The sequence below is a fragment of the Pseudomonas sp. TWP3-1 genome, from assembly GCF_049896625.1.
GTDB lineage: Bacteria > Pseudomonadota > Gammaproteobacteria > Pseudomonadales > Pseudomonadaceae > Aquipseudomonas.
In genome coordinates, this window is the sequence record NZ_JAFCUQ010000024.1 from 1 (window position 1) to 55,380 (window position 55,380).

Annotated in this window: 56 protein-coding genes and 1 pseudogene (1 of these 57 only partly in view); 31 read left to right on the plus strand and 26 right to left on the minus strand. The window is 60.1% G+C overall.

Features of this window, described 5'->3' with window-relative positions; all coding sequences use genetic code 11:
* Window positions 1–200 precede the first annotated feature (200 nt).
* A complete protein-coding gene (locus tag ACP7BN_RS24780) occupies window positions 201–1,874 on the minus strand; it encodes a putative bifunctional diguanylate cyclase/phosphodiesterase (RefSeq protein ID WP_426206479.1) in 1,674 nt (557 codons plus the stop codon).
* Between the two features lie 265 nt (window positions 1,875–2,139).
* Between ACP7BN_RS24780 and rep the strand changes: the two genes are divergently transcribed.
* Together rep and ACP7BN_RS24790 are read left to right on the plus strand one after the other, a co-directional pair.
* Window positions 2,140–4,149: a DNA helicase Rep gene (gene rep, locus ACP7BN_RS24785; RefSeq protein ID WP_420649229.1), complete on the plus strand. Its 2,010-nt coding sequence runs from the start codon at window positions 2,140–2,142 to the stop codon at window positions 4,147–4,149.
* A gap of 53 nt (window positions 4,150–4,202) precedes the next feature.
* The gene (locus ACP7BN_RS24790) at window positions 4,203–4,775 is read left to right on the plus strand and encodes a xanthine phosphoribosyltransferase (RefSeq protein ID WP_016772573.1); all 573 of its coding nucleotides are present in this window, start codon (window positions 4,203–4,205) and stop codon (window positions 4,773–4,775) included.
* A 128-nt stretch (window positions 4,776–4,903) separates the two neighbouring features.
* On the opposite strand, the gene ACP7BN_RS24795 is transcribed toward ACP7BN_RS24790, so the two are convergent.
* The 6 genes from ACP7BN_RS24795 to dadA all read right to left on the minus strand — a co-directional run bounded on the left by ACP7BN_RS24795 (window position 4,904) and on the right by dadA (window position 10,993).
* On the minus strand, window positions 4,904–6,826 hold the full coding sequence (locus tag ACP7BN_RS24795; protein ID WP_426206480.1) for an acetyl-CoA hydrolase/transferase C-terminal domain-containing protein: 1,923 nt from the start codon (window positions 6,824–6,826) through the stop codon (window positions 4,904–4,906).
* A 135-nt stretch (window positions 6,827–6,961) separates the two neighbouring features.
* On the minus strand, window positions 6,962–7,375 hold the full coding sequence (locus tag ACP7BN_RS24800) for a c-type cytochrome (protein WP_426206530.1): 414 nt from the start codon (window positions 7,373–7,375) through the stop codon (window positions 6,962–6,964).
* A 182-nt stretch (window positions 7,376–7,557) separates the two neighbouring features.
* Entirely contained in the window at window positions 7,558–8,106 is a 549-nt protein-coding gene (locus tag ACP7BN_RS24805) for a cupin domain-containing protein (protein WP_226500797.1), read from the minus strand.
* 88 nt (window positions 8,107–8,194) lie between these two features.
* Window positions 8,195–9,268: an alanine racemase gene (alr, locus tag ACP7BN_RS24810; protein ID WP_426206481.1), complete on the minus strand. Its 1,074-nt coding sequence runs from the start codon at window positions 9,266–9,268 to the stop codon at window positions 8,195–8,197.
* Window positions 9,269–9,363: 95 nt separating this feature from the next.
* Entirely contained in the window at window positions 9,364–9,717 is a 354-nt protein-coding gene (locus ACP7BN_RS24815) for a RidA family protein (RefSeq protein WP_426206482.1), read from the minus strand.
* The gene (gene dadA / locus ACP7BN_RS24820) at window positions 9,689–10,993 is read right to left on the minus strand and encodes a D-amino acid dehydrogenase (RefSeq protein ID WP_420649233.1); all 1,305 of its coding nucleotides are present in this window, start codon (window positions 10,991–10,993) and stop codon (window positions 9,689–9,691) included. Before dadA ends, ACP7BN_RS24815 begins: the two co-directional genes overlap by 29 nt.
* Before the next feature lie 164 nt (window positions 10,994–11,157).
* Here dadA and ACP7BN_RS24825 point away from each other — a divergent pair, with 164 nt between their 5' ends.
* Window positions 11,158–11,646 (plus strand): Lrp/AsnC ligand binding domain-containing protein, encoded by a 489-nt coding sequence (locus tag ACP7BN_RS24825; protein WP_010465173.1) that lies wholly within the window; start codon window positions 11,158–11,160, stop codon window positions 11,644–11,646.
* Window positions 11,647–11,805: 159 nt separating this feature from the next.
* Here the strand turns inward: ACP7BN_RS24825 and ACP7BN_RS24830 are convergent, their stop codons facing one another.
* Complete coding sequence (locus tag ACP7BN_RS24830; protein WP_420649234.1) at window positions 11,806–12,159, minus strand: YkgJ family cysteine cluster protein; 354 nt, start codon at window positions 12,157–12,159, stop codon at window positions 11,806–11,808.
* 149 nt (window positions 12,160–12,308) lie between these two features.
* On the opposite strand from ACP7BN_RS24830, the gene ACP7BN_RS24835 reads away from it, so the two are divergent.
* Window positions 12,309–13,619 carry an NAD(P)/FAD-dependent oxidoreductase gene (locus ACP7BN_RS24835; RefSeq protein WP_426206483.1) on the plus strand — a complete coding sequence of 437 codons (1,311 nt, stop codon included), beginning with the start codon at window positions 12,309–12,311 and terminating at the stop codon, window positions 13,617–13,619.
* Between the two features lie 142 nt (window positions 13,620–13,761).
* On the opposite strand, the gene ACP7BN_RS24840 is transcribed toward ACP7BN_RS24835, so the two are convergent.
* The gene (locus tag ACP7BN_RS24840; RefSeq protein ID WP_420649236.1) at window positions 13,762–14,007 is read right to left on the minus strand and encodes a DUF1127 domain-containing protein; all 246 of its coding nucleotides are present in this window, start codon (window positions 14,005–14,007) and stop codon (window positions 13,762–13,764) included.
* A gap of 179 nt (window positions 14,008–14,186) precedes the next feature.
* Here ACP7BN_RS24840 and ACP7BN_RS24845 point away from each other — a divergent pair, with 179 nt between their 5' ends.
* A complete protein-coding gene (locus tag ACP7BN_RS24845) occupies window positions 14,187–15,611 on the plus strand; it encodes a PLP-dependent aminotransferase family protein (RefSeq protein WP_426206484.1) in 1,425 nt (474 codons plus the stop codon).
* A gap of 6 nt (window positions 15,612–15,617) precedes the next feature.
* On the opposite strand, the gene ACP7BN_RS24850 is transcribed toward ACP7BN_RS24845, so the two are convergent.
* From ACP7BN_RS24850 to ACP7BN_RS24865, 4 genes are all read right to left on the minus strand, one after another.
* Window positions 15,618–16,160, minus strand: coding sequence for a hypothetical protein (locus ACP7BN_RS24850; RefSeq protein WP_426206485.1), 543 nt, complete (start codon window positions 16,158–16,160; stop codon window positions 15,618–15,620).
* 14 nt (window positions 16,161–16,174) lie between these two features.
* Window positions 16,175–18,619 carry a fimbria/pilus outer membrane usher protein gene (locus ACP7BN_RS24855; protein WP_426206486.1) on the minus strand — a complete coding sequence of 815 codons (2,445 nt, stop codon included), beginning with the start codon at window positions 18,617–18,619 and terminating at the stop codon, window positions 16,175–16,177.
* Complete coding sequence (locus ACP7BN_RS24860) at window positions 18,619–19,326, minus strand: fimbria/pilus chaperone family protein (protein WP_426206487.1); 708 nt, start codon at window positions 19,324–19,326, stop codon at window positions 18,619–18,621. Before ACP7BN_RS24860 ends, ACP7BN_RS24855 begins: the two co-directional genes overlap by 1 nt.
* A gap of 162 nt (window positions 19,327–19,488) precedes the next feature.
* Window positions 19,489–20,148: a DUF1120 domain-containing protein gene (locus tag ACP7BN_RS24865; RefSeq protein ID WP_426206488.1), complete on the minus strand. Its 660-nt coding sequence runs from the start codon at window positions 20,146–20,148 to the stop codon at window positions 19,489–19,491.
* A 344-nt stretch (window positions 20,149–20,492) separates the two neighbouring features.
* Here ACP7BN_RS24865 and ACP7BN_RS24870 point away from each other — a divergent pair, with 344 nt between their 5' ends.
* Window positions 20,493–22,061 carry a phospholipase D family protein gene (locus tag ACP7BN_RS24870; protein WP_426206489.1) on the plus strand — a complete coding sequence of 523 codons (1,569 nt, stop codon included), beginning with the start codon at window positions 20,493–20,495 and terminating at the stop codon, window positions 22,059–22,061.
* A gap of 111 nt (window positions 22,062–22,172) precedes the next feature.
* Here ACP7BN_RS24870 and ACP7BN_RS24875 read toward each other — a convergent pair whose 3' ends face one another.
* Window positions 22,173–23,318: an MFS transporter gene (locus tag ACP7BN_RS24875; protein WP_426206490.1), complete on the minus strand. Its 1,146-nt coding sequence runs from the start codon at window positions 23,316–23,318 to the stop codon at window positions 22,173–22,175.
* A gap of 261 nt (window positions 23,319–23,579) precedes the next feature.
* Window positions 23,580–25,073, minus strand: coding sequence for an aldehyde dehydrogenase (locus tag ACP7BN_RS24880; RefSeq protein WP_426206491.1), 1,494 nt, complete (start codon window positions 25,071–25,073; stop codon window positions 23,580–23,582).
* A 240-nt stretch (window positions 25,074–25,313) separates the two neighbouring features.
* On the opposite strand from ACP7BN_RS24880, the gene ACP7BN_RS24885 reads away from it, so the two are divergent.
* The 3 genes from ACP7BN_RS24885 to ACP7BN_RS24895 all read left to right on the plus strand — a co-directional run bounded on the left by ACP7BN_RS24885 (window position 25,314) and on the right by ACP7BN_RS24895 (window position 26,467).
* A complete protein-coding gene (locus ACP7BN_RS24885; RefSeq protein ID WP_420649245.1) occupies window positions 25,314–25,676 on the plus strand; it encodes a cupin domain-containing protein in 363 nt (120 codons plus the stop codon).
* Window positions 25,677–25,835: 159 nt separating this feature from the next.
* The gene (locus ACP7BN_RS24890; protein ID WP_420649246.1) at window positions 25,836–26,045 is read left to right on the plus strand and encodes an I78 family peptidase inhibitor; all 210 of its coding nucleotides are present in this window, start codon (window positions 25,836–25,838) and stop codon (window positions 26,043–26,045) included.
* 113 nt (window positions 26,046–26,158) lie between these two features.
* On the plus strand, window positions 26,159–26,467 hold the full coding sequence (locus tag ACP7BN_RS24895) for a hypothetical protein (RefSeq protein ID WP_420649247.1): 309 nt from the start codon (window positions 26,159–26,161) through the stop codon (window positions 26,465–26,467).
* 108 nt (window positions 26,468–26,575) lie between these two features.
* Here the strand turns inward: ACP7BN_RS24895 and rpmG are convergent, their stop codons facing one another.
* Entirely contained in the window at window positions 26,576–26,731 is a 156-nt protein-coding gene (rpmG, locus tag ACP7BN_RS24900; RefSeq protein WP_016772554.1) for a 50S ribosomal protein L33, read from the minus strand.
* Between the two features lie 11 nt (window positions 26,732–26,742).
* Window positions 26,743–26,976 (minus strand): 50S ribosomal protein L28, encoded by a 234-nt coding sequence (rpmB, locus tag ACP7BN_RS24905; RefSeq protein ID WP_007920377.1) that lies wholly within the window; start codon window positions 26,974–26,976, stop codon window positions 26,743–26,745.
* Window positions 26,977–27,423: 447 nt separating this feature from the next.
* Here rpmB and ACP7BN_RS24910 point away from each other — a divergent pair, with 447 nt between their 5' ends.
* A complete protein-coding gene (locus ACP7BN_RS24910) occupies window positions 27,424–29,010 on the plus strand; it encodes an ABC transporter substrate-binding protein (RefSeq protein ID WP_426206492.1) in 1,587 nt (528 codons plus the stop codon).
* 130 nt (window positions 29,011–29,140) lie between these two features.
* Here the strand turns inward: ACP7BN_RS24910 and radC are convergent, their stop codons facing one another.
* Window positions 29,141–29,815 (minus strand): RadC family protein, encoded by a 675-nt coding sequence (radC, locus tag ACP7BN_RS24915; RefSeq protein ID WP_426206493.1) that lies wholly within the window; start codon window positions 29,813–29,815, stop codon window positions 29,141–29,143.
* Window positions 29,816–29,950: 135 nt separating this feature from the next.
* Here radC and coaBC point away from each other — a divergent pair, with 135 nt between their 5' ends.
* The 7 genes and pseudogenes from coaBC (at window position 29,951) to ACP7BN_RS24950 (ending at window position 35,547) form a co-directional block, all read left to right on the plus strand.
* The gene (gene coaBC / locus ACP7BN_RS24920; RefSeq protein ID WP_420649250.1) at window positions 29,951–31,159 is read left to right on the plus strand and encodes a bifunctional phosphopantothenoylcysteine decarboxylase/phosphopantothenate--cysteine ligase CoaBC; all 1,209 of its coding nucleotides are present in this window, start codon (window positions 29,951–29,953) and stop codon (window positions 31,157–31,159) included.
* Between the two features lie 5 nt (window positions 31,160–31,164).
* Window positions 31,165–31,620: a dUTP diphosphatase gene (gene dut, locus ACP7BN_RS24925; protein ID WP_426206494.1), complete on the plus strand. Its 456-nt coding sequence runs from the start codon at window positions 31,165–31,167 to the stop codon at window positions 31,618–31,620.
* A 228-nt stretch (window positions 31,621–31,848) separates the two neighbouring features.
* Window positions 31,849–33,225 (plus strand): annotated as a pseudogene (locus tag ACP7BN_RS24930) (phosphomannomutase/phosphoglucomutase); the annotation flags it as partial.
* Between the two features lie 24 nt (window positions 33,226–33,249).
* Complete coding sequence (gene argB / locus ACP7BN_RS24935; RefSeq protein ID WP_109626724.1) at window positions 33,250–34,155, plus strand: acetylglutamate kinase; 906 nt, start codon at window positions 33,250–33,252, stop codon at window positions 34,153–34,155.
* Window positions 34,156–34,355: 200 nt separating this feature from the next.
* On the plus strand, window positions 34,356–34,586 hold the full coding sequence (locus ACP7BN_RS24940) for a hypothetical protein (protein ID WP_426206495.1): 231 nt from the start codon (window positions 34,356–34,358) through the stop codon (window positions 34,584–34,586).
* An 18-nt stretch (window positions 34,587–34,604) separates the two neighbouring features.
* Complete coding sequence (locus ACP7BN_RS24945) at window positions 34,605–35,177, plus strand: hypothetical protein (RefSeq protein ID WP_426206496.1); 573 nt, start codon at window positions 34,605–34,607, stop codon at window positions 35,175–35,177.
* A complete protein-coding gene (locus tag ACP7BN_RS24950; RefSeq protein ID WP_426206497.1) occupies window positions 35,164–35,547 on the plus strand; it encodes a hypothetical protein in 384 nt (127 codons plus the stop codon). Before ACP7BN_RS24945 ends, ACP7BN_RS24950 begins: the two co-directional genes overlap by 14 nt.
* A gap of 46 nt (window positions 35,548–35,593) precedes the next feature.
* Here the strand turns inward: ACP7BN_RS24950 and pyrE are convergent, their stop codons facing one another.
* A complete protein-coding gene (pyrE, locus tag ACP7BN_RS24955; protein WP_426206498.1) occupies window positions 35,594–36,238 on the minus strand; it encodes an orotate phosphoribosyltransferase in 645 nt (214 codons plus the stop codon).
* Window positions 36,239–36,320: 82 nt separating this feature from the next.
* On the opposite strand from pyrE, the gene ACP7BN_RS24960 reads away from it, so the two are divergent.
* The gene (locus ACP7BN_RS24960; protein WP_003229491.1) at window positions 36,321–37,100 is read left to right on the plus strand and encodes an exodeoxyribonuclease III; all 780 of its coding nucleotides are present in this window, start codon (window positions 36,321–36,323) and stop codon (window positions 37,098–37,100) included.
* A gap of 272 nt (window positions 37,101–37,372) precedes the next feature.
* Here the strand turns inward: ACP7BN_RS24960 and ACP7BN_RS24965 are convergent, their stop codons facing one another.
* Window positions 37,373–37,741 (minus strand): DUF4870 domain-containing protein, encoded by a 369-nt coding sequence (locus tag ACP7BN_RS24965; protein WP_420649256.1) that lies wholly within the window; start codon window positions 37,739–37,741, stop codon window positions 37,373–37,375.
* A 27-nt stretch (window positions 37,742–37,768) separates the two neighbouring features.
* On the minus strand, window positions 37,769–38,491 hold the full coding sequence (gene rph / locus ACP7BN_RS24970; protein WP_420649257.1) for a ribonuclease PH: 723 nt from the start codon (window positions 38,489–38,491) through the stop codon (window positions 37,769–37,771).
* A 268-nt stretch (window positions 38,492–38,759) separates the two neighbouring features.
* Here rph and ACP7BN_RS24975 point away from each other — a divergent pair, with 268 nt between their 5' ends.
* The 6 genes from ACP7BN_RS24975 to ACP7BN_RS25000 all read left to right on the plus strand — a co-directional run bounded on the left by ACP7BN_RS24975 (window position 38,760) and on the right by ACP7BN_RS25000 (window position 44,070).
* Window positions 38,760–39,623 (plus strand): YicC/YloC family endoribonuclease, encoded by an 864-nt coding sequence (locus ACP7BN_RS24975; RefSeq protein ID WP_426206499.1) that lies wholly within the window; start codon window positions 38,760–38,762, stop codon window positions 39,621–39,623.
* Window positions 39,624–39,635: 12 nt separating this feature from the next.
* Window positions 39,636–40,256 carry a guanylate kinase gene (gmk, locus tag ACP7BN_RS24980; protein ID WP_426206500.1) on the plus strand — a complete coding sequence of 207 codons (621 nt, stop codon included), beginning with the start codon at window positions 39,636–39,638 and terminating at the stop codon, window positions 40,254–40,256.
* Window positions 40,257–40,424: 168 nt separating this feature from the next.
* Window positions 40,425–40,688, plus strand: a complete 264-nt coding sequence (gene rpoZ / locus ACP7BN_RS24985) for a DNA-directed RNA polymerase subunit omega (protein WP_007894670.1) — start codon at window positions 40,425–40,427, stop codon at window positions 40,686–40,688.
* Window positions 40,689–40,745: 57 nt separating this feature from the next.
* On the plus strand, window positions 40,746–42,851 hold the full coding sequence (spoT, locus tag ACP7BN_RS24990; RefSeq protein ID WP_426206501.1) for a bifunctional GTP diphosphokinase/guanosine-3',5'-bis pyrophosphate 3'-pyrophosphohydrolase: 2,106 nt from the start codon (window positions 40,746–40,748) through the stop codon (window positions 42,849–42,851).
* A 24-nt stretch (window positions 42,852–42,875) separates the two neighbouring features.
* A complete protein-coding gene (locus tag ACP7BN_RS24995) occupies window positions 42,876–43,256 on the plus strand; it encodes a RidA family protein (protein ID WP_003229509.1) in 381 nt (126 codons plus the stop codon).
* A 73-nt stretch (window positions 43,257–43,329) separates the two neighbouring features.
* The gene (locus ACP7BN_RS25000) at window positions 43,330–44,070 is read left to right on the plus strand and encodes a hypothetical protein (protein WP_426206502.1); all 741 of its coding nucleotides are present in this window, start codon (window positions 43,330–43,332) and stop codon (window positions 44,068–44,070) included.
* A 137-nt stretch (window positions 44,071–44,207) separates the two neighbouring features.
* Here ACP7BN_RS25000 and ACP7BN_RS25005 read toward each other — a convergent pair whose 3' ends face one another.
* Window positions 44,208–45,065 carry an SDR family oxidoreductase gene (locus tag ACP7BN_RS25005; protein ID WP_426206503.1) on the minus strand — a complete coding sequence of 286 codons (858 nt, stop codon included), beginning with the start codon at window positions 45,063–45,065 and terminating at the stop codon, window positions 44,208–44,210.
* A gap of 188 nt (window positions 45,066–45,253) precedes the next feature.
* Between ACP7BN_RS25005 and exbB the strand changes: the two genes are divergently transcribed.
* The 6 genes from exbB (at window position 45,254) to ACP7BN_RS25035 (ending at window position 52,092) form a co-directional block, all read left to right on the plus strand.
* Window positions 45,254–46,207: a tonB-system energizer ExbB gene (exbB, locus tag ACP7BN_RS25010; protein ID WP_426206504.1), complete on the plus strand. Its 954-nt coding sequence runs from the start codon at window positions 45,254–45,256 to the stop codon at window positions 46,205–46,207.
* 6 nt (window positions 46,208–46,213) lie between these two features.
* Window positions 46,214–46,642: a TonB system transport protein ExbD gene (exbD, locus tag ACP7BN_RS25015; protein WP_420649264.1), complete on the plus strand. Its 429-nt coding sequence runs from the start codon at window positions 46,214–46,216 to the stop codon at window positions 46,640–46,642.
* Window positions 46,639–47,385 carry a TonB family protein gene (locus ACP7BN_RS25020; protein ID WP_420649265.1) on the plus strand — a complete coding sequence of 249 codons (747 nt, stop codon included), beginning with the start codon at window positions 46,639–46,641 and terminating at the stop codon, window positions 47,383–47,385. The genes exbD and ACP7BN_RS25020 overlap by 4 nt, the downstream gene beginning before the upstream one ends.
* Before the next feature lie 212 nt (window positions 47,386–47,597).
* The gene (locus ACP7BN_RS25025) at window positions 47,598–48,527 is read left to right on the plus strand and encodes a LysR substrate-binding domain-containing protein (RefSeq protein WP_426206505.1); all 930 of its coding nucleotides are present in this window, start codon (window positions 47,598–47,600) and stop codon (window positions 48,525–48,527) included.
* Between the two features lie 9 nt (window positions 48,528–48,536).
* Complete coding sequence (gene recG, locus ACP7BN_RS25030; RefSeq protein ID WP_426206506.1) at window positions 48,537–50,612, plus strand: ATP-dependent DNA helicase RecG; 2,076 nt, start codon at window positions 48,537–48,539, stop codon at window positions 50,610–50,612.
* Window positions 50,613–50,691: 79 nt separating this feature from the next.
* Window positions 50,692–52,092, plus strand: a complete 1,401-nt coding sequence (locus tag ACP7BN_RS25035) for an aminoacyl-tRNA deacylase and HDOD domain-containing protein (RefSeq protein WP_420649267.1) — start codon at window positions 50,692–50,694, stop codon at window positions 52,090–52,092.
* 250 nt (window positions 52,093–52,342) lie between these two features.
* On the opposite strand, the gene ACP7BN_RS25040 is transcribed toward ACP7BN_RS25035, so the two are convergent.
* Window positions 52,343–52,726, minus strand: a complete 384-nt coding sequence (locus ACP7BN_RS25040) for an SCP2 sterol-binding domain-containing protein (RefSeq protein WP_426206507.1) — start codon at window positions 52,724–52,726, stop codon at window positions 52,343–52,345.
* A 519-nt stretch (window positions 52,727–53,245) separates the two neighbouring features.
* Here ACP7BN_RS25040 and ACP7BN_RS25045 point away from each other — a divergent pair.
* Window positions 53,246–53,659 (plus strand): DUF6124 family protein, encoded by a 414-nt coding sequence (locus tag ACP7BN_RS25045; RefSeq protein ID WP_426206508.1) that lies wholly within the window; start codon window positions 53,246–53,248, stop codon window positions 53,657–53,659.
* Between the two features lie 56 nt (window positions 53,660–53,715).
* On the opposite strand, the gene ACP7BN_RS25050 is transcribed toward ACP7BN_RS25045, so the two are convergent.
* The 3 genes in view from ACP7BN_RS25050 to ACP7BN_RS25060 are tightly spaced (at most 58 nt apart) and all read right to left on the minus strand, a layout consistent with a single transcriptional unit that may run on beyond the window.
* Window positions 53,716–54,147 carry a hypothetical protein gene (locus tag ACP7BN_RS25050; RefSeq protein ID WP_426206509.1) on the minus strand — a complete coding sequence of 144 codons (432 nt, stop codon included), beginning with the start codon at window positions 54,145–54,147 and terminating at the stop codon, window positions 53,716–53,718.
* A complete protein-coding gene (locus ACP7BN_RS25055; RefSeq protein WP_426206510.1) occupies window positions 54,144–55,136 on the minus strand; it encodes a hypothetical protein in 993 nt (330 codons plus the stop codon). Before ACP7BN_RS25055 ends, ACP7BN_RS25050 begins: the two co-directional genes overlap by 4 nt.
* 58 nt (window positions 55,137–55,194) lie before the next feature.
* Window positions 55,195–55,380 carry the 3' end of a lysozyme inhibitor LprI family protein gene (locus ACP7BN_RS25060; RefSeq protein ID WP_426206531.1) on the minus strand. Its footprint extends 528 nt past the window's final position, so the window shows 186 of its 714 coding nt (coding positions 529–714); its start codon lies off the right edge, out of view — the gene reads right to left on this strand; it ends in the stop codon at window positions 55,195–55,197.

The following is a 55,380-nucleotide window of genomic DNA, read 5'->3' on the forward strand; positions in this document are numbered from 1 at the left end:
GCTTTTGGCCATGTGTGAGACGTTGGAGCAACACACCCCAGAGGAGCTGGCGGCTTTTGCTAAAGAAGCCATCGGCTGGATGGCCAGCCGAAGAACTTAGATGTGTAGATACCAATGCCGCGATGAGGGCGTGTCAGTCGATATCAATGCTGACTGATCCGCCGCCATCGCGGGCAAGCCCGCTCCCACAGGGGATGTGCTCAGCTCACGATTTCGAGAGGCGTCTGCTGGCTCGCATCGAAGGATAAATACTCAACCAACTCAGCCAGCGGCAACGGCTTGCTGATCAGATACCCCTGTACCTGATCACAACCAAACCCGCGCAACAGCTCAAGTTGCTCCGAGGTTTCCACGCCTTCCGCGACCACTTCCAGATGCAGGTTGTGCGCGAGGTTGATCATCGCGTGCACCAGTTTACGGTTCTCTTCGCGCTGTTCCATGCCGCCGACGAAGCTCTTGTCGATCTTCAGCAAAGTGATCGGCAGGCTGTTGAGGTGCACGAACGAGGAGAACCCGGTGCCGAAGTCATCCAGCGAGAAGCGCACGCCGAGGCGGCCGAGGGCGTCCATGGTCTGCTTGACCAGGTCGCTGCGGCGCATCACGGCGGTTTCGGTGAGTTCGAATTCCAGCCACTGCGCCTCGACCCCGCGCTCAGCGATCAGACGACTAAGCGTCGGCAGCAACTGGCTGTCCTGAAACTGGCGGAACGACAGGTTGATCGCCATGTGCAGCGCCGGCAGACCGCGCTCACGCAACGCCTGCATGTCACGCAAGGCACGGGAAATCACCCAATAACCCAGCGGCACGATCAGCCCGCTCTGCTCGGCCAGCGGCACAAATTCGCTCGGCGGCAGCAGACCGCGTTCGCTGTGGCGCCAGCGTACCAGGGCTTCGAGACCGACGATCTGCCCGTCCGCCATGTTCAGGCGCGGCTGGTAATGCAACTCCAGCTCATCGCGGCGCAAGGCCCGGCGCAGCTCGCTTTCGAGATCGGCCATGCTGCGCGCGTTGCGGTTGATGCGTTCGTTGAAGATATGAAAGGTGCAGCCTTGGGTGCTCTTGGCCTGCTGCATGGCGATGTGCGCGTGCCACATCAGTGGATCGGCGCCGCCCTGAGAGCGGGCATGCGCGATGCCGAGGCTGGAGCCGATCAACAGGCTTTCGCCGTCGACCCAATAGGGTTCGGCCAAGGCTTCGGTGATGCGTTCGGCAATCCACTCGGCGCGTTGCGGCGCGCGGCGGGTGTCGATCAGCAAGGCAAATTCGTCGCTGCCCAGACGTGCCAGTTGATCACCCGCCTCCAGCTGACTTTTCAGCCGCGCGACCACTTGCAGGATCAAACGGTCGCCGGCCTGATGGCCGAGTGCGTCGTTGGCGTGACGAAAATTGTCGAGATCGAGATGCCCCAGAGCCAGGCCGCGACCGTCGTTTTCGGCAAGGCGCGCGGTCAGCAGTGTCTGGAAGCCCTGACGGTTGGCGATGCCGGTCAGCGGATCCTGCTCGGCGAGGCGTTGCAGAGTATTTTCCAGCACGCCACGTTCGCGCACATGGCGCAGGCAACGACGCAGCATGTCGGGATCGAGCGCATCACGCACCAGCCAGTCACTGACGCCATCAGGTGCGCTCGCTGGTTCGTGCTCCAGCAACAGCACGGTCGGCAGGTTGCAACGCCCGGGGGCCGGTTGCAATGCCGCAATGGTCAACAACACCGCGTTGCGATTGTCCTCGAACAGGCGGCTGACCGAATCCCAGCTCGGCGCGCTGATCAGCACTGCCGCGCTCCCCATGGGAGCCAGACACTCGCGTAATAACGCTGTCCACGCTGGCTCTTCGGCCAGTAGCAGCAAACGCAAGGGTTCGACAGGCGTAGTCAAGCTGACTCCCTAGACTCTGCAATGATGTGGGCGGCGGGCATTATGCCGTTGCGCAGAGCAATGTCCAAATGACAACAGTTATCAAAAACCGCACTGTGTGTCATGAGTGAGAACATTAGCCGCAAAATCACCACGCATCCTGCGTGAAAGTAGCAAAACCGGCAAATTTGAATCGCGTATTGCGTCACAAGTCGGACAGAGCAGCACAATTCGCTGAGCCTGTTAAAATGCCGGCCCATTTCGTCAACGACTCCCGAATTTTTCTATGTCCCGACTCAATCCCCGGCAGCAAGAAGCCGTGAGCTACGTCGGCGGCCCTCTTTTGGTGCTCGCCGGCGCTGGCTCCGGCAAGACCAGCGTGATCACGCGCAAAATCGCGCACCTGATCCAGAACTGCGGCATCCGCGCCCAGTACATTGTCGCCATGACCTTTACCAACAAGGCCGCGCGCGAGATGAAGGAACGGGTCGGCACCCTGCTCAAGGGCGGCGAAGGCCGTGGCCTGACGGTGTGCACTTTCCACAACCTGGGCCTGAACATCATCCGCAAGGAACACGTGCGGCTGGGCTACAAACCGGGCTTCTCGATCTTTGACGAAACTGACGTCAAAGCGCTGATGACCGACATCATGCAAAAGGAATACGCGGGCGACGACGGCGTCGACGAGATCAAGAACATGATCGGCTCGTGGAAAAACGACCTGATCCTGCCGCCCGAAGCGCTGGAAAACGCGCGCAACCCCAAGGAACAGACTGCCGCCATCGTCTACACCCACTATCAGCGCACGCTCAAGGCGTTCAACGCGGTGGACTTTGACGATCTGATCCTGCTGCCGGTGAAGCTGTTTCAGGACAACCCCGACATCCTCGAGAAGTGGCAGAACAAAGTCCGCTACCTGCTGGTGGACGAATATCAGGACACCAACGCCAGTCAGTATTTGCTGGTGAAATTGCTGATCGGCACGCGCAATCAGTTCACCGTGGTCGGCGACGATGACCAGTCGATCTACGCCTGGCGTGGCGCGCGGCCGGAAAACCTGATGCTGCTCAAGGACGACTATCCATCGCTGAAAGTCGTGATGCTGGAGCAGAACTACCGTTCCACCAGCCGAATCCTGCGTTGCGCCAACGTGCTGATCTCGAACAACCCGCACGAATTCGAAAAGCAGCTGTGGAGCGAGATGGGTCACGGCGACGAGATCCGCGTGATCCGCTGCCGCAACGAGGACGCCGAAGCCGAGCGTGTGGCCATGGAAATCCTCAGCCTGCACTTGCGCACCGACCGCCCGTACAGCGATTTCGCGATCCTCTATCGCGGCAACTACCAGGCCAAGCTGATCGAGCTGAAGTTGCAGCACCATCAGGTGCCGTATCGTTTGAGCGGCGGCAACAGCTTCTTCGGCCGCCAGGAAGTCAAAGACCTGATGGCCTACTTCCGCCTGATCGTCAATCCGGACGACGACAACGCCTTCCTGCGGGTGATCAACGTGCCGCGCCGCGAAATCGGCTCGACCACCCTGGAAAAACTCGGTAATTACGCCACCGAACGCAAGATCTCGATGTACGCCGCCACCGACGAAATCGGTCTGGGCGAGCATCTCGACAGCCGCTTCACCGATCGCCTGTCGCGCTTCAAGCGCTTCATGGACAAGGTGCGCGAGCAGTGCGCCGGCGAAGACCCGATCTCGGCGCTGCGCAGCATGGTCATGGACATCGACTACGAGAACTGGCTGCGCACCAACAGTTCCAGCGACAAGGCTGCGGACTACCGGATGAGCAACGTCTGGTTCCTGATCGAGGCGTTGAAGAACACCCTTGAGAAGGATGAAGAAGGCGAAATGACCGTCGAGGACGCCATCGGCAAACTGGTCCTGCGCGACATGCTCGAGCGGCAGCAGGAAGAGGAAGATGGCGCCGAAGGCGTGCAGATGATGACCTTGCATGCGTCCAAGGGTCTGGAATTTCCCTACGTGTTCATCATGGGCATGGAAGAGGAAATCCTTCCGCACCGCTCCAGCATCGAAGCCGACACCATCGAAGAAGAACGCCGCCTGGCCTACGTGGGCATCACCCGCGCGCGTCAGACCCTGGCCTTCACCTTCGCCGCCAAGCGTAAACAGTACGGCGAGATCATCGATTGCGCGCCAAGTCGCTTCCTCGATGAGCTGCCGCCGGACGACCTGGCGTGGGAAGGCAACGACGACACACCGACCGAAGTCAAAGTCGTGCGCGGCAACAGCGCATTGGCGGATATACGCGCGATGTTAAAGCGCTAGAATTGACCACTTTTTTTTGATCAGGCGCGCGTGCGCCGAACGAGGACAGCTTCATGGAAGCACTGCACAAGAAAATCCGCGAAGAAGGCATCGTGCTTTCCGATCAGGTCCTGAAAGTCGACGCCTTTCTGAACCACCAGATCGACCCGGCCCTGATGAAGCTGATCGGTGACGAATTCGCCGCGCTGTTCAAGGACTCGGGCATCACCAAGATCGTGACCATCGAAGCCTCAGGCATCGCCCCGGCGATCATGACCGGTCTGAACCTCGGCGTGCCGGTGATCTTCGCCCGCAAGCAACAGTCCCTGACCCTGACTGAAAACCTGCTGTCGGCGACCGTTTACTCGTTCACCAAGAAGACTGAAAGCACCGTGGCCATCTCCCCGCGTCACCTGACCAGCAGCGACCGCGTGCTGATCATCGACGACTTCCTGGCCAACGGTAAGGCGTCCCAGGCACTGATTTCGATCATCAAGCAGGCCGGCGCTACCGTCGCCGGTCTGGGCATCGTGATCGAGAAGTCGTTCCAGGGCGGGCGTGCCGAGCTCGATTCGCAGGGCTATCGCGTCGAGTCGCTGGCTCGCGTGCAGTCGTTGAAGGATGGCGTTGTAACCTTCATCGAATAACCATGCCACACCGCATTAACCCTGTGGGAGCTGGCTTGCCAGCGATGGGGCCCTGTCAGCCAACATTGATGTTGGAAGATACACCGCCATCGCTGGCAAGCCAGCTCCCACAGGTTATGTGTTGGTCGTTACGGCTGTGTGGCTTTTAGGCCTGTGAGTAGCAGGCGTTGAAACAGATCTTCTTTCAAGCCTTCCGGACTGCTCAGTTGCATGCGCTCAAGATGCTCGGGGTATAGCGCAGCCTCGGGTGCGTCGAGGGCGGCTTTGCCGAGTTCGAAGATTTCGGTGAGTTTGAACTTGCTCTTCAGCCAGTTCAGCGCGCGCAACAGATCGCGCTCCACCTCGGTGAAATCACAACCCAGCGGATACTCCGGAAACAGGTTCGGATGGTTTGCGGCAATCGCCTGCAAACGCTGCGGCGTGTTGTCGGCAAAACGTGGATCGATGCGGAAATCCTTCGGCAATTTGCCGACTTTCTGCGCCTGCTCGATCAGCCCCGGCTGGAAGCGTGAATCGCTGATGTTCAACAACGCCTCAATCACTGCTGAATCTGTCTTGCCGCGCAGATCGGCGATGCCGTACTCGGTAACCACGATGTCGCGCAAATGCCGTGGAATCGTGCAGTGGCCGTACTCCCAGACAATGTTCGAACTGACATCGCCACCCGACTCGCGCCAACTGCGCAGGATCAGCACAGAGCGCGCGCCTTCCAGTGCATGCCCCTGAGCAACGAAGTTGTACTGCCCGCCAACGCCACTGAGCACGCGCCCGTCTTCCAGTTGATCAGCCACTCCGGCGCCCAGTAGGGTCATGGTGAACACGGTGTTGATAAACCGTGCATCGAGGCGCTGCAAACGCTTGAGTTGTTCCTGACCGTACAGCTCGTTGATGTAGCTGATGCGGGTCATGTTGAATTCGAGACGCTTGCTTTGCGGCAACTCACGCAAGCGCTCATAAAAACTGCGCGGGCCGAGGAAGAAGCCGCCATGCACCGAAATGCCGTCGGTTTGCGCCGCCTCATCGAGCGTGCCGGCGTTGGCCTGCTCCTGCGTTGGCACGTCGGGGTAGACCTTGCGCCGGATGATCCCGGCATCCGCCAACACCAGCAGACCGTTGACGAACATTTCGCTGCAACCGTAAAGGCCTTTGGCAAACGGCGCGGTGCCGCCCTCCTTGTGGATAAGTTGCGCCCACTGGCTGAGATTGATGTCGGCCAGCAGCGTTTGATAACCGGCATTGTCGGCCTGACGGGCGAGCAACGCCGCGGTGAGCGCATCGCCCATCGAACCGATGCCGATCTGCAGCGTGCCGCCGTCGCGCACCAGCGTACTGGCGTGCAAACCGATGAAATGATCCTGAAAACCAACGGGCATGTTCGGCGTGGAGAACAGCGTGGAGCTGTCCTTTTCGTCGATCAGAAAGTCGAAAGCATCGATGTCGACTTCGGCATCGCCCGGCATGTAAGGCAGATCGGTGTGCACCTGACCGACCAGCACAATGGTTTCCCCGGCTTCGCGGCGCTTGGCGATCATCGGCAGCAGGTCGAGGGTGATGTCCGGGTTACAGCTCAGACTGAGACGATCCGGATGTTCGCCGCTGCTCGCGACCAACTGCGCCACCAGATTCAGGCCAGCGGCGTTGATGTCACGGGCGGCGTGGCTGTAATTGCTGCTGACGTAATCCTGCTGGGCCGGCGCGCTGTTGAGCAGGCTGCCGGGCCGCATGAAAAACTGTTCGATATGGATATTGGCGGGCAAGCTGTCGCGGTGCAGATCGGCGAGGAACTCCAGTTCTGGATAGTCACCGAACACGCGCTCGACGAAGGGTTCGATGAAGCGCTTCTGCAAGCCATCGCCCAAGGTCGGCCGGCCGAGACACAGGGCGGTGTAGATCGTCAGCCGCCGCTCGGGCAGTGCTGCAATGCGCCGATACAGCGCGTTGACGAAGTGATTCGGTTTGCCCAGGCCCAACGGCATGCCCATGTGGATATGCGCCGGCAACCGCGCCAGCACGTCGTCCACCGCTTGTTCGATCGAACACAACTGCACCATCTGAAGCCTCCCGCCCGTTCCGTGAATAGAGGTACGACCGAGATTGCCGGGTCTTTGCTGCAATGAACAGCCTCAAGGCTGAATCGCAGGCACAAAAAAACCGTCCGAAGACGGTTTTTTCATCAGAAGAGCGCCTTACTTCAGGTTGGACATCTTCTCGATCGCGCCTTTCAGATCGGCGTCGGAGCAATCAGCACAGGTGCCTTTCGGCGGCATGGCGTTGATGCCGGTGATGGCCTTGGCGAGGATGCCGTCGAGGCCGCCCTGCTTGTCGGCACGTTCTTTCCAGGCGGCCGTGTCACCGATTTTCGGTGCACCCAACAGGCCGGAGCCGTGGCAAGCGTTGCAATGTTTGGCAATGATCGAGTCAGGCGTCTTGGCATCACCGCCGCCGGCACTCACAGCCACTTCCATGCCCTTGCATTCCTGACCCTGAACACACACCTGGCCGACTGGCTCGAGGCGTTTGGCAATATCGTCGTTCGTCGCAGCTTGAGCGCTGGCAGCCCAGAGGGCCAGTACGGTTGCTGGTACGGCCAGCATTTTCATAATTAGATTCACGCGTTCACCCTCAATGGTGGCTATTCACGCCTGCGGCCACGGTTCGCAGGCGGGCGCAAGTATAGCGGTTAGCCCGCCACACTGAAACAACCCCATGGTTAAAGGGGTCTTGTTGTGAATCGGTAAAACGTTGCGGGTGCCTTCGCCGTAATGGCCTGGCGCTTCTTTGCTTAAAAATTCGCCGGCGTGGCTGCGCTGATTAGTCGCGCCGGTGCATCGAACGGATTGCGGAAACGATGCGGCTTGGTACTTTCAAAGTAGTAGCTGTCGCCGGCTTCGAGGATAAAAGTTTCAAGCCCCACCACCAGTTCCAGTCGGCCTTCGACCAGAATCCCGGTTTCCTCGCCCTCGTGGGTGAGCATTTCTTCGCCGGTGTCGGCGCCCGGCGGGTAGATTTCATTGAGGAACGCGATGGCGCGGCTCGGGTGCGCGCGGCCGACCAGTTTCATGGTCACGGCGCCGTCCGAGATGTCGATCAGCTCATTGGCCTTGTAGACGATCTGGGTCGGGATTTCCTGCAGGATTTCTTCGGAAAAAAACTCGACCATGGACATGGGAATCCCGCCCAGAACTTTCCTCAGCGAACTGATCGAAGGGCTGACGCTGTTCTTTTCGATCATCGAGATGGTGCTGTTGGTGACGCCCGCGCGTTTGGCGAGTTCACGCTGGGAAAGCCCTTTGAGCTTGCGAATCGATTGCAGTCGTTCACCGACGTCCAATGTGGGAGCCTCCAGATGTTGTAGAAATATTGAGCGTTATCATGGCGACAGCGTTCAGTATTTACAACACTTGACCCCCGCTTGGGCGTCAACCCTCGGAATAGAGCCTTGGCACCCGACGCAGGTTGCAGAAAATCTGGTAGGGAATGGTGCCCGCGCACTTCGCCACCTCACTGGCGAGGATATTCTTGCCCCACAGCTCAACGGTCGAACCGAGGTCGGCTTCCGGCACATCGGTCAGATCGACACACAGCATGTCCATCGATACGCGGCCAAGAATGCGGCTGCGTTTACCGGCCACCAGAACCGGCGTGCCGGTCGGTGCCTGACGCGGGTAACCGTCGGCATAACCCATAGCCACCACGCCAATGCGCATCGGCTTGTCGGTGATGAAATGTGCGCCGTAGCCGATCGGCTCGCCCGCCGGCAGTTCGCGCACGCTGATGACTTTCGATTCGAGGGTCATTACCGGCAGCAGACGCCCGGCCACGGTGTGGGCTTCTTCGAACGGTGTGGCGCCGTAGAGCATGATGCCCGGACGCACCCAGTCGCTGTGGATCTGCGGCCAGCCCAATACGGCCGGCGAGTTGCGCAGACTGACTTCGGCAGCCAAACCCTGGCGCGCGGCCTCGAACACTGCGACCTGATCGGCGCTGCTCTGCTGGTGCAGTTCATCAGCGCGGGCAAAGTGGCTCATCAAGACAATTTTCGAAACCTTGCCGCTGGCCAGCAGACGCTGATAAGCCGCCGGATAATCTTTCGGATGCAGGCCAACGCGGTGCATGCCCGAATCGAGCTTCAGCCACACGCTGATCGGCTTGCTCAGCGTGGCCTGTTCGATCGCTTCGAGCTGCCACAGCGAATGCACCACGCACCAGAAATCATGCTCGACGATCAGCGCCAGCTCATCGGCTTCGAAAAAGCCTTCAAGCAGCAGAATCGGTGCGCGAATCCCGGCGGCTCGCAGCTCCAGCGCTTCTTCGATGCACGCCACTGCAAAACCATCGGCCTCGCCTTCCAGCGCCTGGGCGCAACGCACCGCGCCATGGCCGTAGGCATCCGCCTTGATCACCGCGAGGGCCTTGGCCTTGGTGAGTTCACGGGCGATCTGGTAGTTGTGGCGCAGGGCTTGAAGGTCGATCAGGGCACGAGCAGGACGCATGGCGGCAGACTTCTAGGCGGTCATGGGAATAAAAACCGGCGCTGGCTGACGACGTGAACCGCCAACAGCACCGGGAGAGGGATCTTTACAGCGGGTTACGGCAGCGCAGCGACAATCGAGATTTCAACCAGAATGCTCGGCTTGGCCATCTTCGCTTCGACGGTAGCGCGGGCCGGCGCGGCGCCTTTGGGCAGCCACTGATCCCACACCGAATTCATCCCGGCGAAGTGCGCCGCGATGTCGTTCAGGTAGATGGTCGCCGACAGCAGGTGCTGTTTGTCGGTGCCGGCCAGATCGAGCAAGCGCTCGATATTGGCCAATACTTCGCGAGTCTGCTGTTCAATTCCGGCGTCGAAGTCATCGCCGACCTGCCCGGACAGATACACCGTAGCGTTGTGGCTGACGATCTGACTCATGCGCTCATTGGTGAGCTGGCGCTGGATTGCCATGTTTTGCGGACTCCTGAGGTTTATTGCCGTAACGGGAAATATCGAGGCCGGCGGCGCTGATCTGCGGCGTTTTCTTCGCCATCAGGTCTGCCAGCAATCGGCCGGAGCCGCAGGCCATGGTCCAGCCGAGCGTGCCGTGACCGGTGTTGAGGAACAGGTTACTGAACGGGGTCGCACCGACGATCGGCGTACCGTCCGGCGTGGTCGGACGCAGGCCGGTCCAGAAGCTCGCTTCGGCCAGATTGCCGCCCTGAGGATAAAGGTCGTTGACGATCATCTCCAGGGTTTCGCGGCGGCGCGGATTCAGCGACAGGTCAAAACCGGCGATCTCGGCCATGCCGCCAACGCGGATGCGGTTGTCGAAACGGGTGATCGCGACCTTGTAGGTCTCGTCGAGGATGGTCGACGTCGGGGCCATCGCCGGGTTGGTGATCGGCACCGTCAGCGAGTAACCCTTCAATGGATAAACCGGGGCCTTGATGCCCAGCGGCTTGAGCAGTTGCGGCGAGTAGCTGCCGAGCGCCAACACGTAGCGGTCGGCGGTTTCCAGCTTGCCGTCGATCCACACACCGTTGATGCGATCACCGGCGAAGTCGAGGCGCTGGATGTCCTGACCGAAGCGGAATTCGACACCGAGATTGACTGCCATTTCGGCGAGTCGTGTGGTGAAGATCTGGCAGTCGCCGGTCTGATCGTTCGGCAGACGCAGGGCGCCAGCGAGGATATCGGTAACGCCTGCCAGCGCCGGCTCGACCCGGGCAATGCCGGCGCGGTCGAGGACTTCAAACGGTACGCCAGACTCTTTGAGTACGGCGATGTCTTTGGCCGCGCCATCCAACTGCGCCTGCGTGCGGAACAATTGCGTGGTGCCGAGGCTGCGGCCTTCGTAGGCGATGCCGGTTTCAGCGCGCAACTCGTCGAGGCAGTCGCGGCTGTACTCGGACAGACGCACCATGCGCTCTTTGTTCACTGCGTAACGATTGGCGGTGCAATTGCGCAGCATCTGCGCCATCCACAGGTATTGGTCGATGTCGGCGGTGGCCTTGATCGCCAGCGGCGCGTGACGTTGCAGCAGCCACTTGATGGCCTTGAGCGGTACGCCCGGCGCGGCCCACGGCGAGGCATAACCCGGCGAGACCTGGCCGGCGTTGGCGAAACTGGTCTCCATGGCCGCGGCAGGCTGGCGGTCGACCACCACCACTTCAAATCCGGCACGGGCCAGATAGTAAGCACTGGCGGTACCGATGACGCCGCTACCCAAGACCATAACGCGCATTTTTGTATCCCTCATCGCGGCGTGCCGCGCATGTCTGTTGGCTCTGTAGTCAGAGCAATGATGCGCGCAGTGTAAAAAAGAATGGCCAGTGCTTTTCACTGTATAAGCGCCTATATTTGGCGACAATTCTCGGCAAAAACCCTTTTCACGGAGGCGCATCCCCTATGCGTACCAACACTCAGACCAAACGTGAGCTGGACAAGATCGATCGCAACATCTTGCGCATCTTGCAGGCCGACGGGCGGATTTCCTTTACCGAACTGGGTGAAAAGGTCGGCCTCTCCACCACACCTTGCACCGAGCGCGTGCGGCGGCTGGAGCGCGAGGGGATCATCATGGGCTACAACGCCCGGCTGAATCCGCAGCACTTGAAGGGTAGTCTGTTGGTGTTTGTCGAGATCAGCCTCGACTACAAATCCGGCGACACTTTCGAAGAGTTCCGACGCGCGGTGCTGAAACTGCCGCATGTGTTGGAGTGCCATCTGGTGTCAGGGGATTTCGACTATCTGGTGAAGGCGCGGATTTCCGAGATGGCCTCGTACCGCAAGCTGCTGGGCGACATCCTGCTCAAGCTGCCGCATGTGCGCGAGTCCAAGAGCTACATCGTGATGGAGGAAGTCAAAGAGAGCCTGTGCCTGCCGATTCCAGACTGAGATTTGTTGGGCCTGACCCGGCCCTATCGCTGGCAAGTCGAATCGTCGCACCGCAGCTCCCACAGTGATTGCTGGCGGTCACAAAAATATGTGTCCACCACGATCCTGTGGGAGCTGGCTTGCCAGCGATGGCATCGACTCGGCCCAAAGCAAAATCCGCTAAACCAAAACCTGCCGATTCTCCGCCATGTATTCGAAAATCTGCTTCTCGACACGCGGATGAATCAGCTCCACCGGCCCACGCCCATTCGGGCACGGCAGGGTTTTGGTGGTGCCGAACAAGCGGCAGATCAGCGGCCGCTCGCCATACACCGTGCAGCCATTCGGCCCCAGGTGCACACAGTTCAGTTCTTCCATTGCCGCATCCTGCTCGGCGCGGGTCTTGCGCGGCAAACGCGCCATTTCTTCCGGCGACGTGGTAACCGGCCCGCAGCAGTCGTGGCAGCCCGGCACGCAGTCGAACGAAGGAATTTGCTGACGCAGGGTGCGGATTGTCTCGCTGTTGCAGCTCATCGACGCGGTAACCAACGTGAAATAGGCGGCAATTGTGCCGCAAAACCTCCGATCCAGACAGCAACGCCCGACCAGTGTTGCCCACCTTCGGGCGTGCGGCTTATGCTCCGTCAAATTTTCTCGACACCCCCCGCCTCAGGATGACGCCCATGACTGCCCGCGCCCACACCACCGCGAGCCAACCGCACGTTGCCTCTTATTACGCCGCCAGCAGCCTGCCGCAGCCCGATCATCCGGTGCTGCAAGGCGAGCTGATCGCGGACGTGTGCGTGGTTGGCGGCGGCTTCTCCGGGTTGAACACTGCGCTGGAACTGGCTGAGCGCGGCTTGAGCGTGGTGTTGCTCGAAGCACACAAGATCGGCTGGGGCGCCAGCGGCCGTAATGGCGGGCAGTTGATTCGCGGGGTCGGCCACGGCCTCGATCAGTTCGCCAACGTGATCGGTGCCGACGGCGTGCGCGAGATGAAACTCATGGGCCTGGAAGCCGTGGAAATCGTCCGCCAGCGCGTCGAGCAATTTCAGATTCCCTGCGACCTGACTTGGGGCTATTGCGACCTCGCCAACAAACCGCGTGACCTGGAAGGTTTTGCCGAGGACGCCGAAGAACTGCGCAGCCTCGGCTACCGCCACGAAACCCGCCTGCTGCAAGCCGATGAAATGCACACCGTAGTCGGCTCCAAACGCTACATCGGCGGTTTGATCGACATGGGTTCGGGGCATTTGCATCCGCTCAACCTGGCACTGGGCGAAGCCGCCGCCGCGCAGCATCTGGGCGTGAAGCTGTTCGAACAGTCGGCTGTCACGCGCATCGATTACGGCCCTGAAGTGCGGGTGCACACAGCGCAGGGCTCGGTGCGCGCGAAGACTCTGGTGCTGGGCTGCAACGCTTATTTGAACAACCTCAATCCGCAACTCAGCGGCAAAGTGCTGCCCGCCGGCAGCTACATCATCGCCACCGAACCGCTGAGCGAACAACAGGCCCACGAACTGCTGCCGCAGAACATGGCGGTGTGCGATCAACGGGTCGCGCTGGATTACTACCGGCTCTCGGCGGATCGGCGTTTGCTGTTCGGTGGCGCCTGCCATTATTCGGGGCGCGATCCGCAGGACATCGGCGCGTACATGCAGCCGAAAATGCTCGAAGTGTTCCCGCAACTGGCCGGGGTGAAGATCGATTATCAGTGGGGCGGGATGATCGGCATCGGCGCCAATCGGTTGCCGCAAATCGGTCGGCTCGCGGATCAGCCGAATGTGTATTTCGCCCAGGCTTATTCCGGTCACGGGGTGAATGCCACGCACCTGGCCGGCAAGTTGCTCGCCGAGGCGATCAGCGGGCAGCACAGCGGCGGGTTCGATCTGTTCGCCAAAGTGCCGCACATCACCTTCCCCGGCGGCAAGCATTTGCGCTCGCCGTTGCTGGCGTTGGGGATGTTGTGGCATCGCCTGAAAGAGTTGGTCTGATAGTTTTTCGGCGCCCTTGAAATCGCTATCGCTGGCAAGCCAGCTCCCACAGTGATCTCGGATGCTCACAACATTTGTGTTCACCATGAAACCTGTGGGAGCTGGCTTGCCAGCGATGAGGCCCGCAAGAACAACACAAAACTCAGATCCGCCAGAACGGCTTCAAGCCCTCCTCCTGCGCCTGCTCCCGCGTCAGCCCGATATCCTCGAGCTGATCCGCCGTCAGACTCAATAACGCCTTGCGCGTGTGCAGACGATGCCAGAACAGTCCCCAGCGACTCAGGCCGGACGGCGCGTTGCGCAGGGCTGTATTCCATGCACTGTCCTCCTGCCCTGCCACCAGTTCCTGACTGTGTAACGTCAGCCGCACATCGCTCAAACCGTTCATTTTTGTCGCTCCTGTTTACTTGGGTAGCCAGAGATTCCATGATGCGCGGGTCGGCAAAAGCATTACAGATTCAACACAACTGTATTAACTCCATACAGATTTGCTGATTCTGCCGCTGAATTGTCGATTTTTGCCGCATCTGTACTGGTTTAACGAATCATCTGCATCGAGGCAGTGTCATGACTCTTTATGTGAACCTCGCCGAATTACTCGGCACGCGCATCGAACAAGGTTTCTACCGCCCTGGCGATCGCTTGCCATCGGTACGCGCCTTGAGCGTAGAACATGGAGTCAGTCTGAGCACGGTGCAGCAGGCTTATCGCATGCTCGAAGACAGCGGACTGGCGACGCCGAAACCCAAGTCCGGCTACTTCGTGCCGGTCGGTCGCGAGCTGCCTGAGCTGCCCGCGGTCGGGCGTCCGGCGCAGCGGCCGGTGGAGATTTCGCAGTGGGATCAGGTGCTTGAACTGATTCGCGCCGTGCCGCGCAAAGACGTGGTGCAACTCGGTCGCGGCATGCCCGACATCAGTTCACCAACCATGAAGCCGCTGTTGCGTGGTCTCGCCCGAATCAGCCGCCGACAGGACATGCCCGGCCTGTATTACGACAACATTCACGGCACCCTCGAACTGCGCGAACAGATCGCGCGGTTGATGCTCGATTCCGGCTGCCAGTTGAGCGCCAGCGATCTGGTGGTGACCACCGGTTGCCATGAAGCACTGTCCACCAGCATCCACGCGATCTGCGAACCGGGCGACATTGTGGCGGTGGATTCGCCGAGCTTTCACGGCGCCATGCAGACCCTCAAAGGGCTGGGCATGAAAGCGTTGGAAATCCCCACCGACCCGCTCACCGGCATCAGCCTCGAAGCACTGGAACTGGCGCTGGAGCAATGGCCGATCAAGGTTATCCAGCTCACGCCCAACTGCAACAACCCCCTCGGCTACATCATGCCCGAGGCGCGCAAACGCGCGCTGCTCAACCTCGCGCAGAAGTTTGACGTGGCGATCATTGAAGACGATGTGTATGGCGAACTGGCCTACACCTACCCGCGTCCGCGCACGATCAAATCTTTCGACGAAGACGGTCGGGTGTTGCTGTGCAGTTCATTTTCCAAAACCCTGGCGCCGGGGCTGCGCATCGGTTGGGTCGCACCGGGGCGGTATCTGGAACGAGTGCTGCACATGAAATACATCAGCACCGGTTCCACCGCGCCGCAGCCACAGATCGCTATCGCCGAATTTCTCAAGGCCGGACACTTCGAGCCGCATTTGCGGCGGATGCGCATGCAATACCAGCGCAATCGTGACGCGATGATCGACTGGGTGACGCGCTATTTCCCGGCTGGGACGCGCGCCAGCCGTCCGCAAGGCAGCTTCATGCTGTGGGTCGAACTGCCGGAAGGTTTCGATACGCTGAAACTGAATCGGGCGCTGCACGATCAAGGCGTACAGATTGCCGTCGGCAGCATTTTTTCCGCCTCGGGCAAGTACCGCAATTGCCTGCGCATGAACTACGCGGCCAAGCCGACACCGCAGATTGAAGACGCGGTGCGCAAGGTAGGCGCAGCGGCGATCAGACTGCTGGCTGACAGTCACAGCTGACCCGGCTCAGCGCAGGCGAAACCCCAGGTCAGCCTCGAAACGGGTCAGGTCACTGACTCGGCTGGCCACTGTCGGGATACGCGCCTCCAGCTCCAGCTCGACTTCCAGACTTTGGCCTTCGATTGCTGTTCCGGCGAGCGCAGGTGTCAGCCGCGAACCCGGACGCAAAACGTCGCTATCCAGCCCTTCTCCCTCGCTCAGCCACTGCACCGGCTTGCCGTCCATGCGCAGCGCCAGCACACGCACCCGCACCCGCAGCGTACCGGCGCCGAAGCGATATTGCGCGGCATCGGCCGCCGGCCCGACCAGTTCCATGCGCAACGGGCCGGGCCGTTCACACTGAACAGTGACCTGCGCCCGACGCAAACCAAAGCTCAATACATTCGCCGAAGTCGACTGCGCCAGCAACTGCCCGCGGGTGGTCGAGCCAAAATCGATGGTGGCAGGGCCGAGTCTGATGGTGCAATCGGGGTTCGCCTGCGCCTGCTCCATGAACATCGGCAGGCATAGCAATATCCCGCCCAGAGCCGCTGCTTTCAATCTGTGCATGCTGTTTTCCTTGTTCAGACAGTCCGGCAGATGGCCTGCGCGGTTTCATACAGTGCGTCGAGATCACGCTCCTCGCTCATGGAGAACTCGAGACGACAGCGTTGTCCCTCCGGTAGCAGGACATGCAATTCGAGACCCGGCTGAACGTCAGGCAGAAAAATCCGCCCGGCCGCCAGCACGCTGGTGACGTATTCCCCCTGACCGTCGAACACACCGAAACCCTTGCCCAAAAACACCTCATCCACCGTGCGCGCCTGCAACAGCAGGCGCCGCGTCGTCACTATCTCGAACGCCAGACGTGACACCGCGTTGCGTCCGGCCTCGACTTCTTGATAAGCGTTGTGCACATCGACGTTGCGTCCAAGGCTGGCGGTGTCGAGTTCCACCCGGCCCTTGCTGTAGGCCGGCAGGCTCGCTGCCACTGCATGGCCTGCGTAGTCGGTCCAGACCGGGCCGCGCGGGGTGTTGAGCTTGATCCCGGCGCTGTCGCCGGCCTTGAGCAAGGCAAAGGTATCGCGCAGCGGATAAGGTGAGAGGGTCACGCCGTCAGCATGCACCAACGCCCCGCCGCGCAAGCCAACGTCATAGGTCTGATCGCCGGCGCCGCTGCGCGAATAGCCCATGTCGAGCTGGCTGTAACGCGGCAGCAGGTTGAGCCGCCCGTTGTAGTCGAGGGTGCCGTGATCCGGGCGCTCGGCGCCGACGCTGTAGGCCACGGTATCGCTGAGGTGCTCGTTGAAGCGCAGACCGCTGCGCGTGCCGCTGACCTGATCATTGCGCACATAGCCGCGCAATGACTGGCGCGGTCCCAACGGCAGACTGACGCTCAGATACGCCGCCGTGCCGCGCGCATCATCCGCATCACCTCCAACATCGCGTTCCACAGTCAGCGACACATTGGCCCGCCGGATGCTCTGCGACCAAGCCAGCGCGACGCGTGAAGAGGCCGTCCCGTCAAACATCGAGAACCGTGAATAGCTGCCGGATAAACTGCCAAGGGTCGGACTGCTGCTACTGAGATTCGCCGACAGTTGATTGCGCACGCGCTGGTACGGCTGGTCGTTGCGCGCATCCCAAGTGGTGTCCGACAGCGTACGAAAATCCTGAGTCTGTTGAGTCAGCGCGAGACTGGCTGACAGTCCTTCGGTGAGCAGACCGTTGACGGTCCATTGCAACTGCGTACCGGACAGTGCCTGGTCCTGCGCCCGGGAAATCACTTGGCGGCCACCCAGTATCAGGCGATCACCGACCGCCCCTTGCATCGCCCAGCCCAACGACTGATAGCCGCTGCCAAGCATCGCTCCGCCGGTGGTCTGCCAGCGCGGGCCAAGTTGCCAATCCTTGCTGGCCGCGACAAACGACGGCGCATCCCGCTCGTCCCCGGCATAACGCCGCACCTGCCCGGCGGCCAATCCATAGCCTGCCGCCCGGCCCGGCAGCGCCCCGCGCAGCTGCGTAGCCGGCACAATGAACCGCCGCTGCTGGCCGTCCTCTTCGTGCACCGTGACTTCCAGATCGACGTTTTGACTCAGCAGCGGCAAACCCACCAGCGTGAACGGGCCGCTGGGCACTACGGTGGTGTAGATCAGCGCACCATTCTGCGTCACCTCGATCCGCGCTGCGGAATAGGCGATACCCTCAACCCGGGCACCGGCGCTGTCCTCGCCGAACTCCATCAGTGCCAGTTCCGGCTGCACCTGAAAACCGTTGAAGGCCTCGCCGGCAAACAGCGGCGAAAGCATATTCAACTGGCCCAATTGCAGATTGGCCTGATAGCGCTCGAAGGTATGCGATGCGTAGGCGTACAGATGCTCGACCCGGCCCTGCCCGCCGGACTCGCTGTACGCCTGACGACTGCGAAAAGCCCAGTCCGCCGCATTCAGGCCGACTTCGGCGTTGAGGCTGCGGTACTGCGAGGATTGCCCGGCATAGCGGCTGCCGAGCATCAACGCGTCGTAATTGAACAGTCCCGCCGTGCCGCCATTGACGAAGTTGCGCCGCGCCGGGCTATCAGGCAGCAATACATCGGTCGGCACCAGCAGTTCGACGTGTTCGCGCGACGGATCGGCTTGCACCACGGCATCCGGGAAGCGTTGAGCGAACAGCTCGCATGCAGGTCCGGGGACGGGCGCAACAGGCTGCGGATTTCTGATGCCGCCACGCTCCAGCAAAGAGGGCGCAAAACACAATTCACCCTCGGCATCGAAGGTCACCTGCAAGCGCCCTTTGGGTGCGCCGTTGACCGATAGTGTTACTGCTTGTTCGCCCTCGCGAAAGCGCGACGCCCGGCTGAAATAGTCGGCCACACGCGGATCCAGCCCGCGCGACTTGAGCACGTCCTGATTGAACTGCACCATCAGCAGGGGGGCGCGCGTTTCGCTCGAAGCGGCATGACTCGGCGTCCACCCACCGCCGAGCGCGAGCAGCAGCCAAGTGGTGCAGTGGCAGCGCCGGTTCATCAGTCCATCACCAACGGTGCATCGTAGTGCTCAATGGCGAAACCGTAAGTGGTCACTGGAAACAGCCGCACCTGCGTCATTTCCTGGCCCGGCGTGACCGCCCCACTCAATGTCAGTGTTTCGCCGGGCAGCACGTAAGTGCGCCCCAGATCCATCTCCTGCCGCCCCGGCAGCACGTTCACCGCGTGGCCCAGCCGTACGACATACGGGCTGGGATTGCGCACCTGCACCTCGGCGCCCTGGCGCGACCAGAGCAGATGCTTCCATGGCTCACGGTCGACCGGCAGATTGGCCGGACGCAGGATCGCCGGGATGTTCTGGCGCACGCTGAAATTCACTTGCGCCTTGCCGGATGAATCCTGCGGCGCAATACCCTCGAACACGACCCGTTTCAGGCGCTCGGTTTCCAACGGCTCGGCACTGCGCAAAATAAAACGCACACGCTGGGTGGCACCGGGCTCGACCCGGGTAACCGGTGGCGTCAGCAACAACAGTGGCTCGGTGTCCTGTGGCACGTCTTCGATAGACGTGTGCAACAGCGCTGGATGCGCTTCGCTGTTGAACACATTGATCCCGGCCTCACCGACCGCTTCATCCAGTACCACGACCGGTGTTTCAGGAACCATTCCGGCCGCCTGGATCGGGCCTGGCACCCATAAGGCAACCAGCAGCACACTGGTGATGGCGTTGCGCACAAAGGTGTTCATGTCGTTGTCCACAGGCGAGCGCGCAGCCGGCATTGATGCCGGGCCACGGGCCAGCCAGATGTGTTGATTGGAAATGACAGGCCGCGCACGCAGCCGCAGCCTGTCGACGTCACCGCAAAGAGTGTCTGGCGCAGCCGACGCAAAACGTCGACGCGCGCCCCGTCAGAGGTAAAGCAGCTCGAAGGTCGCCGAACCGTTGAGGGCAATCGCAGAGGTGATCGGCAGATTCGATGCCGGGCCAATGACCGGCACCAGCGTCATCGGAAAGATGTGCACCACCCCGGCAAGCGGCCCGGCAGACACGCTGCGACCCCACGAATAACGCAGATTGCCTTCATAGTTTTTACCCACCAGCGTGGCAGGTGCCGGCACGTCCCAATTGGTATCGGTGCCTTGCTTGTACATCACGATCGAAGCCTCACCATCGACCGTCGGCGTACCGAATCGCAGGCCATAACCGCCGATCTTGGTCCCGCCGACCTCGCCGATCCCGTAGATGTACAGAGCCCAGTCAGTGCCGTCGACGACGATGCCCGGCAGTTGGGTATGCGACTGATTGTCATGCACCTTGATCGCCATCGGCGCTGACGCCGAGCAGCTCACGTTCAAGGTGACATTGTGGTTGGCCAGTTCGGTCTGGCGGTCGCGGTTCAGCGACGCGGCAGAAATATCGCCCAGATGCACCGTGTTGCCGCCGGCAAAGCCCGGGGTACACGAGGTCGGGATGATAGTGCCGGTGATGCTCAGATCTGCACCGTCGGCCATGACCAGGACCGGTGACAGGGCGGTTGCCACAGCAATTGCACGAAAGGTTTTGCGCATGAAATTTCTCACTCCATAAGAACCGAAAGATGACGGCCAGCTGCGCGTCTTCTGCTGAAAAACAGGAAAAGTCCTGCCTCGGAATCAGCGCGGCCATTATTCCAATTGCTTCGTGGATGTGATGTAAGGCAGGTTCTTGATCGACGCTGGAAAAATCGCTGCATGGCGTAGCTGATGTGAGCCGGAAAATTCTTCAATTTGTTTAAGAACTCTCGCCCTGCCGACAGTCATAAGCTACACGCCGCTCTACCGCGCGGGTCGGATTGACTGATCAGTGAGTTGGGTAGCACGCCAGCAACGCCGTGCCATACTTCCGGCCTCGGCCACACGCGGAACGATCCGACTTGAGCTCCAGACACTCCCTACCATTTGCACTGCTGCTCGTCCTGCTGCTTGGCGGATGCGCCTCGCTGAGCGCACCTCGCCAGCCGAGCCAGGCGCTGCCGGCAGACGGCTCGGCGTTCGGCCGTTCGATTCAGGCCCAGGCTGCGCCGTACAAGGGTCAGTCGGGCTTTCGCCTGCTGTCTAACAGCACCGAAGCGTTCACCGCCCGCGCCGAACTGATTCGTAACGCGCAAAGCAGCCTCGATTTGCAGTACTACATCGTGCACGACGGCGTCAGTACGCGGATGCTCGTTGAAGAACTGTTGAAAGCTGCCGACCGTGGCGTGCGCGTGCGCATCCTGCTGGATGACACCACCAGCGACGGTCTCGACCAGATCATTGCCACGCTGGCGGCGCATCCACAGATCAAGATTCGCCTGTTCAATCCGCTGCATCTTGGGCGCAGCACCGGTGTCACCCGCGCGGCCGGGCGGCTGTTCAACCTGTCGCTGCAACACCGGCGCATGCACAACAAACTCTGGCTGGCGGACAACAGCGTGGCCATCGTCGGCGGACGCAATCTGGGCGACGAGTACTTCGATGCCGAGCCAAACCTGAATTTCACCGACATCGACATGCTCAGCGTCGGACCAGTGGCGGAACAGCTCGGCCACAGCTTCGATCAGTACTGGAACAGCGCACTGAGCAAGCCGATCGAACAATTCCTCTCCAGCAAACCGTCGGTCAGGGATCTGCAAAACACCCGCACCCGGCTGGAAGAATCCCTCGAAGAAACCCGTAAACAGAATCACGCGCTGTATCAGCAGTTGATGAAGTACCGCACCGATCCGCGCATGGATGTCTGGCGCCGTGAGCTGATCTGGGCCTGGAATCAGGCGCTGTGGGATGCACCGAGCAAGGTGCTGTCCAAAGGCGAGCCGGATGCGCAGTTGCTGTTGACCACGCAACTGGCGCCGGAACTGCGCGGCGTGAGCAAAGAGCTGATCATGATTTCCGCCTACTTCGTGCCGGGCCAGCCGGGGCTGGTGTACTTGACTGGGCGTGCCGATGCCGGGGTCTCGGTGAAGCTGCTGACCAACGCGCTCGAAGCCACCGACGTGCCGGCAGTACACGGCGGTTACGCGCCTTATCGCAAGGCACTGCTGGAGCATGGGGTAAAACTCTACGAACTGCGCCGCCAGCCCGGCGACGGCGGCGGCAGCGGGCCGCATGTGTTTTACAGCAAGTCGTTTCGCGGCTCTGATTCCAGTTTGCACAGCAAGGCGATGATCTTCGACAGGCAGAAATCGTTCATCGGCTCATTCAATTTCGACCCGCGCTCGGTGCTGTGGAATACCGAAGTCGGGGTGCTGGTGGACAGCCCGGAACTGGCGGCGCATGTGCGTGAACTGGCGATGCAGGGCATGGCGCCAGCACTCAGCTACGAAGCGAAATTGCAGGACGGCAACATCGTCTGGGTCACCGAGGACGACGGCAAACTGCACACTTTGACCAAGGAGCCTGGGAGTTGGTGGCGACGCTTCAATGCGTGGTTCAGCACCCACGTCGGGCTTGAGCGAATGCTGTAGTAGAACGCTTTTGTGGCGAGGGAGCTTGCTCCCGCCGGGCTGCGCAGCGGCCCCATAATTCTGTGAGCGCTGCGCACTCAAGCGGGAGCAAGCTCCCTCGCCACAAAGATCTCAGGCAGGCTCAGCCACTGTGCCGAACGCGCCTTGGCGCATCAGCAGAATCACCAGGCCAAACGCCCCCGCCGCCATCAACAGCGGCAGCGCGTGTCCACTGATCCACTGGCTACCCGCCCCCGCCGCCAACGGCCCGACCAGACACCCAACGCCCCACAGTTGCGCAATGTGCGCATTGGCCCGCACCAGCGCATCGTCGCGATAACGCTCGCCGATCAGAATCAGCGACAAGGTAAACAAACCACCCGCGCTGGCACCAAACAGTACCCACAGCGGCCAGATCAGCAAGGTGTCGATGAGCAGCGGAATTGCCAGACTCGACAGCATCAGAATCACTGCGCAGCCGGTGAACAAGGTGCGCCGCGACAGCCGATCCGCCAGCGCACCAATCGGCAATTGCAGCAGCGCATCACCGACCACCACCGTGCTGACCATCGCCAATGCGATCTCTGCGGTGAAGCCCTGGCGCAGGCAATACACCGGCAGCAGCGTCAAGATCATCGCCTCAAACGCGGCGAACAGCGACACCGCCCAGGCAATCGCCGGCAGCTCACGACTGAAGCGCCACAAATCGCTGAATGTGACACTGCTGGCCTCGCTGCTCGGCGCCCCGCTACGGCCCAACAGCAGAAGCGGCGAAGCGATCAGCAGAATGACGCCGACCCAGAAACCGTAATCGTGATCTGTGCCCAACGCGCCCAACAGCAACGGGCCGGACAGTTGGCTCAGCGCATAACTGCTGCCATACAGCGCCACCAGCCGCCCGCGCCAATGCTCGACCACCAGTTGATTGATCCAGCTCTCGCCGAGGATGAACACGATGGTCAGGATCACCCCGATCATCAGCCGCAGCAGCAGCCAGACCGGATAGCTCGGCAACAGCGCCAGCAGACCGATCGACAACGCGCCGGCCCACAAGCACAAGCGCATCAGATTGGCCGTACCGAAACGCGCCGCCAGATGACTGGAGATCTTCGCCCCAAGCAACACGCCAATTGCCGGCATCGCCGCCATCACGCCAATCGCGAACGAACCATAACCCCAGCTCTCCAGACGCAACGACACCAGCGGCATACTGACACCAAGCGCCAGGCCGACACTCAAGACAGACGCCAACACGGCGAAATACGTCGCCCAACGCATGGCCCACGCTCCTGTGGATATTCTTATCTGCAACACAAAACCAATGTGGGAGCGAGCCCTCGTGGCGAGGGGATTTATCCCCGTTGGGCCGCGTAGCGGCCCCAAAACCTGCAACCGCGATGTATCAGGCACATCGCGTGCAATGATTTTGCGACTGCTTCGCAGCCGAACGGGGATAAATCCCCTCACCACAAAAACTCACTCCCACGGGAGATCTCTGTAACGTTGGGAGCATGATTGAATCAGGCCCCCATCAGCGGTTTACAGCTTGATCCACGTCGCCTTCAGTTCGGTGTACTTGTCGAACGCATGCAGCGACTTGTCGCGACCGTTGCCCGACTGTTTGAACCCACCGAACGGTGCCGTCATGTCGCCGCCATCGTACTGGTTGACCCAAACGCTACCGGCACGCAGAGCCTTGGCGGTCAGGTGTGCCTTGGAGATGTCCTGAGTCCACACCGCTGCCGCCAGGCCGTAAGGCGTGTCGTTGGCGATCTGAATGGCTTCTTCGGCGGTGTCGAACGTGATGACCGACAGGACCGGGCCAAAGATCTCTTCCTGAGCGATTTTCATCGCATTGCTCACGCCGTCGAAAATCGTCGGCTCGACGTACGTACCGCCAGTTTCCTGAAGAATGCGTTTGCCGCCCGCCACCAGTTTGGCGCCATCGGTGTGGCCGGATTCGATGTACGACAGCACCGTGTTCATCTGCTGGGTATCCACCAGCGCACCAACGTTGGTCTCCGGGTCCAGCGGATTGCCCGGCTTCCAGGTTTTCAGCGCCTCGATCACCATCGGCAGGAATTTGTCCTTGATCGAACGCTCGACCAGCAGACGTGACCCGGCGGTGCACACTTCGCCCTGGTTGAAGGCGATGGCGCTGGCGGCGGATTCAGCGGCGGCTTGCAGATCCGGCGCGTCGGCGAACACGATATTCGGGCTCTTGCCACCGGCCTCCAGCCACACGCGCTTCATGTTCGATTCGCCGGAATAGATCATCAGCTGCTTGGCGATCTTGGTCGAACCGGTGAACACCAGCGTGTCGACGTCATTGTGCAAAGCCAAGGCTTTGCCGACGGTGTGACCGTAGCCCGGCAGCACGTTGAGCACGCCCTTTGGAATCCCGGCTTCGACCGCCAGCGCTGCAATACGGATGGCGGTCAGCGGCGATTTTTCCGATGGCTTGAGGATCACCGAGTTACCGGTCGACAGCGCCGGGCCGAGTTTCCAGCAGGCCATCATCAACGGGAAGTTCCACGGCACGATGGCAGCGACAACGCCAACCGGCTCGCGGGTCACCAGACCCAACTGATCGTGCGGAGTGGCGGCGACTTCGTCGTAGATCTTGTCGATCGCTTCACCGCTCCAGCTCAGCGCTTGCGCCGCACCTGGAATATCGATGTGCAGCGAATCGCTGATCGGCTTGCCCATGTCGAGAGTTTCGAGCAGGGCCAGTTCTTCGGCGTGCTGCTTGAGCAGGCCGGCGAAGCGGATCATGGTGGCTTTGCGTTTGGCAGGCGCCAGACGCGACCAGGCACCGGAATTGAACGTGGCGCGAGCATTTTCCACGGCGCGCTGGGCATCGGCGGCGTCACAGCTGGCAATCTTGCCCAGCAGACGGCCATCGACCGGGCTGATGCACTCGAAGGTCTCGCCGGAGACGGCATCGGTGTACTCGCCATTGAGATAAGCGCGGCCTTCGATTTTCAGGTCGCGGGCGCGTTGTTCCCAATCGGCACGAGTCAGGGTGGTCATTTCGAGTGTCCTCCGCTTGTTGAATACGAGCGCCGCGCGATCTTCGCCAGCGTCCTCAAAAATTCTGCCCGGCCAGCCGTTCTTTCGGCCAGAGGCACCCGCCACCCTAAACCAGCGGCCGGGGTTGTTTCAATATATTTGACATAAGGTCGCCATATGACCTTGCAGTGTTGATTTTAATCAACATAGACTTTGGCCCTTTCCAGCCAATCGCGCTGTATTTACGGGGGGATAACAACAATGAACATCCAGAACATCGTCGACATCAGCCTGACCATGGACCAGGCCGAGCGCTATCGCCCGGATCCGGCCAAAGTGCTCAAGGGCGATCCCGAGCAAGCCGTATTCAATCAATACGACAGCCCATGTGGGCAGATGGGCGCCGGCGTGTGGGAAGGCGCCATCGGCCAATGGCTGGTGAACTACACCGAGCACGAATACTGCGAAATCCTTCAGGGCGTTTCGGTGCTGCGTGACAGCGACGGCAATGCCAAGACCTTGCGTGTTGGCGACCGATTTGTGATTCCCGCAGGGTTTCGTGGCACTTGGGAAGTGCTTGAGGCGTGCCGCAAGGTTTATGTGATCTTCGAACAGAAGGCCTGATCTGACACAGCCAGTGACGACCTGAGTAAGACGTGTGCGGTGCTTCTGAGTGAAACTTCGCGACGGCGCTCATACACCGGAAAAATTCCTACCGACACGGACGTTTCGGCAGCATTGACCGGCGAGCGCCTCAATCCGAATAGAACGCAAGGAGGCACCATGCCTGATTTCTGCAACATCAACGCCGCGCAATTTGCTGTCGGCCAAGTCGCCACCCCTGAAACCCTGAGCGCCATTCGCGACGCTGCGGGGGTGCAAAAGCATCGACTGGAGCGGCCGGAGGATATGTTCAATCTCTTGCCCAAACCGGATCGCATCCGGGTACTGGTCAACGCACGCGACGAGATCATCGAACTGATCTGCGGTTGATTGCCAATCCCACAAGTCATCCATATGTACCGCACTCGGCAACAGGCCGTTCGGTACCGTTTCATCACGCCTCAAGGAAACGAGGCGCTTTAACCATCAAACAAGGAAATAACATGACCAGAATGAATTCTCTAAAGGGCGCAGCCCTGACCGCCCTGCTGGCAATCAGCTTCGCAGCCGTCGAAGCCTCGGCCTCCGACAATGCAGCTCGACCAAGCCAGTGCGATGGCAACTTCGCATACAACCCCCTCGTAGAGACCGCAGTTACCCCACAGCTTCTGGAAGAGCTACGCGAGATGTCGGGGGCAGCAACCGTACGCCATGAAAAAACCGGGGAGATTTATACCCAGGAATACCGCAGCGATCGCCTCCGTGTGTTCAGCGCGAAAGGAAACGTCTACAGCCACGTCCAGTGCGGCTGATCCACTGACCTGCCGCTGCTGAGCAGGTGACCGATTCCGGCTCAACAGGCAACAAAAAAGGCCCGTATCGTGAGATACGGGCCTTTTTCGTAAGTCCGGAAAAATCAATTACTTGATTTTGCCTTCCTTGTACATCACGTGCTTGCGAACAACCGGATCATATTTCTTGATCTCGATTTTGTCCGGGGTAGTACGCTTGTTCTTGTCGGTAGTGTAGAAGTGACCAGTACCGGCGCTCGAGATCAAACGAATCAATTCACGCATGATTAGCTCCCTTAAATCTTGCCATCGCGGCGAAGTTCGGCGAGCACGACAGTGATGCCACGCTTGTCGATGATACGCATGCCTTTAGCAGATACGCGCAGACGCACAAAACGTTTCTCTTCTTCAACCCAGAAGCGGTGATGCTGCAGGTTCGGCAGGAAACGACGACGGGTTTTGTTGTTTGCGTGGGAAATGTTATTCCCAGTCACCGGACCCTTACCGGTAACTTGACATACTCTCGACATGCCTCAGCCCTCTAAAACCACATGCCCAACCCGGCATGGGTTGGCCGCTTAATCTCTCAGTCATTTGGCGCCAGGCGCCGCGTTTCTTCAGAGGTCTTACCGGCTTCACTTACAAGCGAAGGAACCGGGCCCCTAGAAAAGAGCGCTGCTTTATACCAGAAAGACCGCAGAGCAACAACTTTCCGTGTGCAATGAACCGCTAAAAAGCTGATTTTTCTGGCCGCAGGCGCCTCAGACAAAGGCTATCGGCAGCTTTTACCATTCGTCGAAGAAAATTCGCAAGAGCGCCGATTTCAGAGTTTTCACTACGCAGCCCGCACCAGAACGCCAGTCACCCGACCCCAAAAAAGCAAAAAGGGGATAGTCATTTGCAATCGCGACCACTAGGGTAGGACTTTTCCAGACTGCACTTGCAGATGGGCCTTCGTTCTGTAAAGGATTCCCACCATGCGCCTCGCTGCCCTACCCCTGCTGCTTGCCCCGTTGTTGCTCAGCCCACTGGCCCAGGCTGCCGCCCTGAGCGTCTGCACCGAGGCCAGCCCTGAAGGGTTCGATGTGGTGCAGTACAACTCGCTGACCACCACCAACGCCTCGGCCGACGTGCTGATGAACCGCCTCGTGGATTTCGACACCGCCAGTGGCAAGGTCGTCCCGAGCCTCGCTGACAGTTGGGAAGTCAGCACCGACGGCCTGACCTACGTGTTCAAGCTGCACCCGCAGGTGAAATTCCACAGCACCGACTACTTCAAGCCGAGCCGCGAACTGAGCGCCGAAGACGTCAAGTTCAGCTTCGACCGCATGCTCGACCCGGCCAACCCGTGGCACAAAGTTGCGCAGAGCGGATTCCCGCATGCGCAATCGATGCAGTTGCCCGCGTTGATCAAGAAGATCGACGCACTCGATCCGCTGACCGTGCGCTTCACCCTCGACCACCCGGACTCGACCTTCCTCGCGACCCTGAGCATGGGTTTCGCCTCAATCTACTCTGCGGAATACGCCGATAAACTGTTGAAGGCTGGCGCGACCGACAAGCTCAACAGCCAGCCAATCGGCACCGGCCCGTTCGTCTTCACACGGTTCCAGAAAGACGCTGCAGTTCGCTACAAGGCCAACCCCGATTATTTCCGCGGCAAGCCTTCGGTCGACCCGCTGATTTTCGCCATCACTCCGGACGCCAACGTGCGCCTGCAAAAGCTCAAGCGTAACGAGTGCCAGATCGCGCTGTCGCCCAAGCCATTGGACGTGCAGGCAGCGCTGAAAGAACCGACGCTGAAAGTCGAAAAAACTGACGCGTTCATGACCGCTTTCGTCGGCATCAACAGCCAGCACCCGCCACTGGACAAGCCGGAAGTGCGTCAGGCGATCAACCTCGCCTTCGACAAGGCCAACTACCTCAAAGCCGTATTCGAAGACACCGCCGAAGCCGCCAACGGCCCTTACCCGCCGAACACCTGGAGCTACGCCAAAGGCCTGCCCGGTTATGCCCACGACGTGCAGAAAGCCAAGGCGCTGATGACCAAGGCGGGCTTGAAGGACGGTTTCCAGACCACCATCTGGACCCGTCCGTCAGGCAGCCTGCTGAACCCGAATCCGAGCCTCGGCGCGCAGATGTTGCAGTCGGATCTGGCAGAAATCGGCATTCAGGCGGAGATTCGCGTGATCGAATGGGGCGAGTTGATCCGCCGCGCCAAGGCTGGCGAGCATGACTTGCTGTTCATGGGCTGGGCCGGCGACAACGGCGATCCGGACAACTTCCTCACGCCGCAGTTTTCCTGCGCTGCGGTCAAGTCCGGCACCAACTTCGCGCGCTACTGCAACGCCGATCTGGACAAGCTGATCAGTGCCGGCAAGACCACCAGCGAACAAGGCGTGCGCACCAAGCTCTACGAGCAGGCACAGGCGCAGATTCAGCAACAGGCACTGTGGCTGCCGCTGGCGCACCCGACGGCGTCTGCGCTGACGCGCAAGGACGTGCAGGGTTACTCGGTGAGCCCGTTTGGGCGGCAGGACTATTCCAAGGTCAGTCTCAAATAGCCGCTACATAACAAAACCTGTGGGAGCTGGCTTGCCAGCGATAGCGGAGCTCCAGGCGACATTTGTGCTGGATTTGCCGCCATCATCGCTGGCAAGCCAGCTCCCACAGGGTTTTATAGTTCCTTGAGATTTACATCCAGCCACACTCCGCCATCGACAACGGCTCACCATCCCCGACGATGAAGTGATCGAGCACGCGCACGTCGATCAACTCCAGAGCCTTCTGCAAGCGCTTGGTCAGCAGCTTGTCCGCCTGACTGGGCTCGCTGTTCCCCGATGGATGGTTGTGACAGAGGATCACCGCCGCCGCGTTGTTCGCCAGCGAACGCTTCACCACTTCCCGGGGATGCACGCTGGTGTTGTCGATCGAGCCGCGAAACAGCGCCTCGAACGTCAGCACTTGATGTTTGGAATCCAGAAACAGACAGCCGAACACCTCGTGCGGCTCGTGGCGCAGCATGGCTTTCAGATAGTCCCTGACCGCCTGCGGATTCTCCAGCGCCGGTTTTCTGCGTGAGTGCTCGGCCAGATGCCGCCGGCTCATTTCTTGCGCAGCCTGCAGCTGTGCAAATTTCGCGGGACCAAGACCCAATTGTTTGCTGAACGCTTCCTGATCAGCCTCAAGCAGCAAACGCAGGCTGCCAAACTGATTCAACAGATGCCGCGCCAGATCCACTGCACTTTGCCCCGGCACACCAGTGCGCAGGAAAATCGCCAGCAGTTCAGCATCCGAAAGACTTGCCGCCCCATGTTCCAACAACCTTTCCCGCGGCCTTTCCGCCGCCGGCCAATCGCGAATACTCATACACATTCCTTGTCTGTGGGCGCCGCTGTTCCGTAGCGGTCGCTGTGATATCGTAGCCCATCTTTTTTGCGGGCGGATTCACCCTGGGGAGGGGGTTTCGCCACGTATGTCACCCACGAAATCAAAGGCAGACCTATGCAGCGGCTGTATCGGAAACGCATCGTTCTGGGCGTCGGCGGTGGCATTGCTGCCTACAAGAGCGCCGACCTGGTTCGCCGCCTGATCGACCAGGGCGCCGAAGTGCGCGTGGTCATGACCCGTGGTGGCAGCGAGTTCATCACCCCGCTGACCATGCAAGCGCTGTCCGGCCATCCGGTGCACCTCGATCTGCTCGACCCGGCCGCCGAAGCGGCGATGGGCCACATCGAGCTGGCGAAATGGGCGGATCTGGTGCTGATCGCCCCGGCCACCGCCGACCTGCTCGCGCGTCTGGCCCAAGGCATTGCCAACGATCTTTTGACCACGCTGGTGCTGGCCACCGACGCCATCGTGGCTGTGGCTCCAGCGATGAATCAGGCGATGTGGCGCGATCCGGCGACGCAAGCCAACCTGCAACTGCTCGAAAGCCGTGGCCTGAAGACCTTCGGCCCGGCCTCCGGCAGCCAGGCCTGCGGCGACGTCGGCATGGGTCGCATGATGGAAGCTACAGATCTCGCCCAATGCGCGGCGGACTGCTTCCAGCGTCAGGCACTGACCGGCAAACACGTGGTGATTACGGCCGGCCCGACTCAGGAAAACATCGACCCGGTGCGTTACATCACCAACCACAGCTCCGGGAAAATGGGCTTTGCCTTGGCCGAAGCTGCGGCTGAAGCTGGCGCCCGCGTCACGCTGATCAGCGGCCCGGTGCACTTGCCGACGCCGGATCGGGTCACGCGCATCGACGTGGTCAGCGCCCGCGACATGCTCGCCGCCTGCGAAGCCGCGATCCCGTGCGACGTGTTCATTTCCTCGGCTGCGGTCGCGGACTACCGCCCGGAAGTCATCGCCCCACAAAAACTCAAGAAAGACCCTACGAGCGGTGACGGCTTCGTCCTGCAAATGGTGCGTAACCCGGACATCCTGGCCACCATCGCGACCCGTCCCGACCGTCCGTTCAGTGTCGGCTTTGCCGCCGAGACCGAACACCTGCTCGACTACGCTGCACGCAAGCTCAAGGACAAGAATCTCGATTTGATCGTCGCCAACGACGTCGCCAACCCGAGCATCGGTTTCAACAGCGAAGAAAACGCCTGCAGCGTCATCGACCGTGCGCTGCACGCCACGGTTTTCGCCCAGACCAGCAAGAGCAAGATTGCTCGCCAGCTCGTCACTTTTATCGCCGAACGTCTGAACCAGGTTTAATTTACATGCACGCTTTGCAAGCCAAGATCCTCGACCCACGCATCGGTACCGAATTCCCGCTGCCGCAATACGCCACTCCGGGTTCCGCCGGCCTCGACCTGCGCGCCATGCTGCAACAGGACACCGTGATCAAACCGGGTGAAACCGTACTGATCCCTACCGGTCTGTCGGTGTACATCGGCGACCCGAATCTCGCGGCGCTGATCCTGCCGCGCTCGGGCCTGGGCCATAAGCACGGCATCGTGCTGGGCAATCTGGTCGGCCTAATCGACTCCGATTACCAAGGCCCGCTGATGGTGTCTTGCTGGAACCGTGGCCAGACCGATTTCACCATGACCATCGGCGAGCGTCTGGCGCAATTGGTGCTGGTACCGGTGGTGCAGGCGCATTTCGAAATGGTTGAAGAGTTCGTCGAAACCGAGCGCGGCGCGGGTGGTTTCGGGCATTCCGGCACCAAGTAAACCGACAGAAAATCATACTGAGGGAGTCTTCTCCCTCAGCATGAAAATCAAGGCATTAGCTGACCAAAGCCGCGCCGTTCGCGGTGTCATGGCCCTTTCATACCACGAACTCTCTGTGGAAAACGCCGTCATACCCTTCAGTTTGAGCTTGCCGTCGAATCAGTCGTCGGTCTGTCCAGTCACTTTTGAGATGGAGCATTTCCGCAGATGACCACCCCCGCCCTCGTTGCCCCGAAACTTCCCGACAGCATCTTCCGCGCCTACGACATCCGCGGCACCGTGCCGGAATTTCTGAACGGCGAAACCGCTTACTGGATCGGCCGCGCCATCGGCTCGCAGAGCCTGGCCCAGGGCGAACCAAACGTGTCGGTGGGCCGTGACGGGCGCCTGTCCGGCCCGGAGCTGGTCGCTGAATTGATTCGCGGTATCGCCGAAAGCGGCTGCCACGTCAGCGACGTCGGCCTGGTGCCAACGCCTGCGCTGTACTACGCCGCCAACGTACTGGCCGGCAAGTCCGGGGTGATGCTCACCGGTAGCCATAACCCGTCGAACTACAACGGCTTCAAGATCGTGATCGCCGGTGACACCCTCGCCAACGAACAGATCCAGGCCCTGCACGAGCGCCTCAAGAGCAACAACTTGAGCAGCGGCCAGGGCAGCGTGACCCAGGTCGAAATCCTCGACCGCTACAACACCGAAATCGTCCAGGACATCAAACTGGCGCGGCGCCTGAAAGTCGTGGTCGACTGCGGCAACGGCGCGGCGGGCGTGATCGCCCCGCAACTGATCGAAGCACTGAACTGCGAAGTCATCCCGCTGTTCTGCGAGGTCGACGGCAACTTCCCGAACCATCACCCGGACCCGGGCAAACCGGAAAACCTTGTCGACCTGATCGCCAAAGTCAAAGAGACCAACGCCGATATCGGCCTGGCCTTCGACGGCGACGGCGACCGCGTCGGCGTGGTGACCAACACTGGCACCATCGTCTTCCCCGATCGCCTGCTGATGCTGTTTGCCCGCGACGTGCTGGCACGCAACCCGGACGCGGAAGTGATCTTCGACGTCAAATGCACCCGTCGTCTGGTGCCGCTGATCAAGGAATATGGCGGTCGCCCGCTAATGTGGAAGACCGGTCACTCGTTGATCAAAAAGAAGATGAAACAATCCGGCGCGCTATTGGCCGGCGAAATGAGCGGGCATATCTTCTTCAAGGAACGCTGGTTCGGTTTCGACGACGGTATTTACAGTGCCGCACGGCTGCTGGAAATCCTCAGCAAAGAAAAATCCACCGCGGAAGAGCTGTTTGCGACCTTCCCGAACGATATTTCTACGCCGGAAATCAATATCCATGTGACCGAAGAGAGCAAATTCAGCATCATTGATGCATTGCACGACGCGCAGTGGGGCGCAGGCGCTGACCTGACCACCATCGACGGCGTGCGAGTCGACTACGCCAAAGGCTGGGGCCTGGTGCGCGCGTCCAACACCACACCGGTGCTGGTGCTGCGTTTCGAGGCCGATGACGAGGCTGAATTGCAGCGCATCAAGGACGTGTTCCACGCCCAGTTGAAGCGCGTTGCACCTGATCTCCAACTACCGTTCTGATTTCTGATTCACCCGGAGCCCTGAATGACCCTCGAACGCGAAGCCGCCGCCAACACCGCCAAGGTCCTGTCCGAAGCACTGCCTTACATCCGCCGCTACGTCGGCAAGACGCTGGTGATCAAATACGGCGGCAACGCGATGGAAAGCGAGGAGCTGAAAACCGGCTTCGCCCGCGACATCGTCTTGATGAAAGCCGTGGGCATCAACCCGGTCGTAGTCCACGGCGGCGGCCCGCAGATCGGTGATCTGCTCAAGCGCCTGTCGATCGAGAGCCACTTCATCGATGGCATGCGCGTGACCGACGCACAGACCATGGACGTGGTGGAAATGGTCCTCGGTGGCCAGGTCAACAAGGACATCGTCAACCTGATCAACCGTCACGGCGGCAGCGCCATCGGCCTGACCGGTAAAGACGCCGAGCTGATTCGTGCGAAGAAACTCACCGTGACCCGCCAGACACCGGAGATGACCCAGCCGGAAATCATCGACATCGGCCAGGTGGGTGAAGTGGTCGGGATCAACACCGATCTGCTGAATCTGCTGGTCAAAGGCGATTTCATCCCGGTGATCGCGCCAATCGGCGTTGGCGCCAATGGCGAGTCGTACAACATCAACGCCGACCTGGTGGCGGGTAAAGTTGCCGAAGCACTGAAAGCCGAAAAGCTGATGCTGCTGACCAACATCGCCGGCCTGATGGACAAATCCGGCACGGTGCTGACCGGCCTGACTACACAGCAAGTCGACGACCTGATCGCCGACGGCACGATCTACGGCGGCATGTTGCCGAAGATCCGCTGCGCACTGGAAGCGGTTCAGGGCGGCGTCGGCAGCTCGCTGATCATCGACGGTCGCGTACCGAACGCGATCCTGCTGGAAATCTTCACCGACACCGGTGTGGGCACGCTGATCAGCAATCGCAAGCGCCCCTGATAGCTGAAACGCAAAAGATCGCAGCCTGCGGCAGCTCCTGCAAAGCGGGATTTCGGATGTACGAAATCCCCGTAGGAACTGACGAAGGCTGCGATTTTTTTATGCGCGCAAGAAACGTCCGACCCAAATCAACGAAACGTCCGACATCGCCTCAGAACAAATCTCCCTAGGATCTTCCCCTCATCCACCGGAGATTTACCATGCAAAAAGACAACGTTCCTTATGGCAGTGACATTTCAGCAGGTACCTACGCATGCGCGGATTGCGGCCGAGAGTATTCGGGCAAGTCAAATAAGTCGATGCCGCCCTGCCCCGACTTCACGCCAGCCTCCCACCCGCTCAAGGGCTGGAAAGTACTGACCGGCCAAGGTGATGCGCCGCAGGACCCGTATCCGGGAACAGCCAGAAAACCGACCGGCAGCGGACGATAACCTCGGAGTGACTGAGCCATGCAGATCTCGTTCACGATAGACGCTGCTGCTTTCGAGCTGGAGCAAAAGGAACCGGTCAAGAAAACCCTGCGAATCACCGATCCGCAAATCGCCGGCGCCTTGCAACGTATCGCCAAGGCGAGCTTGACCGAATATCTGAAAATGCTTGTCGAGGGCGGCATGCCGAGCCGGGCCGACGAAGCCAAGCAAGATCGATTGCTGTATCTGATCCAAAGCTACTTCGAGCAAACATTGCCGACCGAATCGCAGATATCGACGATTTTTCAATTGACGCAAAGCCAGAGCAAAACCCTGCTCAAGAACACCGTTTCGCGCTTTCGCAATCAACTCGACGACATTCTGCAACACAGCATGCGCGCGGTAGTCGAGTCTGCCGAGCACGCGCAGAACGTGTATCTGGTGGTCATCAGTTCGGATGTCATCCGCGATGAGCTGAACATGCTGATCACTCAAAACGAGCCGACCTTCAAACCCATCACCAAGCGCAAAGGCAGTGCCGGGCAATTCGAGATCAGCGAAGATTCCCACGCATTGTTATGCCAGACACTCGGCCTGAATGCCGTTCAGTGACATCGTCGCGGTCAGTGGCTTGCTGCTGACCCTGACGACTTTTCTGTTCAATCTGGCGTGGCCGGGAATGCGCGCGGCATTGGAGCTGGATGCAACCCAGTCAGGCCCATTGGCCAGAAAACGCAGTCGAGGACAAGTGCGCAGAACGCTACTCGGATGCGCGCTGCCATTGAGCGGTGGTTTCACGGCGCTGTTCTACATCAACCTGCCGGCGACCGTAGAAATCGTGCGCACGAGCACGCTGGATCTGTGGAATTTCGATGTGGGTCGCACGCTTTACGTAATGATGGCCTGGGCGCTACTTGGATTCGCGGCACTCAACATCTGGCTGAGCTGGCAGCTCATCGCCAAGTGGCATCACCTGCGTTGATTTTGAGTTGAAAAAAAAGGCCCTGTTTTCACAGGGCCTTTGATTCTCAAACGCCGAATTGCGCGCGGTAGGCTTCGACTGCTGGCAGATGTTGTTTGAGCTGCGGATCGTCAGCGAGGAATTCCAGCACTTGGTTCAGCGAAACAATGCTGATCACCGGAATACCGAAATCGCGCTCGACTTCCTGAATCGCTGACAACTCGCAGTTGCCACGCTCCTGACGGTTCAGCGCGATCAGCACGCCGGCTGCCTTGGCGCCGTCCTGAGAAGCGATGATCTGCATCACTTCACGGATGGCGGTACCGGCGGTGATCACGTCATCGATGATCAGCACGTCGCCGGTCAACGGTGCGCCGACCAGGCTGCCGCCTTCGCCGTGAGCCTTGGCTTCCTTACGGTTGAAACACCATGGCAAATCACGGTCGTGATGTTCAGCCAGCGCGACCGCGGTGGTCGCTGCCAGCGGGATGCCTTTGTAGGCCGGGCCGAACAGGACGTCGAAGGAAATACCGCTCTCAGCGATGGCAGCGGCGTAAAAACGACCCAGCTGCGCCAGCGCGGAACCCGAGTTGAACAGGCCGGCATTGAAGAAGTAAGGACTGGTGCGCCCGGACTTCAGGGTGAACTCACCGAAGCGCAAAACGCCGCGATCGATGGCAAAACGAATGAAATCGCGCTGATACGTTTGCATGAAAAAAACCCCAAATACCACGGATTTAGCTAATTAGCTTGACGCCGTGTATCATACACGCACGCGATTTTTGGGGCCATTTATGCGGATCATCAGTGTGAACGTCAATGGTATTCAGGCTGCAGTCGAGCGTGGTTTGCTCAGTTGGCTGCAGGCACAGAATGCCGACGTCATCTGCCTGCAGGACACCCGTGCCTCCGCCTTTGAACTGGATGACCCAGCCTTCCAACTGGATGGCTACTTCCTTTATGCCTGCGATGCCGAAGTACCCGCCCAAGGCGGCGTGGCTTTGTACTCGCGGTTGCAACCGAAGGCTGTCATCAGCGGTCTCGGTTTCGAGACGGCCGACCGCTACGGGCGCTACCTGCAAGCAGATTTCGACAAAGTCAGTATTGCCACTTTGCTGCTCCCTTCGGGGATGAACGGCGACGAAGACTTGAACCAGAAGTTCAAGCTCATGGACGACTTCGGCAAGTACCTGGACAAGCAGCGGCGTAAACGTCGCGAGTACATTTATTGTGGCTCGCTGTACGTCGCGCAGCAGAAGCTCGACATCAAGAACTGGCGCGACAGCCAGCAATCACCGGGCTTCCTGGCGCCAGAACGCGCCTGGATGGACGAGATTGTCGGCAACATGGGTTATGTCGACGCCCTGCGCGAAGTCAGCCGTGAAGGTGATCAGTACAGCTGGTGGCCGGACAACGAACAGGCCGAGATGCTTAACCTCGGCTGGCGCTTCGATTACCAGCTACTGACCCCGGGCCTGCGGCGCTTCGTGCGCAGCGCACGCCTGCCGCGTCAGCCACGCTTCTCGCAGCACGCGCCGTTGATCGTGGACTACGACTGGACGCTGACGATCTAAATCATCTTTTCGCAGATACAAAAAAACCGACAGTGATGTCGGTTTTTTTGTGGGCAACTTTTGAGATTTGCGCCGCCTGAGAGATCGCTTCCCCCTCACCAACCCTCTCCCCCAAGGGGGGCGAGTGGGAAAGGGAGCCGATCTTCGTGCTTTTCAAACTCGAGTTCGATTGAGGAATCTCAGGTCGATGTAGCTCGAGAGGACGGCTCGGTCAGTCCCCTCTCCCTCTGGGAGAGGGCTAGGGTGAGGGCAAACTCAGGCACACCCGAAGACTATTTGATCACTCGCCAGGTAAACGGATAACGATAAGGCACACCCTCGTTAGCCTTGACCCCGGCAATGATCGTCAGCACCAGCGCGCCGATAGCCACCAGCCCGAGCAGGAAGAAACCGATCACCAACAGCATCAGGAAGAAGCTGATCATCGAAGCAATCGCCACGGTGATCTGAAAATTCAGCGCTTCCTTGCCCTGAGCATCGATAAACGGATCCTTCTCGCGTTTCATCTGCCAGAGAATCAGCGGCCCGATCAGGTTGCCGAATGGAATCCAGAACCCCAACAAGGCTGACAAGTGGCAAAACATCGCCCACTGACGAACCTCCTGGCTCGGCTTGGGCAGCAACTGTTGCTCATCACTCATCGCATTCTCCTTGCGTTTGTGAACCGATCAGTCAGCCAGTGCGGCGGTCTGCAGTTCGAAGATTTCGTTCATGCCTTTCTTGGCCAGTTCGAGCATGGCGTTCAGCTCTTCAGGCTGGAACGGCGCGCCTTCGGCGGTACCCTGCACTTCGATGAAGCCACCGGTGCTGGTCATCACGACGTTGAGGTCGGTCTCGGCTGCGGAGTCTTCAAGGTAGTCCAGATCCAGCACTGGCTCGCCTTGGTACATACCCACGGACACGGCCGCGATCATTTGCTTGAGCGGGTCGCCGCCCTTCAGACCGCCACGCTTCTTGATCACTTTCAGCGCATCAACCAGTGCAACCATGGCGCCGGTGATCGAAGCAGTGCGAGTGCCGCCATCGGCCTGGATCACGTCGCAATCGACGTAGAGGGTAACGTCGCCCAGTTTGGACATGTCCAGCGCAGCGCGCAGCGAACGACCGATCAGACGCTGGATCTCCAGAGTACGACCGCCCTGCTTGCCACGGCTCGCTTCACGCTGATTACGCTCGCCAGTAGCGCGCGGCAGCATGCCGTATTCGGCGGTCAACCAGCCCTGGCCCTGACCTTTGAGGAAACGCGGCACGCCGTTTTCGACGCTGACGGTGCAGATGACTTTGGTATCACCGAATTCGACCAGTACCGATCCTTCGGCGTGCTTGGTGTAGTTGCGGGTAATGCGGATCGAGCGGAGCTGATCGGCAACGCGACCACTTGGACGTTTCATAGGAGATACCTGTACTGGGGACGGAAAACTGCCGAGCATTATAGAGCCGTGCACCGCGCTGGGCACTGCTTAAAAATTCGGCCCGACGGTTGAAGGCCGTGAAACGCAGATTACCGACGGCCTGCAGTCCTTTGTCACACCGTGTGTTTGGGCGCATTCGCTGCACTGCGCTACAATCCTGCGCCTTTGCTGCCAGTCGGCTTACATTCATTGAGATCGTGGCCGCAGAACCTCGGTTCTGCGCCGATCTGCATTGCGAGGTACCACCATGGTGCACAGCATGACCGCCTTCGCCCGCGTCGAAAAAGCCGGCGTCCAGGGCACCCTGAGCTGGGAACTGCGCTCGGTCAACAGCCGCTACCTGGAACCCCATCTGCGTTTGCCGGAGTCGTTTCGCGACCTCGAAGGCGCCGTCCGTGAAGCGCTGCGCCAGGGTTTGTCGCGTGGCAAACTCGAATGCACCCTGCGCTTTACCGAAGAAAGCACCGGCAAAGCCCTGCAAGTCGATCGCGAGCGCGCCGCGCAACTGGTCGCTGCCGCCGAAACCATCGCGAGCCTGATCAAGAACCCGGCCGCGCTGAATCCGCTGGAAGTATTGGCGTGGCCCGGCGTGCTAGTGGGTGACGCAACTGATCCACAAGCGCTGAACGCTGAAGCGCTGGCGCTGTTCAATCAAGGCCTGAAAGAACTCAAGGCCGGCCGCGAGCGCGAAGGCGCGGAGCTGGCGCGCTTGATCAACGAGCGCCTGACCTCGATTGAAGAAGACGTGACGACCCTGCGTGAATTGGTGCCGCAGATGCTCGCCACCCAGCGCCAGAAGGTCCTCGACCGCTTCGCCGACATGAAGGCCGAGCTCGACCCGCAGCGCCTGGAACAGGAAATGGTCATCCTCGCGCAAAAGAGCGACGTGGCCGAAGAACTGGATCGCCTGAGCACCCACATCATCGAAGTGCGCCGGGTGCTCAAATCCGGCGGTGCGGCCGGTCGCCGGCTGGACTTCCTGATGCAGGAACTCAACCGCGAAGCCAACACACTGGGCTCCAAAGCCTTCGATCCGCGCAGCACCCAGGCAGCGGTCAACCTCAAAGTGTTGATCGAGCAGATGCGCGAACAAGTGCAGAACATTGAGTAAGGCTACCCCGACATGACCCACAGCACCGGCACCCTGTACATCATTTCCGCCCCATCGGGTGCGGGCAAGAGCAGTCTGGTCAAGGCCCTGACTGACGCCATTCCGGAGATCCGCGTTTCGGTCTCGCACACCACCCGCGCCATGCGCCCTGGTGAAGTCGACGGCGTGAACTACCACTTCGTGACCCGCGAAGACTTTGTAAAGATGGGCGAGCACGGTGATTTTCTCGAGCGCGCCGAAGTGTTCGGCAACTTTTACGGCACCTCGCAAAGCCATCTGCAACAGACCCTGGACGAAGGCCACGACCTGATTCTGGAAATCGACTGGCAGGGCGCCGAGCAAGTGCGCAAGCTGATGCCGCAGGCCCGCTCGGTGTTCATTCTGCCGCCGTCGCTGCAAGCATTGCATCAGCGCCTGACCAATCGCGGCCAGGACAGTGACGAGATCATCGACGGACGGATGCGCGAAGCGGTGAACGAAATGAGCCACTACGTCGAATACGACTACCTGATCATCAACGACGATTTCGCCCATGCGCTGGACGACCTGAAGGCGATTTTCCGCGCCAATCAGCTGCAACAGAGGCGCCAACAGGTGCGTTTCGGCAAACTGTTGGCCGAATTGCTCGGTTGAAACAGCACTTCCCAAAACCGCTGCAAGGGCTTTACATTGGCACTTGCAGCGCGTTGAAGAGGTTGGTCAAAAAATCAGCGCTTCCCTAATCGCTGGTGTTTTTTTAAACTGCTCAGTCCGCTCGCCCAACCGGGCAGCGCGCATCTTGCATTCGCTCCGAGGAATACCATGGCCCGCGTAACCGTTGAAGACTGCCTGAACCACGTGGAAAACCGTTTTGAGCTGGTCATGCTGTCCACCAAACGTGCCCGTCAACTGGCCACCGGCGGCAAAGAGCCACTGGTTCAGTGGGAAAACGACAAGCCTACCGTTGTAGCGCTGCGTGAAATCGCTGAAGGCCTGATGAGCTACGAGTTCATCGCCAACGCTGAAATCGTCGAAGACGAACCGCTGTTCGCAGCGTTCGAGGACGAGTCCAACGAGGCCGTCTAAGCCTATGCCTGGTCGACGTAGCACGGCGCAGGGTCACAACGTACGGCAGGAGTCATCATGCCGAGCATAGACGCCCTCGCCGATCGCTTATCGGCCTACCTCGGCAAAGACCAGGTCAACCTGGTCCGCCGAGCGTATTTCTACGCCGAACAAGCCCACGACGGCCAACGCCGCCGCAGTGGCGAGGCGTATGTCACGCATCCTCTTGCCGTGGCAAATATTCTTGCCGACATGCACATGGACCATCAGAGCCTGATGGCTGCGATGCTGCATGACGTGATCGAAGACACCGGGATCGCCAAAGAAGCGCTGCAAGCGCAGTTCGGTGAAACCGTGGCCGAACTGGTCGACGGGGTCAGCAAACTGACCCAGATGAATTTCGAGACCAAAGCCGAAGCCCAGGCCGAAAACTTCCAGAAAATGGCCATGGCCATGGCCCGCGATATTCGCGTGATCCTGGTCAAGCTTGCCGACCGCCTGCACAACATGCGCACGCTGGAAGTGCTGTCCGGCGAAAAACGCCGACGCATCGCCAAGGAAACCCTCGAAATCTATGCCCCCATCGCCAACCGGCTGGGCATGCACGCCATTCGCATAGAGTTCGAAGACCTCGGCTTCAAGGCCATGCACCCGATGCGTTCCGCGCGGATCTACCAGGCGGTCAAACGCGCCCGGGGCAATCGCAAGGAAATCGTCAACAAGATCGAAGAGTCGCTGAGCCATTGCCTGGCGATCGACGAGATCCAGGGCGAAGTCAGTGGCCGCCAGAAACACCTCTACGGCATCTACAAGAAAATGCGCGGCAAGCGTCGGGCCTTCAACGAGATCATGGACGTATATGCGTTCCGGATCATCGTCGACAAGGTCGACACCTGCTACCGCGTGCTGGGCGCTGTTCATAATTTGTACAAACCGTTGCCGGGGCGCTTCAAGGATTACATCGCGATCCCCAAGGCTAACGGCTATCAGTCGCTGCACACCACGCTGTTCGGCATGCACGGTGTACCGATCGAGATCCAGATCCGCACCCGTGAAATGGAAGAGATGGCCAACAACGGCATCGCCGCCCATTGGCTGTACAAATCCAGCGGCGACGAGCAGCCGAAAGGCACTCACGCCCGCGCGCGCCAGTGGGTCAAAGGCGTGCTGGAAATGCAGCAACGTGCCGGCAACTCGCTGGAATTCATCGAGAGCGTGAAGATCGACCTGTTCCCGGACGAGGTCTACGTATTCACGCCCAAAGGCCGGATCATGGAGCTGCCCAAAGGCTCCACGGCGGTCGACTTTGCCTACGCGGTGCACACCGACGTCGGCAACAGCTGCATCGCCTGCCGGATCAACCGACGTCTCGCGCCGCTGTCGGAACCGCTGCAGAGCGGCTCCACGGTCGAAATCGTCAGCGCTCCCGGCGCACGGCCGAACCCGGCCTGGCTCAACTTCGTGGTCACCGGCAAGGCGCGTACGCACATTCGCCACGCGCTTAAGCTGCAACGCCGCTCCGAGTCCATCAGCCTCGGCGAACGCCTGCTGAACAAGGTGCTCAACGGTTTCGACAGCGCGCTGGAGAAGATCCCGGCCGAACGCGTCAAAGCCATGCTCGGCGAATACCGCCTCGAACTGATCGAAGACTTGCTTGAAGACATTGGTCTGGGCAACCGCATGGCCTATGTTGTGGCGCGACGCCTGCTCGGCGAAGGCGAACAGTTGCCAAGTCCGGAAGGCCCGCTGGCGATTCGCGGCACTGAAGGTCTGGTGCTCAGTTATGCCAAATGCTGCACGCCGATTCCGGGCGATCCGATTGTCGGCCACCTGTCAGCGGGCAAAGGCATGGTCGTGCACCTCGACAACTGCCGCAACATCAGCGAAATCCGGCACAACCCGGAAAAATGCATCCAGCTCTCGTGGGCCAAGGATGTCACCGGCGAATTCAACGTCGAACTGCGCGTCGAGCTGGAACACCAGCGCGGCCTGATCGCACTGCTGGCCAGCAGCGTCAACGCGGCCGACGGCAATATCGAGAAAATCAGCATGGACGAACGCGATGGTCGCATCAGCGTTGTCCAGTTGGTGGTCAGCGTCCACGACCGTGTGCACCTGGCCCGCGTGATCAAGAAACTGCGCGCACTGACCGGGGTGATCCGCATCACCCGCATGCGTGCATAAATTCAACATTACAAGGAGTCATACATGACCAAGACTGTTATCACCAGCGACAAGGCCCCGGCTGCCATCGGCACCTACTCCCAGGCAATCAAGGCTGGCAACACCGTGTACATGTCCGGCCAGATTCCTCTGGACCCGAAAACCATGGAACTGGTTGAAGGCTTCGAAGCCCAGACCGTTCAGGTCTTCGAAAACCTCAAAGCCGTGGCCGAAGCGGCCGGCGGTTCGTTCAAAGACATCGTTAAACTGAACATCTTCCTCACCGACCTGAGCCACTTCGCCAAGGTCAACGAGATCATGGGCAAGTACTTCGACCAGCCATACCCGGCTCGCGCCGCCATCGGCGTTGCTGCCCTGCCAAAGGGTTCGCAGGTTGAAATGGATGCCATTCTGGTCATCGAGTAATGCGCGCGGCGCAGCCTTCAAACGCTGCGCCGACTGCTCTGCGGTAAAGAAAAGGTTTTGAAAGGATTCCACCATGCGCAAAGCGCTTGCTCTCTCGCTGCTCGCCATTTTCCTCGGCGGCTGCGCCAGCGACCCTGCCGACCGTGACATCAGCGGCACCTGGATCAATCAGGTGGCCATCGATGCCGCATCCAAGGGCGGCCCCCTGCGCGAAGCGCTTCAGGCCTATGGCCCGAATCTGGAATGGGACGTCAACACCAAGGCCAGTCAGGCCCGCTATACCAACGGTTTTGAGAAAGTCGAAGGACGGCTGCTGGGCGAACAGTCCGGCGCCTGGAAAGTCGACTTCTATGGCAGCTCCGCCAGCGAACTGAAACGCGATGGCCGCCAGTTGCAACAGGCTGCCAGCGAAAACGAACCACAGCAGCTGTTCGACCGCGCACAGATTCCAGTACCGGAAGGCGCGCCGATTGGTGCCAGTTTCGAACGTGCGCTGTACTCGGCCTACTTGGGCGGCAGCTGGAAAATCACCAGCGGCGAGGGTGAAGGCGCCACTGTGCAATTCCAGGCCGATGGTCAGGTTACCGGCCTGCCGGGTGCTGATCGTTACGCCTTGTGCCTGGCGGGTGATTGCGCGTCGATGAGCAACGGCAACGACAACATGTGGCTGCAACTCAACGGCCAGGGCAATACCTGGATCTTTGCGCGCAAGGGCAAGGAGCTGGAGATCTTTCAGACCGTGAACACGGCACTGGCGGATGAGATGCCGGCGTTTACACCGGGTGATCGCAAGTGGTTGCTGGAAAAACAGTAACCATACCTGAGAACAACACTTAACCCTGTGGGAGCGGGCTTGCCCGCGATGAGGCCATCAGACTCAACACTTATGTTGACTGCCAGGGCGCCATCGCGGGCAAGCCCGCTCCCACAGTGGTTTGTGGTGCCTGGGAGTCAGCATTTACCTTCGAGAATTGCCGCGTAGCCTTCGCGGTAGCTTGGGTATTTCGGCACCCAGCCCAGCGCTTTCGCCCGCGCGTTGCTGCAACGCTTACTGCCGGTTCGACGCACGCTTGCGTCTTCCGACCACTCGGTGACACCCAGATACTCGCGCAACCACCCCACCACCTCGGCCAGCGGTGCCGGCGCATCATCGACGCCGATGTAGATATCTTCCAGCGTCACACCTTTGCGATCCGCTTCCAGCAGAAACGCCATCAGCCCGGCCGCGTCATCCGCATGAATGCGATTGCCGTACAGCGGCGGATCGACTGCCACGCGATAACCACGCCGCACCTGCGTCAGCAGCCATTCACGGCCAGGACCATAGATGCCCGTCAGACGCACGATGCTCGCCGGGATGCCGCTGTTCAGCGCCACTTGCTCGGCTTCCAGCATCACCTGCCCGGAATACCCGGCGGCAACAGTTGCGGATGTTTCATCGACCCACTCGCCTTCCTGCTGCCCATAAACGCTGCTGCTGGAGACGAACAACAGTCGATCCGGCACTTGCCCGTAATCGTCCAGCCAGCTCAAAACGTTCTGCAGACCCTGCACATACGCGGCGCGATAGCCGGCCTCATCGTGCTCGGTAGCCGCAGCGCAATACACCAGATAATCCACCGCACCGACCGGCCAGGTCGCTGGGCAGTCTTCATTGAACAAGTCACCGGCCACACCGATGACGCCATCCGGCAGACGTAAAATATCACGGCGCAGGCCATGAACCTCCCAGCCTTCAGCCAGCAATTGCTTGGCCAGACGGCTGCCGACATCGCCACAACCGGCGATCAAAACAGAAGGCGCGGACATCAAAAAACTCCCATCTCAAAGCGACAGACTAGCCTCGGCACAGGACGAGCGGCTAGCAATCAAGGAAAAAAAGATACTGTATTACTTTTGTTAACAAGAATTACTTGCAATAATGCACGCCACTTTTGTTCTCGGCCTCACGAGGCCTGGAAGAGCATTACCGTTTTTCTATCTCAGGTCCGGCCAGCATGACACGTAATCAAAACACCGCTTCGCCTACCACACGACCTCGCGCCTGGAGCGCTGTGGCTGCCCTGTTGCTCAGCCTGATGCTCGCGCCAGTCGCCACTTTCGCTGACGCCCAGGCACCTGCCGCTCCGCCAGCTCAGGAGCAAACCGCTCCCGCCGCTGCGCCGGCCGCCACCGATCCCGTGCAAGCCGCCGACGCCAGCGCCGCTGACGCACCTGAAGTCCTTGAAGCCGACAACTCGCTGGGCATGGCCCACGACCTGTCGCCATGGGGCATGTACCAGAACGCCGACATCATCGTGAAAATCGTGATGATCGGTCTGGCCATCGCCTCGATCATCACCTGGACCATCTGGATTGCCAAAGGCTTCGAGCTGATGGGCGCCAAGCGTCGTCTGCGTGGCGAAATCGCCGCACTGAAGAAAGCCACCACCCTTAAAGAAGCCAGCGCGACAGCTGCCAAGCCAGGCACCCTGGCCAATCTGCTGGTGCACGATGCGCTGGAAGAAATGCACCTGTCGACCAACGCCCGCGAGAAAGAAGGCATCAAGGAACGCGTCAGCTTCCGCCTCGAGCGTCTGGTTGCCGCCTGTGGCCGCAACATGAGCAGCGGCACCGGCGTGCTCGCCACCATCGGTTCGACCGCGCCATTCGTCGGCCTGTTCGGTACCGTGTGGGGCATCATGAACAGCTTCATCGGCATCGCCAAAACCCAGACCACCAATCTCGCCGTCGTGGCGCCTGGTATTGCTGAAGCGTTGCTGGCCACCGCTTTGGGTCTGGTTGCCGCGATTCCAGCGGTGGTGATCTACAACGTGTTCGCCCGCTCCATCGCCGGCTACAAGGCGCAGGTGTCCGATGCGTCGGCAGAAGTGCTGCTGCTGGTCAGCCGCGATCTCGACCACCAGCCTGAGCGCAGCAGCTCGCAGCCGCACATGGTCAAAGTGGGGTAATCGGCCATGGGCCTGCATTTGAAAGAAGGCGCAGACGACGATCTGGCCGAGAACCACGAAATCAACGTCACGCCGTTCATCGACGTGATGCTGGTGCTGTTGATCATCTTCATGGTGGCCGCGCCGTTGGCCACTGTGGACATCAAAGTCGACCTGCCAGCCTCGACCGCCAAACCGGCGCCGCGGCCAGAGAAACCGGTGTTCCTCAGCGTGAAAGCTGACCAGCGCCTGTTCCTCGGCGAAGACGAAGTGACCGCCGCGTCGCTCGGCGCCACCCTCGACGCGAAAACCAAGGGCAAGAAGGACACGACGATCTTCTTCCAGGCCGATAAAGGCGTGGATTACGGCGACCTGATGAGCGTGATGGATAGTCTGCGCGCCGCCGGTTACCTGAAGGTCGGCCTGGTCGGTCTTGAGAGCGCAGTCAAAAAATGATCACGACGCGCCATAAGCTGACGCGTTACGGCGGTAGCCTGGCCGTGGTGCTGGGCGTGCATGCGCTGGCCATCGCGCTGGCCCTGAACTGGACCGCCCGCCCGCCCATCGAATTGCCGCCGCAGGCAATGATGGTCGAGCTGGCACCGCTCCCGGCCCCGCCACCGCCGGCACCGCCGAAAGTCGTCACGCCACCGCAGCCACCGGCTCCGGTGGAAGAACTGCCGATTCCGAAACTGGCCGAAGCACCGAAAGCCGAAATCGCGGTGCAGAAACCTAAACCCAAGCCAAAGCCTAAACCGCCGAAGCCAGTCGAAAAGAAGCTGCCCGATCCACCGAAGGAAAAACCTTCCGAGGAAAAACCGGCCGACACTCAACCAACCCAGGCGCCAACCGAGAAGTCAGCACAGCCGGCGCCCGGCCCATCGCCAGCACAATTGGCGGCCAAGGCCAGTTGGCAAGGCACCCTGCTCGCGCATTTGCAGAAGTACAAGAAGTACCCGCAAAGCGCACAGGCACGGGGCAAAGAAGGTCTGAACCGACTGCGTTTCGTGGTCGATGCTGAAGGCAACGTGTTGTCGTTCGAACTGGTGGGCCGCTCTGGCAACGCCGATCTGGACCGGGCCACCCTGGAAATGATCCGCCGCGCACAGCCGCTGCCCAAGCCACCGGCCGACATGCTGACCAACGGCTCGATCGAAATTGTTGCGCCGTTTGTGTACTCCCTCGAACGCCGGCGTTAAATAGCAACATCAAAAGATCGCAGCGTGCCGCAGCTCCTACACGGACCACATTCCCCTGTAGGAGCTGCGGCACGCTGCGATCTTTTGCTTTTTGCCCTCTCCATAAGCGCAAAACCGCTATTGCCCGGTGTCGCACTCATCACTGAGTCTGATAACGTGCGTCTATCGATTGCAGCCGGTATGCTTGGCCCGCACCTTCATGGACGCTTGCTATGACCCTCACAGAATTGCGCTACATCGTTACCCTCGCCCAAGAGCAGCATTTCGGCCACGCCGCCGAGAAATGCCACGTCAGCCAGCCGACCCTGTCGGTGGGCGTGAAGAAACTTGAAGACGAACTCGGTGTGCTGATTTTCGAGCGCAGCAAGAGTGCCGTGCGCGTGACGCCGGTCGGCGAAGGCATCGTCGCTCAGGCGCAAAAAGTTCTGGAGCAGGCGCAAGGCATCCGTGAGCTGGCTCAGGCTGGCAAGAACCAGCTGACCGCCCCGCTGAAAGTCGGCGCGATCTACACCGTCGGCCCGTACCTGTTCCCGCATCTGATTCCACAACTGCACCGGGTCGCCCCGCAGATGCCGTTGTACATCGAAGAAAACTTCACCCACGTGCTGCGCGACAAACTGCGCAACGGCGAGCTCGACGCGATCATCATCGCCCTGCCGTTCAACGAAGCCGACGTACTGACCCTGCAACTCTACGACGAGCCGTTCTACGTCCTGATGCCAGCTCAGCACCCGTGGACCCAGAAAGAATCCATCGACGCCGCGCTGCTCAACGACAAGAGCCTGCTGCTGCTCGGTGAAGGTCACTGCTTCCGCGACCAAGTGTTGGAAGCCTGCCCAACCCTGACCAAAGGCAACGACGGCGCGCGCCACACCACGGTTGAATCCAGCTCGCTGGAAACTATCCGCCACATGGTCGCGTCCGGCCTCGGCATTTCGATCCTGCCGCTGTCGGCAGTCGACAGCCATCACTACGCCCCGGGCGTGATCGAAGTGCGGCCGCTGTCGGCGCCGGTGCCGTTCCGCACCGTGGCCATTGCGTGGCGCGCGAGCTTCCCACGGCCGAAAGCCATCGAGATTCTCGCCGACTCCATTCGCCTGTGCTCGGTGGCCAAGCCAGCGGCACCGGTTACAGCCGGTTAAGTCAGCGTCATGACGGAGCTGTCGCAAGTATCGGTGACGGCACTCAAGGGTGTCGGTGAAGCCATGGCCGAGAAACTGGCAAAGGTCGGTCTGGAAAACCTCCAGGACGTGCTGTTTCACCTGCCCCTGCGTTATCAGGATCGCACCCGCGTGGTGCCGATCGGCCACTTGCGACCGGGACAGGACGCCGTGGTCGAAGGCACCGTCAGCGGCGCCGACGTGGTCATGGGCCGCCGCCGCAGTCTGGTGGTGCGCATGCAGGACGGCACCGGCGGGCTGAGCCTGCGCTTCTATCATTTCAGCAACGCGCAGAAAGAAGGCCTGAAGCGCGGCACGCGGATTCGCTGCTACGGCGAAGCCCGGCCCGGTGCCTCGGGACTGGAAATCTACCACCCGGAATACCGCGCGATCACCGGCGACGAACCGCCGCCAGTGGATGAAACCCTGACCCCGGTTTACCCGCTTACCGAAGGCCTGACCCAGGCGCGCCTGCGCCAACTATGCATGCAGACCCTGACCCTGCTCGGCCCGTCCAGCCTGCCCGACTGGCTGCCGACCGAGCTGGCACGCGACTATCAACTCGCTCCGCTGGCCGATGCGATCCGCTACTTGCACAACCCGCCCGCCGATGCCGACGTCGATGAACTGGCCCTCGGTCATCACTGGGCGCAGCATCGTCTGGCTTTCGAAGAACTGCTGACACATCAACTGTCGCAGCAACGTCTGCGCGAAAGCATGCGCTCGCTGCGCGCGCCGGCCATGCCGAAAGCTACCAAGCTGCCGCCGAAATATCTGGCCAACCTCGGCTTCGCCCCGACCGGCGCGCAACAACGCGTCGGCAACGAAATCGCCTACGACCTCAGTCAGCACGAACCGATGCTGCGGCTGATTCAGGGCGACGTTGGCGCGGGTAAAACCGTGGTCGCCGCCCTCGCCGCGCTGCAGGCGTTGGAGGCCGGTTACCAAGTCGCGCTGATGGCGCCGACCGAGATTCTCGCCGAGCAGCACTTCATCACGTTCAAGCGCTGGCTCGAACCGCTGGGTATCGAAGTCGCGTGGCTGGCGGGCAAGCTCAAGGGCAAAAACCGCGTGTCCGCGCTGGAACAGATCGCCAGCGGCACACCGATGGTGGTCGGCACGCACGCGCTGTTTCAGGACGAAGTGAAGTTCAAGAATCTGGCGCTGGTGATCATCGACGAACAGCACCGCTTTGGCGTGCAGCAACGTCTGGCACTGCGGCAGAAAGGTGTTGGCGGGCGCATGTGTCCGCACCAATTGATCATGACCGCCACGCCGATTCCGCGCACGCTGGCGATGAGCGCCTACGCCGACCTCGACACCTCGATCCTCGACGAATTGCCGCCCGGTCGCACCCCGGTCAACACCGTGCTGGTCACCGACACGCGCCGCGTCGAAGTCATCGAACGCGTGCGCGGCGCCTGCGCCGAAGGCCGCCAGGCCTACTGGGTGTGCACGCTGATTGAAGAATCCGAAGAGCTGACCTGCCAGGCCGCCGAAACCACTTTCGAAGACCTCACCCTCGCCCTTGGCGAGTTGAAAGTCGGGCTGATTCACGGCCGTATGAAACCGGTGGAGAAAGCCGCCGTCATGGCCGAATTCAAGGCCGGCAACCTGCAACTGCTGGTCGCAACCACGGTAATTGAAGTCGGCGTCGACGTGCCTAACGCCAGTCTGATGATCATCGAAAACCCTGAGCGCCTCGGCTTGGCGCAACTGCACCAGTTGCGTGGTCGGGTCGGACGCGGCAGCGCGGCCAGCCATTGCGTGCTGCTCTACCATCCGCCGCTGTCACAGATCGGTCGTCAGCGCCTCGGCATCATGCGCGAGACCAACGACGGTTTCGTTATCGCCGAGAAAGACCTTGAGCTGCGCGGCCCCGGCGAAATGCTCGGCACCCGCCAGACCGGCCTGCTGCAATTCAAAGTCGCCGACCTGATGCGCGACGCCGATCTGCTGCCCGCCGTACGTGACGCCGCGCAAGCGTTGCTCGAACGTTGGCCGACGCACGTCAGTCCGCTGCTCGACCGCTGGCTGCGCCATGGGCAGCAATATGGCCAAGTGTGAGCAGCGTCGCAGTTTCTGAACCCTCGTCCCAACCAAGCTGGTTATACTCCAGCAATTGTTTCAAAAACGGATACAGACCATGACCGAAGCTGCTCTCGCCCCCGAACCCCCGCAAGCTCCGTCGGTAATTCGGCTGCTGCTGGGCAAGCTGGGCATCGCCTACGAAGAAGTGCTCGACCACCACGGCCTGAATGCCTCGCGCAAAGTCCAGGCCGTTTTGCTCGATGACGCCGTGGGCGCGCTGATGGTGCTGTTCCCGCAGAGCCAGTTGCTCGACCTCAATCGCCTCGCCGAACTGACCGGCCGCCGCCTCACCGCCGTGTCCACCGAGCGCCTGGAAAAGATGCTCGGCAAACATAGCCTGAGCCTGCTGCCGGGCCTGCCGGCGCTGACCAGTTCGCCGTGCCTCTACGAAGAAAGCCTGCTGCGTGAACCGAAGTTGCTGATCAACTCCGGCGAGCCGGGCCTGCTGCTGGAGATCACCAGCGAAGCCTTCAAGACCATGCTGACCAAGGCCAGCGCCGCCAACTTCGGCGAAAACCTGACCAGCATCCGCCCGAACCTCGACCGCCCCGATGATGACCGCGAGGAAATCACCCAGGCCGTGCAAGCGTTCACCGCGCGGCGCATCCAGCAGCGCCTGGAAGCGACCATCGAGATTCCGCCGCTGGCCGAAACTGCGCAAAAAATCATCAAACTGCGGGTTGATCCGAACGCGACCATCGACGACATCACCGGCGTGGTCGAAACCGATCCGGCACTGGCCGCACAAGTGGTGAGCTGGGCGGCATCGCCGTACTACGCCTCGCCGGGCAAGATTCGTTCGGTGGAAGACGCCATCGTCCGCGTGCTGGGTTTCGATCTGGTGATCAACCTGGCGCTGGGCTTGGCCCTCGGCAAGACTCTCAGCCTGCCGAAAGACCACCCGCAACACACCACGCCGTACTGGCAGCAATCGATCTACACCGCCGCCGTCATCGAAGGCCTGACCCGCGCCATGCCGCGCGCCCAGCGCCCGGAAGCCGGGCTGACCTACCTCGCCGGTCTGCTGCACAACTTCGGCTACCTGCTGCTGGCCCACGTGTTCCCGCCGCACTTCTCGCTGATCTGCCGCCACCTCGAGGTCAACCCGCACCTGTGCCACAGCTACGTCGAGCAACATCTGCTGGGCATCAGCCGCGAACAGATCGGCTCGTGGCTGATGCGCTACTGGGACATGCCGGATGAACTGGCCACCGCCCTGCGCTTCCAGCACGACCCAAGCTACGACGGCGCCTACGCCGAATACCCGAACCTCGTGTGCCTGGCGGTACGCCTGCTACGCGCTCGCGGAGTCGGCTCAGGCCCCGACGAAGACATCCCCGACGCCCTGCTCGAACGCGTCGGCCTGACCCGCGACAAAGCCAACGACGTCGTCAGCAAAGTCCTCGAAGCTGAAGTCCTGCTGCGCGAACTGGCCTCGCAATTCAGCCAGGCCTAAACGCATCACGGGCAAGCCGCCCCCGCAAGATCCACGCGATCCCTGTGGGAGCGGGCTTGCCCGCGATGAATTCAACTCGATCTACCTGAAGCACCACAACTCCCTGTGGCGAGGGAGCTTGCTCCCGCTCGACTGCGCAGCAGTCGCAAACCCAGCCACAGAGTCTGGGGCCGCTTCGCAGCCCAGCGGGACGGTGCGACGATTCGACAAGCTCCCTCGCCACAAAAGTCCGCCCAGCCGAAATACGATATTAAGCCTTCGGCTTGGCCTTCCTCGGCTTCAAATACTTCATCAACCCCTGGAACCACATCACCAGCGCCGGGTTGCCCTTGATCTGAATCGTCTTGTCCTGAATCCCCTGCATGAACGCCAACTGCTTGTTCTTCGCCTGCATCGTGGCAAACCCGAACGCCGCGTCCTTGAAGGCAATCGCAAACGCCGGTTCCGCCACCACTCCGGACTTGCTGGTGATGCGCTGATCCTTCACCACAAAATGCCGCGCCACCTTGCCGTCCAGAGTCTGCATCTGAAACACCAGATCTTTGTCACCCAACTGCTGCTGAAACGCAGGATTTGTCCGACTGGCCTTACCCATCAACAGACCCAGCATCCACAGAAGAAAACGAAATTTCATGCGCACAGCCTCAAAAGGAAAATGAACGGCCGGCGCAGTGTAACGGCTTCGCGCCAATTCGCCACTATCTGCCACTGATAGAAGACGTTGCCGCGCTTTTCCCGCCTGATGACTACCAAGTCACTCTTTCACGCCCAACTTCCTACACCTGCCGAAACACATTCCTGTAGGAGCTGCCGAAGGCTGCGATCTTTTGATCTTGTAACCCGCAAACCTGTCGGAAACGTCCTTCAAACTCTGGCGCTGTCCATGAACTAGGCGGGATGGGGGTTCGTCGATAACCTTCGTTCGTCACCAGAAAACAGGTGATCCGGACGTGCAAGTTCGGTGGAGTACACACTGGGTTATGGCAATTCATCGAGCGTTTTCCTATGCTCGCGGATCGTTATGGCTGCTGTGTATGGGAGGCCTTTGGGTCTGCCGGGTAACTCCACCGGTCTTGCACACCTATGCACAGCTGCCACCACTTTCGAAGTGCGAGCGAACGGTGTCGGCTCCTAAAATTTGGAGTAAGCCTAAATGTTCAATCCAACACCAAATCCCCCTGAGCTTTCAGAAATCCCAGAAAACCCTGATACCTCACCGTACGAATCCCCCGACTCGAAGAAATTCCACGAAGCCGCCGAGCGCGCCCTCGACCACCATTTCGGCCCGGCTCCCGCGCCTGCATCCGCCCCACCGTCCGATCCGCCGCCGAAACGCCGAGGCGGTCTCTTCACCCTCTCCAGCGACATCGACGCCGAAGCCCTGATGGCCAACGCCTCGGAAGACCTGCTATCCATCAGCGCCATCGCCGCCGACCTGGCCGATGACCTCGACGGCACACGCCGCTCGGTAGCACTGGCCCTGAGCAGAATGGCGGATGGCGTGCAGTTGATGGTTGAAGGTGTGCTCGATCACATTGAGTTGAAGGAGTACGGGGTTAAGCCGTAGCAAATTGCGGACAGAAAAAAGGGGACAATTACGTCCCCTCTTTCAGTAACTACCACTCACCACTGGCATTCCGTTTTCAGTGACGGCTCCATATTGAAAGCGTGGTCAAACGAGTACTTTTTTCCAGACTTGTAGTTCGTGTAGGTCATCGCATCGACCCGGCCGCCCTGAGTGACCATTTGATACTCACCTGTCAGCGCACCGTCTGCCAGTTCGACCCACGTCGTCGTGTACTGATATGGACGCCCATACAACAATTCTTCTTGTTCTGTATTGCGATGAACGAGGCTAATCGCCTTCTTCGACGTGCTGTACCTGACACCCGCTCCGCTCCATTTCAAAACAGAGTCGTAGTAGGTTCTGAACTCGAAATTGATGCTCTTGCCCTCTTGCGAGCGGAAGCAATAGAGCTTCGTTTCGACCTCACTGTGGGCCATCAGCGGACAGAGAAGTAAAAATGCTGGAAGAAACATAGACAGAGGTTTCAAAGGGAAAAATCCGTTACTTCACTGAGTATCCAACACTGGCCTCGTACAAACCGGTACTCAATCACATAGTCGGTATCCGGCTTCTGCAAAATCGCCGTGGCCTTGTTGCCCCGCTCTTCCTTGACCTTCAACGTCAGGCCTTGGACTTCGCGCTTCGCCAGATCAGGGATGATTGGAAATTTGAGCTGATCACCACTGAGGCTGTTTTTTTGCATCTCCAGTTCGGGATCGCCGGCTACGGTCGTGACCATTTGCAGCGGCTGCTGGATGAATGTTTTTTGCACATCGGGGTGCTCGGAAAAAGCTCCGAGGAACGCTGAAAACTCGGGCGAAGGACAAGCAATAGTGGTCGCCTCGCCGTCGGTTTTGGGCGATCTCTGGCGGAGGTCTTGTTGAAGCTTTGAATCGGCAATGATCTTACCATCGAGGTCCGCCAGACGCTTTTTGATACTCGCCGCATCCTTATAGCCACACGCGACATCTACGCCGTTTTCAAGGTCTCGGCCGTCGCGGCAGTTCTGCAATTCGGGGTCTGGCGGATCTCCGCGAAAGAATCGCAAAGACAACTGCTCGCCCTGATTGATGAGCGGCAGCTCCAGCGTCCAATAGGTGTAGCCTTCAAAGCCAGCGTTCGACTCTTTTAGCTTCGTCAGCACATAAAGGGACTTCCCCGCTCGCTCGGGAAACTTGCGCTCAAAGAAGAACACCGACGCGATTTCTTCTCCAATCAGCGGCGCTACAAACGTGAGTTCTGGTTTCGTAGCACTCATTGTTGAATAGAAAACTTCACCGCCGGGAACGTACGCACCCGTCGTCTGACCTTTGAGCGTGTTCTTCAAGAACAACACGGTGATCTTCTGCTCGCCCACCGATGCCACCACCGGCGGATGCATTTGCTTGATGGTTTGCAGGTCATCAGCTACCGCCGGTTGCACTGTAAAGCCGATAATAGATACGAGTAAGCACACACGACTTGAAAACCTGGTCATTTCATTACTTCCTTGTTGATCGACCAATTGGTCAATCGTCAAAACTTGCGCGAGGGTCTTACGGTGCGGCGCATTTCAGCTCTTTGATTTGCTCGTTCTGAATCGGAATCACACAGGCGAGGCGCTTTTCACCGGTAGGATGAAGCTCTGTCAGGCTAAGTGTCACGTGCAAACCGTCGTCCGCAAATACGTGATCTTCAAACCCGGCATAGCTATAACCCGACCTGAACGACTTACCGTCAAA

Bases quoted from the DNA above. Each gene is read 5' to 3' on its own strand.
- rep (WP_420649229.1), top strand. From the start codon at position 2,140: ATGTCCCGACTCAATCCCCGGCAGCAAGAAGCCGTGAGCTACGTCGGC.
- ACP7BN_RS24790 (WP_016772573.1), top strand. From the start codon at position 4,203: ATGGAAGCACTGCACAAGAAAATCCGCGAAGAAGGCATCGTGCTTTCC.
- ACP7BN_RS24795 (WP_426206480.1), bottom strand. From the start codon at position 6,826: ATGGTGCAGTTGTGTTCGATCGAACAAGCGGTGGACGACGTGCTGGCG.
- ACP7BN_RS24800 (WP_426206530.1), bottom strand. From the start codon at position 7,375: ATGAAAATGCTGGCCGTACCAGCAACCGTACTGGCCCTCTGGGCTGCC.
- alr (WP_426206481.1), bottom strand. From the start codon at position 9,268: ATGCGTCCTGCTCGTGCCCTGATCGACCTTCAAGCCCTGCGCCACAAC.
- ACP7BN_RS24815 (WP_426206482.1), bottom strand. From the start codon at position 9,717: ATGGCAATCCAGCGCCAGCTCACCAATGAGCGCATGAGTCAGATCGTC.
- dadA (WP_420649233.1), bottom strand. From the start codon at position 10,993: ATGCGCGTTATGGTCTTGGGTAGCGGCGTCATCGGTACCGCCAGTGCT.
- ACP7BN_RS24825 (WP_010465173.1), top strand. From the start codon at position 11,158: ATGCGTACCAACACTCAGACCAAACGTGAGCTGGACAAGATCGATCGC.
- ACP7BN_RS24830 (WP_420649234.1), bottom strand. From the start codon at position 12,159: ATGAGCTGCAACAGCGAGACAATCCGCACCCTGCGTCAGCAAATTCCT.
- ACP7BN_RS24835 (WP_426206483.1), top strand. From the start codon at position 12,309: ATGACTGCCCGCGCCCACACCACCGCGAGCCAACCGCACGTTGCCTCT.
- ACP7BN_RS24840 (WP_420649236.1), bottom strand. From the start codon at position 14,007: ATGAACGGTTTGAGCGATGTGCGGCTGACGTTACACAGTCAGGAACTG.
- ACP7BN_RS24845 (WP_426206484.1), top strand. From the start codon at position 14,187: ATGACTCTTTATGTGAACCTCGCCGAATTACTCGGCACGCGCATCGAA.
- ACP7BN_RS24850 (WP_426206485.1), bottom strand. From the start codon at position 16,160: ATGCACAGATTGAAAGCAGCGGCTCTGGGCGGGATATTGCTATGCCTG.
- ACP7BN_RS24855 (WP_426206486.1), bottom strand. From the start codon at position 18,619: ATGAACCGGCGCTGCCACTGCACCACTTGGCTGCTGCTCGCGCTCGGC.
- ACP7BN_RS24860 (WP_426206487.1), bottom strand. From the start codon at position 19,326: ATGAACACCTTTGTGCGCAACGCCATCACCAGTGTGCTGCTGGTTGCC.
- ACP7BN_RS24865 (WP_426206488.1), bottom strand. From the start codon at position 20,148: ATGCGCAAAACCTTTCGTGCAATTGCTGTGGCAACCGCCCTGTCACCG.
- ACP7BN_RS24875 (WP_426206490.1), bottom strand. From the start codon at position 23,318: ATGCGTTGGGCGACGTATTTCGCCGTGTTGGCGTCTGTCTTGAGTGTC.
- ACP7BN_RS24880 (WP_426206491.1), bottom strand. From the start codon at position 25,073: ATGACCACCCTGACTCGTGCCGATTGGGAACAACGCGCCCGCGACCTG.
- ACP7BN_RS24885 (WP_420649245.1), top strand. From the start codon at position 25,314: ATGAACATCCAGAACATCGTCGACATCAGCCTGACCATGGACCAGGCC.
- ACP7BN_RS24890 (WP_420649246.1), top strand. From the start codon at position 25,836: ATGCCTGATTTCTGCAACATCAACGCCGCGCAATTTGCTGTCGGCCAA.
- ACP7BN_RS24895 (WP_420649247.1), top strand. From the start codon at position 26,159: ATGACCAGAATGAATTCTCTAAAGGGCGCAGCCCTGACCGCCCTGCTG.
- rpmG (WP_016772554.1), bottom strand. From the start codon at position 26,731: ATGCGTGAATTGATTCGTTTGATCTCGAGCGCCGGTACTGGTCACTTC.
- rpmB (WP_007920377.1), bottom strand. From the start codon at position 26,976: ATGTCGAGAGTATGTCAAGTTACCGGTAAGGGTCCGGTGACTGGGAAT.
- ACP7BN_RS24910 (WP_426206492.1), top strand. From the start codon at position 27,424: ATGCGCCTCGCTGCCCTACCCCTGCTGCTTGCCCCGTTGTTGCTCAGC.
- radC (WP_426206493.1), bottom strand. From the start codon at position 29,815: ATGAGTATTCGCGATTGGCCGGCGGCGGAAAGGCCGCGGGAAAGGTTG.
- coaBC (WP_420649250.1), top strand. From the start codon at position 29,951: ATGCAGCGGCTGTATCGGAAACGCATCGTTCTGGGCGTCGGCGGTGGC.
- dut (WP_426206494.1), top strand. From the start codon at position 31,165: ATGCACGCTTTGCAAGCCAAGATCCTCGACCCACGCATCGGTACCGAA.
- argB (WP_109626724.1), top strand. From the start codon at position 33,250: ATGACCCTCGAACGCGAAGCCGCCGCCAACACCGCCAAGGTCCTGTCC.
- ACP7BN_RS24940 (WP_426206495.1), top strand. From the start codon at position 34,356: ATGCAAAAAGACAACGTTCCTTATGGCAGTGACATTTCAGCAGGTACC.
- ACP7BN_RS24945 (WP_426206496.1), top strand. From the start codon at position 34,605: ATGCAGATCTCGTTCACGATAGACGCTGCTGCTTTCGAGCTGGAGCAA.
- ACP7BN_RS24950 (WP_426206497.1), top strand. From the start codon at position 35,164: ATGCCGTTCAGTGACATCGTCGCGGTCAGTGGCTTGCTGCTGACCCTG.
- pyrE (WP_426206498.1), bottom strand. From the start codon at position 36,238: ATGCAAACGTATCAGCGCGATTTCATTCGTTTTGCCATCGATCGCGGC.
- ACP7BN_RS24960 (WP_003229491.1), top strand. From the start codon at position 36,321: ATGCGGATCATCAGTGTGAACGTCAATGGTATTCAGGCTGCAGTCGAG.
- ACP7BN_RS24965 (WP_420649256.1), bottom strand. From the start codon at position 37,741: ATGAGTGATGAGCAACAGTTGCTGCCCAAGCCGAGCCAGGAGGTTCGT.
- rph (WP_420649257.1), bottom strand. From the start codon at position 38,491: ATGAAACGTCCAAGTGGTCGCGTTGCCGATCAGCTCCGCTCGATCCGC.
- ACP7BN_RS24975 (WP_426206499.1), top strand. From the start codon at position 38,760: ATGGTGCACAGCATGACCGCCTTCGCCCGCGTCGAAAAAGCCGGCGTC.
- gmk (WP_426206500.1), top strand. From the start codon at position 39,636: ATGACCCACAGCACCGGCACCCTGTACATCATTTCCGCCCCATCGGGT.
- rpoZ (WP_007894670.1), top strand. From the start codon at position 40,425: ATGGCCCGCGTAACCGTTGAAGACTGCCTGAACCACGTGGAAAACCGT.
- spoT (WP_426206501.1), top strand. From the start codon at position 40,746: ATGCCGAGCATAGACGCCCTCGCCGATCGCTTATCGGCCTACCTCGGC.
- ACP7BN_RS24995 (WP_003229509.1), top strand. From the start codon at position 42,876: ATGACCAAGACTGTTATCACCAGCGACAAGGCCCCGGCTGCCATCGGC.
- ACP7BN_RS25000 (WP_426206502.1), top strand. From the start codon at position 43,330: ATGCGCAAAGCGCTTGCTCTCTCGCTGCTCGCCATTTTCCTCGGCGGC.
- ACP7BN_RS25005 (WP_426206503.1), bottom strand. From the start codon at position 45,065: ATGTCCGCGCCTTCTGTTTTGATCGCCGGTTGTGGCGATGTCGGCAGC.
- exbB (WP_426206504.1), top strand. From the start codon at position 45,254: ATGACACGTAATCAAAACACCGCTTCGCCTACCACACGACCTCGCGCC.
- exbD (WP_420649264.1), top strand. From the start codon at position 46,214: ATGGGCCTGCATTTGAAAGAAGGCGCAGACGACGATCTGGCCGAGAAC.
- ACP7BN_RS25020 (WP_420649265.1), top strand. From the start codon at position 46,639: ATGATCACGACGCGCCATAAGCTGACGCGTTACGGCGGTAGCCTGGCC.
- ACP7BN_RS25025 (WP_426206505.1), top strand. From the start codon at position 47,598: ATGACCCTCACAGAATTGCGCTACATCGTTACCCTCGCCCAAGAGCAG.
- recG (WP_426206506.1), top strand. From the start codon at position 48,537: ATGACGGAGCTGTCGCAAGTATCGGTGACGGCACTCAAGGGTGTCGGT.
- ACP7BN_RS25035 (WP_420649267.1), top strand. From the start codon at position 50,692: ATGACCGAAGCTGCTCTCGCCCCCGAACCCCCGCAAGCTCCGTCGGTA.
- ACP7BN_RS25040 (WP_426206507.1), bottom strand. From the start codon at position 52,726: ATGAAATTTCGTTTTCTTCTGTGGATGCTGGGTCTGTTGATGGGTAAG.
- ACP7BN_RS25045 (WP_426206508.1), top strand. From the start codon at position 53,246: ATGTTCAATCCAACACCAAATCCCCCTGAGCTTTCAGAAATCCCAGAA.
- ACP7BN_RS25055 (WP_426206510.1), bottom strand. From the start codon at position 55,136: ATGACCAGGTTTTCAAGTCGTGTGTGCTTACTCGTATCTATTATCGGC.